Annotated in this window: 53 protein-coding genes and 1 pseudogene (1 of these 54 running past the window's edge); 35 read left to right on the top strand and 19 right to left on the bottom strand. The window is 59.2% G+C overall.

Translation table 11 applies throughout. The features are described from left to right. On the bottom strand, positions 1-1,999 hold the 5' portion of the coding sequence (locus tag AC3WTM_RS25610; RefSeq protein ID WP_102671559.1) for an FUSC family protein. Its footprint begins 137 nt before the window's first position; the window shows 1,999 of its 2,136 coding nt (coding positions 1-1,999); it begins with the start codon at positions 1,997-1,999; its stop codon lies beyond the left edge, outside the window. Between the two features lie 214 nt (positions 2,000-2,213). Here AC3WTM_RS25610 and AC3WTM_RS25605 point away from each other — a divergent pair, with 214 nt between their 5' ends. The 3 genes from AC3WTM_RS25605 to AC3WTM_RS25595 all read left to right on the top strand — a co-directional run bounded on the left by AC3WTM_RS25605 (position 2,214) and on the right by AC3WTM_RS25595 (position 6,555). Next, the gene (locus AC3WTM_RS25605) at positions 2,214-3,269 is read left to right on the top strand and encodes a tetratricopeptide repeat protein (RefSeq protein ID WP_102671558.1); all 1,056 of its coding nucleotides are present in this window, start codon (positions 2,214-2,216) and stop codon (positions 3,267-3,269) included. Positions 3,270-3,385: 116 nt separating this feature from the next. Beyond that, a complete protein-coding gene (locus AC3WTM_RS25600) occupies positions 3,386-4,888 on the top strand; it encodes an ATPase domain-containing protein (RefSeq protein ID WP_102671557.1) in 1,503 nt (500 codons plus the stop codon). Continuing rightward, the gene (locus AC3WTM_RS25595) at positions 4,885-6,555 is read left to right on the top strand and encodes a response regulator (RefSeq protein WP_102671556.1); all 1,671 of its coding nucleotides are present in this window, start codon (positions 4,885-4,887) and stop codon (positions 6,553-6,555) included. The genes AC3WTM_RS25600 and AC3WTM_RS25595 overlap by 4 nt, the downstream gene beginning before the upstream one ends. A gap of 4 nt (positions 6,556-6,559) precedes the next feature. On the opposite strand, the gene AC3WTM_RS25590 is transcribed toward AC3WTM_RS25595, so the two are convergent. The 5 genes and pseudogenes from AC3WTM_RS25590 to AC3WTM_RS25570 all read right to left on the bottom strand — a co-directional run bounded on the left by AC3WTM_RS25590 (position 6,560) and on the right by AC3WTM_RS25570 (position 12,686). Continuing rightward, positions 6,560-6,937, bottom strand: a complete 378-nt coding sequence (locus AC3WTM_RS25590) for a response regulator (RefSeq protein ID WP_020797118.1) — start codon at positions 6,935-6,937, stop codon at positions 6,560-6,562. 76 nt (positions 6,938-7,013) lie between these two features. After that, positions 7,014-8,195 (bottom strand): hybrid sensor histidine kinase/response regulator, encoded by a 1,182-nt coding sequence (locus AC3WTM_RS25585; RefSeq protein WP_102671555.1) that lies wholly within the window; start codon positions 8,193-8,195, stop codon positions 7,014-7,016. Between the two features lie 41 nt (positions 8,196-8,236). Continuing rightward, a pseudogene (locus tag AC3WTM_RS25580) lies at positions 8,237-8,365 on the bottom strand (chemotaxis protein CheB); the annotation flags it as partial. Continuing rightward, the gene (locus AC3WTM_RS25575) at positions 8,362-9,177 is read right to left on the bottom strand and encodes a CheR family methyltransferase (protein ID WP_371918582.1); all 816 of its coding nucleotides are present in this window, start codon (positions 9,175-9,177) and stop codon (positions 8,362-8,364) included. The gene AC3WTM_RS25575 and the pseudogene AC3WTM_RS25580, both read right to left, overlap by 4 nt. A 17-nt stretch (positions 9,178-9,194) precedes the next feature. Beyond that, complete coding sequence (locus AC3WTM_RS25570; protein WP_102671553.1) at positions 9,195-12,686, bottom strand: response regulator; 3,492 nt, start codon at positions 12,684-12,686, stop codon at positions 9,195-9,197. Between the two features lie 247 nt (positions 12,687-12,933). Here AC3WTM_RS25570 and AC3WTM_RS25565 point away from each other — a divergent pair, with 247 nt between their 5' ends. The 13 genes from AC3WTM_RS25565 (at position 12,934) to AC3WTM_RS25505 (ending at position 26,507) form a co-directional block, all read left to right on the top strand. Beyond that, positions 12,934-13,296 (top strand): response regulator, encoded by a 363-nt coding sequence (locus AC3WTM_RS25565; RefSeq protein WP_102671583.1) that lies wholly within the window; start codon positions 12,934-12,936, stop codon positions 13,294-13,296. Positions 13,297-13,370: 74 nt separating this feature from the next. Next, the gene (locus AC3WTM_RS25560) at positions 13,371-14,675 is read left to right on the top strand and encodes a glycosyltransferase (protein WP_102671552.1); all 1,305 of its coding nucleotides are present in this window, start codon (positions 13,371-13,373) and stop codon (positions 14,673-14,675) included. A 190-nt stretch (positions 14,676-14,865) separates the two neighbouring features. Next, positions 14,866-15,741: a phosphatidylinositol-specific phospholipase C domain-containing protein gene (locus AC3WTM_RS25555; protein WP_102671551.1), complete on the top strand. Its 876-nt coding sequence runs from the start codon at positions 14,866-14,868 to the stop codon at positions 15,739-15,741. Positions 15,742-15,772: 31 nt separating this feature from the next. Next, a complete protein-coding gene (locus AC3WTM_RS25550) occupies positions 15,773-16,678 on the top strand; it encodes an AraC family transcriptional regulator (RefSeq protein WP_102671550.1) in 906 nt (301 codons plus the stop codon). A 252-nt stretch (positions 16,679-16,930) separates the two neighbouring features. After that, the gene (locus AC3WTM_RS25545) at positions 16,931-18,241 is read left to right on the top strand and encodes an ABC transporter substrate-binding protein (protein WP_102671549.1); all 1,311 of its coding nucleotides are present in this window, start codon (positions 16,931-16,933) and stop codon (positions 18,239-18,241) included. Between the two features lie 180 nt (positions 18,242-18,421). Continuing rightward, positions 18,422-19,321, top strand: coding sequence for a carbohydrate ABC transporter permease (locus tag AC3WTM_RS25540; protein WP_256586065.1), 900 nt, complete (start codon positions 18,422-18,424; stop codon positions 19,319-19,321). Positions 19,322-19,329: 8 nt separating this feature from the next. After that, complete coding sequence (locus tag AC3WTM_RS25535) at positions 19,330-20,160, top strand: carbohydrate ABC transporter permease (protein ID WP_102671547.1); 831 nt, start codon at positions 19,330-19,332, stop codon at positions 20,158-20,160. Between the two features lie 164 nt (positions 20,161-20,324). After that, positions 20,325-21,428 (top strand): ABC transporter ATP-binding protein, encoded by a 1,104-nt coding sequence (locus tag AC3WTM_RS25530; protein ID WP_102671546.1) that lies wholly within the window; start codon positions 20,325-20,327, stop codon positions 21,426-21,428. 16 nt (positions 21,429-21,444) lie between these two features. After that, entirely contained in the window at positions 21,445-22,917 is a 1,473-nt protein-coding gene (locus AC3WTM_RS25525; protein WP_102671545.1) for a mannitol dehydrogenase family protein, read from the top strand. A 74-nt stretch (positions 22,918-22,991) separates the two neighbouring features. Continuing rightward, a complete protein-coding gene (gene xylB / locus AC3WTM_RS25520) occupies positions 22,992-24,488 on the top strand; it encodes a xylulokinase (RefSeq protein WP_102671544.1) in 1,497 nt (498 codons plus the stop codon). A gap of 13 nt (positions 24,489-24,501) precedes the next feature. Beyond that, positions 24,502-25,446, top strand: coding sequence for a carbohydrate kinase family protein (locus AC3WTM_RS25515; RefSeq protein WP_102671543.1), 945 nt, complete (start codon positions 24,502-24,504; stop codon positions 25,444-25,446). Positions 25,447-25,753: 307 nt separating this feature from the next. Next, the gene (locus tag AC3WTM_RS25510; RefSeq protein WP_102671542.1) at positions 25,754-26,020 is read left to right on the top strand and encodes a DUF2790 domain-containing protein; all 267 of its coding nucleotides are present in this window, start codon (positions 25,754-25,756) and stop codon (positions 26,018-26,020) included. Positions 26,021-26,111: 91 nt separating this feature from the next. Further along, on the top strand, positions 26,112-26,507 hold the full coding sequence (locus AC3WTM_RS25505; RefSeq protein ID WP_102671541.1) for a hypothetical protein: 396 nt from the start codon (positions 26,112-26,114) through the stop codon (positions 26,505-26,507). Here the strand turns inward: AC3WTM_RS25505 and AC3WTM_RS25500 are convergent. Next, on the bottom strand, positions 26,504-26,770 hold the full coding sequence (locus AC3WTM_RS25500; RefSeq protein ID WP_057714758.1) for a DUF1652 domain-containing protein: 267 nt from the start codon (positions 26,768-26,770) through the stop codon (positions 26,504-26,506). The genes AC3WTM_RS25505 and AC3WTM_RS25500 overlap by 4 nt on opposite strands. Positions 26,771-27,046: 276 nt before the next feature. On the opposite strand from AC3WTM_RS25500, the gene eco reads away from it, so the two are divergent. Continuing rightward, on the top strand, positions 27,047-27,529 hold the full coding sequence (gene eco, locus AC3WTM_RS25495; RefSeq protein ID WP_102671540.1) for a serine protease inhibitor ecotin: 483 nt from the start codon (positions 27,047-27,049) through the stop codon (positions 27,527-27,529). A gap of 50 nt (positions 27,530-27,579) precedes the next feature. Here eco and ilvA read toward each other — a convergent pair whose 3' ends face one another. The 5 genes from ilvA to lpxO all read right to left on the bottom strand — a co-directional run bounded on the left by ilvA (position 27,580) and on the right by lpxO (position 31,656). Further along, positions 27,580-28,593, bottom strand: a complete 1,014-nt coding sequence (gene ilvA, locus AC3WTM_RS25490; protein ID WP_079246749.1) for a threonine ammonia-lyase, biosynthetic — start codon at positions 28,591-28,593, stop codon at positions 27,580-27,582. Between the two features lie 195 nt (positions 28,594-28,788). Next, entirely contained in the window at positions 28,789-29,961 is a 1,173-nt protein-coding gene (locus tag AC3WTM_RS25485) for a PQQ-dependent sugar dehydrogenase (protein ID WP_102671539.1), read from the bottom strand. A gap of 68 nt (positions 29,962-30,029) precedes the next feature. Continuing rightward, positions 30,030-30,377 (bottom strand): hypothetical protein, encoded by a 348-nt coding sequence (locus tag AC3WTM_RS25480; RefSeq protein ID WP_102671538.1) that lies wholly within the window; start codon positions 30,375-30,377, stop codon positions 30,030-30,032. A gap of 163 nt (positions 30,378-30,540) precedes the next feature. Continuing rightward, complete coding sequence (locus tag AC3WTM_RS25475; RefSeq protein WP_158247456.1) at positions 30,541-30,702, bottom strand: hypothetical protein; 162 nt, start codon at positions 30,700-30,702, stop codon at positions 30,541-30,543. Positions 30,703-30,756: 54 nt separating this feature from the next. Next, complete coding sequence (gene lpxO, locus AC3WTM_RS25470) at positions 30,757-31,656, bottom strand: lipid A hydroxylase LpxO (RefSeq protein WP_102671537.1); 900 nt, start codon at positions 31,654-31,656, stop codon at positions 30,757-30,759. A 488-nt stretch (positions 31,657-32,144) separates the two neighbouring features. On the opposite strand from lpxO, the gene AC3WTM_RS25465 reads away from it, so the two are divergent. Both AC3WTM_RS25465 and AC3WTM_RS25460 read left to right on the top strand, forming a co-directional pair. Beyond that, complete coding sequence (locus AC3WTM_RS25465; RefSeq protein WP_033052720.1) at positions 32,145-33,731, top strand: ABC-F family ATPase; 1,587 nt, start codon at positions 32,145-32,147, stop codon at positions 33,729-33,731. Positions 33,732-33,934: 203 nt separating this feature from the next. Beyond that, the gene (locus AC3WTM_RS25460; RefSeq protein WP_102671536.1) at positions 33,935-35,122 is read left to right on the top strand and encodes an MFS transporter; all 1,188 of its coding nucleotides are present in this window, start codon (positions 33,935-33,937) and stop codon (positions 35,120-35,122) included. A gap of 120 nt (positions 35,123-35,242) precedes the next feature. Here the strand turns inward: AC3WTM_RS25460 and AC3WTM_RS25455 are convergent, their stop codons facing one another. Next, positions 35,243-36,280 carry an alpha/beta hydrolase family protein gene (locus AC3WTM_RS25455; protein ID WP_102671535.1) on the bottom strand — a complete coding sequence of 346 codons (1,038 nt, stop codon included), beginning with the start codon at positions 36,278-36,280 and terminating at the stop codon, positions 35,243-35,245. A 167-nt stretch (positions 36,281-36,447) separates the two neighbouring features. Continuing rightward, the gene (locus AC3WTM_RS25450; RefSeq protein ID WP_102671534.1) at positions 36,448-37,059 is read right to left on the bottom strand and encodes an FMN-dependent NADH-azoreductase; all 612 of its coding nucleotides are present in this window, start codon (positions 37,057-37,059) and stop codon (positions 36,448-36,450) included. Between the two features lie 131 nt (positions 37,060-37,190). On the opposite strand from AC3WTM_RS25450, the gene AC3WTM_RS25445 reads away from it, so the two are divergent. Together AC3WTM_RS25445 and AC3WTM_RS25440 are read left to right on the top strand one after the other, a co-directional pair. After that, complete coding sequence (locus tag AC3WTM_RS25445; protein WP_102671533.1) at positions 37,191-38,099, top strand: LysR substrate-binding domain-containing protein; 909 nt, start codon at positions 37,191-37,193, stop codon at positions 38,097-38,099. Further along, positions 38,096-38,455, top strand: coding sequence for an MmcQ/YjbR family DNA-binding protein (locus tag AC3WTM_RS25440; RefSeq protein ID WP_057714747.1), 360 nt, complete (start codon positions 38,096-38,098; stop codon positions 38,453-38,455). Before AC3WTM_RS25445 ends, AC3WTM_RS25440 begins: the two co-directional genes overlap by 4 nt. Before the next feature lie 11 nt (positions 38,456-38,466). Here AC3WTM_RS25440 and AC3WTM_RS25435 read toward each other — a convergent pair whose 3' ends face one another. Both AC3WTM_RS25435 and AC3WTM_RS25430 read right to left on the bottom strand, forming a co-directional pair. Beyond that, positions 38,467-38,895: a DUF1294 domain-containing protein gene (locus tag AC3WTM_RS25435; RefSeq protein ID WP_102671532.1), complete on the bottom strand. Its 429-nt coding sequence runs from the start codon at positions 38,893-38,895 to the stop codon at positions 38,467-38,469. Continuing rightward, complete coding sequence (locus tag AC3WTM_RS25430; protein WP_102671582.1) at positions 38,892-39,722, bottom strand: undecaprenyl-diphosphate phosphatase; 831 nt, start codon at positions 39,720-39,722, stop codon at positions 38,892-38,894. Before AC3WTM_RS25430 ends, AC3WTM_RS25435 begins: the two co-directional genes overlap by 4 nt. A gap of 294 nt (positions 39,723-40,016) precedes the next feature. Here AC3WTM_RS25430 and pnuC point away from each other — a divergent pair, with 294 nt between their 5' ends. The 8 genes from pnuC (at position 40,017) to fapF (ending at position 46,272) form a co-directional block, all read left to right on the top strand. After that, complete coding sequence (pnuC, locus tag AC3WTM_RS25425; RefSeq protein WP_102671531.1) at positions 40,017-40,580, top strand: nicotinamide riboside transporter PnuC; 564 nt, start codon at positions 40,017-40,019, stop codon at positions 40,578-40,580. Continuing rightward, entirely contained in the window at positions 40,577-41,101 is a 525-nt protein-coding gene (locus AC3WTM_RS25420; protein WP_102671530.1) for an AAA family ATPase, read from the top strand. The genes pnuC and AC3WTM_RS25420 overlap by 4 nt, the downstream gene beginning before the upstream one ends. Positions 41,102-41,458: 357 nt before the next feature. Continuing rightward, the gene (fapA, locus tag AC3WTM_RS25415) at positions 41,459-41,896 is read left to right on the top strand and encodes a functional amyloid chaperone FapA (protein WP_102671529.1); all 438 of its coding nucleotides are present in this window, start codon (positions 41,459-41,461) and stop codon (positions 41,894-41,896) included. A gap of 1 nt (position 41,897) precedes the next feature. Next, on the top strand, positions 41,898-42,476 hold the full coding sequence (gene fapB, locus AC3WTM_RS25410; protein WP_102671528.1) for a fibril amyloid subunit FapB: 579 nt from the start codon (positions 41,898-41,900) through the stop codon (positions 42,474-42,476). Positions 42,477-42,539: 63 nt separating this feature from the next. Beyond that, on the top strand, positions 42,540-43,403 hold the full coding sequence (gene fapC, locus AC3WTM_RS25405; protein ID WP_102671527.1) for an amyloid-like fimbrin subunit FapC: 864 nt from the start codon (positions 42,540-42,542) through the stop codon (positions 43,401-43,403). 64 nt (positions 43,404-43,467) lie between these two features. Beyond that, entirely contained in the window at positions 43,468-44,148 is a 681-nt protein-coding gene (gene fapD / locus AC3WTM_RS25400) for a fibril amyloid maturation endopeptidase FapD (RefSeq protein WP_102671526.1), read from the top strand. A gap of 26 nt (positions 44,149-44,174) precedes the next feature. Beyond that, a complete protein-coding gene (fapE, locus tag AC3WTM_RS25395) occupies positions 44,175-44,936 on the top strand; it encodes a fibril amyloid subunit FapE (protein ID WP_102671525.1) in 762 nt (253 codons plus the stop codon). Between the two features lie 46 nt (positions 44,937-44,982). Beyond that, complete coding sequence (fapF, locus tag AC3WTM_RS25390; RefSeq protein ID WP_102671524.1) at positions 44,983-46,272, top strand: fibril amyloid transporter FapF; 1,290 nt, start codon at positions 44,983-44,985, stop codon at positions 46,270-46,272. A 59-nt stretch (positions 46,273-46,331) separates the two neighbouring features. Here fapF and AC3WTM_RS25385 read toward each other — a convergent pair whose 3' ends face one another. Next, positions 46,332-47,657, bottom strand: coding sequence for a sigma-54 dependent transcriptional regulator (locus tag AC3WTM_RS25385; protein ID WP_102671523.1), 1,326 nt, complete (start codon positions 47,655-47,657; stop codon positions 46,332-46,334). Between the two features lie 342 nt (positions 47,658-47,999). On the opposite strand from AC3WTM_RS25385, the gene AC3WTM_RS25380 reads away from it, so the two are divergent. From AC3WTM_RS25380 to nhaB, 3 genes are all read left to right on the top strand, one after another. Further along, positions 48,000-48,266, top strand: coding sequence for a hypothetical protein (locus AC3WTM_RS25380; protein WP_102671522.1), 267 nt, complete (start codon positions 48,000-48,002; stop codon positions 48,264-48,266). 286 nt (positions 48,267-48,552) lie between these two features. After that, positions 48,553-49,842, top strand: a complete 1,290-nt coding sequence (locus tag AC3WTM_RS25375; RefSeq protein WP_102671521.1) for an NHL repeat-containing protein — start codon at positions 48,553-48,555, stop codon at positions 49,840-49,842. A gap of 78 nt (positions 49,843-49,920) precedes the next feature. After that, entirely contained in the window at positions 49,921-51,423 is a 1,503-nt protein-coding gene (nhaB, locus tag AC3WTM_RS25370; RefSeq protein WP_102671520.1) for a sodium/proton antiporter NhaB, read from the top strand. Between the two features lie 47 nt (positions 51,424-51,470). Here nhaB and zwf read toward each other — a convergent pair whose 3' ends face one another. Then, positions 51,471-52,994, bottom strand: a complete 1,524-nt coding sequence (gene zwf, locus AC3WTM_RS25365; protein ID WP_102671519.1) for a glucose-6-phosphate dehydrogenase — start codon at positions 52,992-52,994, stop codon at positions 51,471-51,473. Beyond that, positions 52,991-53,971 carry a phosphogluconate dehydrogenase (NAD(+)-dependent, decarboxylating) gene (gene gnd / locus AC3WTM_RS25360; protein ID WP_102671518.1) on the bottom strand — a complete coding sequence of 327 codons (981 nt, stop codon included), beginning with the start codon at positions 53,969-53,971 and terminating at the stop codon, positions 52,991-52,993. Before gnd ends, zwf begins: the two co-directional genes overlap by 4 nt. Before the next feature lie 272 nt (positions 53,972-54,243). Here gnd and AC3WTM_RS25355 point away from each other — a divergent pair, with 272 nt between their 5' ends. The 3 genes from AC3WTM_RS25355 to AC3WTM_RS25345 all read left to right on the top strand — a co-directional run bounded on the left by AC3WTM_RS25355 (position 54,244) and on the right by AC3WTM_RS25345 (position 56,738). Beyond that, the gene (locus tag AC3WTM_RS25355) at positions 54,244-54,426 is read left to right on the top strand and encodes a DUF6026 family protein (RefSeq protein WP_090455368.1); all 183 of its coding nucleotides are present in this window, start codon (positions 54,244-54,246) and stop codon (positions 54,424-54,426) included. 197 nt (positions 54,427-54,623) lie between these two features. Then, a complete protein-coding gene (locus tag AC3WTM_RS25350) occupies positions 54,624-56,360 on the top strand; it encodes a phosphoethanolamine transferase CptA (RefSeq protein ID WP_102671517.1) in 1,737 nt (578 codons plus the stop codon). A gap of 168 nt (positions 56,361-56,528) precedes the next feature. Beyond that, positions 56,529-56,738 (top strand): hypothetical protein, encoded by a 210-nt coding sequence (locus tag AC3WTM_RS25345; RefSeq protein WP_102671516.1) that lies wholly within the window; start codon positions 56,529-56,531, stop codon positions 56,736-56,738. The last annotated feature ends 141 nt before the right edge of the window (positions 56,739-56,879 follow it).

The following is a 56,879-nucleotide window of genomic DNA, read 5'->3' as shown; positions in this document are numbered from 1 at the left end:
GCAGGGCATCCAGGTCGTCGCCCAAGGTGTGGAGGCTATCAAGCACCTGCACCACTTCGACCCCAGGCCGACCGGCAACCAGCCTGCCCGTATTCCGGACTGTCGAAAACAGGCGACGTTGCAGATCCGGACTCAGCAGTGCGTTGTTCTGCCCTTGCTGCCGCAGCTGATTCAAGGCGATACCCAATGCCATGCAGGCCACGCTGACTTGAAACAGCTCGCGCGATTGTGGCTCCCGGGTCGCCGGCAGTAGCCCCAACATCATGGTCAGGCGGTCAACCATACGGCTCTCGAACGCAAACTGCTGTTCATCGCTCGCCGAGGTTTTCAGCAAGGCGTACACCTGCTCGCAGTTCTCTTTGTAGAGCCGGCGCATGCGAAAATCCGGCCTGAACGGAAAGATCAGCGCATAGACACTCAAAGCCAGCACGGTCGCACAGGTATAGGCCCCGGCAAACTCGAACCACTGGCTCGCGGTGTTTTGACCAATCCCCACGTTCAACGGGCCAAGCAACAAAAACGTCGTGAGCCCCAGGCCAATCCCGGTACCTGTGGTGGGTGGACTGGCCAGCCCCACCGCTACGGCGTAGAGCAAGGGCGCCAGCAGCAAGGCGAGCATCTCGAAATTGCTGATCATCGGCACAAACATGAACTGAAGGAGCGCCGAGGCCACCAGTGCCAGCCCGAATCCCCTGGCATAGCTTTGAACAGCCAGTAGCGGTCGGGGAAACGTCGACATCAGCGAGCAAAGGATGCCCACCAGCACCATCCCGGCTCGCGCACCGTCCCAGCCGGTTTCGATCCAGATCAGGCCGGCGATCAACAGCGCGCAAAAGGCACGGACGGCATTCATCGTCGCCAGGGTGAAGTCCAGATGCAGCGGATTTTCCCGCCCGCGAAACACGCTGCTGGCGGGGCGCCCGCTCTGGATGGCATCGCTCAGCTCCAGAATCTGCTCAAGCTGCTGCAACAGGCGCGCCTGCTCCCAGCGCAGCGACCACGCCAGCGAACGCAAGGTGGCCGGCAGCGGCTCGGTCAATTGTTCGGCCCTGTAGGCCAGCTCATCAAAGCGTTGTTGCAGCGATGTGAAATGATGGCGCTTTTCACTGGACAGCGAACGCCCCTCCCGCGCCAGTTCATCGAGAAATGCCAGCTCTTCGGCACGCAGCCGTTGAATCTCTTCAGGCAACTCGCCTTCCCAGCGTTCGGTCAACAACAGCCGCTGGTGGCGCAAGGCGGTCAGCCGCGCGGTCAACAGCACCAATTGGTTGCCCAGCAGTTGCACCAGACCGTTGGCACTGCGTAACCGTGGCGCATCGAAATACATGTGCCGGCGCACGCCCTCCAGGCCACTGATCTGGCCCAGCAGCTGCATTTGCCGCTGCTGGAATTCGGCTTCGCTCTCTTCGGTGCGGATGACAGCGCTGGCATGGGTGGCCAGCAACCGGGTGATTTGGTCGATTTTGGCGAAGTAATCCCGGGCCACGGCTTCAGGCCTGGCGGTGAGCAGGCTGACCACGCACACACAGGCAACCGCCAGCAGCGTCTCGGTGACGCGGGTCACCGCCAGCAAAAACATGCCGTCCTGATCCGGCACCGCCAGCAAGGCCACCACCACGGCGGTGTAGCCGCTAAGGACAAACGCCTGGGAGCTGGTGTAGCGCAACAAGGTGCCACCGGCTGTGCACAGCGCCAGCCACAACGCCAGGGTGGCGATGAACGGCAGCGGTGCCTGGGGAAAGACCGCCATGATCAGCACCGCCACGGCCGCCCCCAGCGTGGTGCCGATCACTTGGCCAAAACTGCGGGCCAGCACCATGCCAGCCAGTGGCTGGCTGATGATGACCACGGCCATGATCGACCACTTGGGCTGGTCCAGATCGAACAAAAACGCCAGGTACAGGGTCAACAATCCGGCTGCGATGGTTCGCAAGGCAAACAGCAACACCCCGGGGCCGGGGTTGAAAATCGCCTTGAAGTATTGCAACAACGCTTGCATGGGAACACTCGTCAAAACATCTCCAGCAAGCGTAGTCACTGCTGCGGTGCCTCGAGAGGTTTTGCCGTCGACGCAGCTTGCCGCCCGTAGTTTGTCGGCTGAAGGGCTATTCAACGGTTTGAATCGAGCGAGAACGGCGTCAAGGTTTGACTCAAAGCCCGGCCTGACCGAAGCTTGCGCCTTTGCAAAAGCTTGCCAGCTTCCGGATTCCTGCATGCCCAAGTCCCGCCGCCTTCTGTTTATCAGCCTCTTCGCCCTGCTCGTCATCGGCCTTGTCTGGTTTTCCCTGCGCGATACCACACCAGTGGTTCCCGAAGCCATCCAGCATGGCTACAGCGAAGCGCTGGCGGCTGCCCGGGCCGGCCAACCGGGGGCCGCACGGGTGCTCTATCAGCAATTGGCCCGTCCGGACCTGTCCCCCAAACGTCGTATCTGGTTGCATGCCGAGCTGCCCAACTATCCAAGCTCGGTGGCCCTGAAGCTGGCGGATGCCGACTTGCAGCACAAGTCGCCCGAGGTGCGTATCGCGGCGATCAAAAGCATCAGCGGCCTGGTACCGAACGGTCAGCGCAGTCTGTTGCTGGGGCCATTGCTCGATGACAGCGAACAAAACGTGCGGCTGGCGGCGATCAACGCGCTGCTGGGGTTGTCCCCGGATGAACTGGGTTTGTATTTCGGGCCGCTGGAACAAGCCATCGATGCCTGGGAGCAAGTGCTCAAGAGCGCGCCGCAAAGCGCCGAGAACCAATACCAACTGGCCCGCCTGCACTTACACAACGCCGAGCTCAAGCAAGCGCAACAGGCGCTGGACAACACCCTGCGCCTGGCGCCGGACAACCTGCCGGCGCTGGTTCTGCAAATCGAGGTGCTGGATAAACAGGGCCAGAACGACGCTGCCCGGCAACTGTTGGCCAGGCAACTGCAGGCACAACCCAACTCGGCTTACCTGCAACACGCGCTGGGGCTCTGGCTGCTGCATCACGAGCAAAGCGAATTCGCCCTGCTCGGTCTGTCCAAGGCCGTAGAGCTTGAGCCCAATAACCGGGACTACCGCTATGACCTGGCCACCACATTGCACAGTGAGCAGGAGCTCGAAGCGGCGCAGAAACAGTTGCAGGAAATCGTTCAGCGCCATCCGAACGATCGCAAGGCCCGGGTACTGCTGATCAACTACTGGAAGGAAAGCGGACAGCTGCAAAACGTGCAGATCCTGTTGGCCCAACTCGAACAGATGAACCCCGATGATCCGGCATTGCAACAAGGGCTTTGACCCCGACTGAAATTTCGTTGAACCGTCGTCCTGGCCAAGGGTCAAGTGAACAGGCAGCCCGTTGTGGCACTTCGCAGCAGCTGCCTCGTTGAACCTGGCCATATGAGGACGCTTGTTTGTCTCTATCCAACGATTTGAACCGAGACAAGGCCGCCACCGGTATCGAAGGTCTGGACGATATCCTCGATGGCGGACTGTCCCGCGGACACGTGTTTTTGCTCGAAGGCGAGCCGGGCACCGGCAAGACCACCGTTGCGCTGCACTTCCTGTTGGCAGGCGCACAAGCCGGCGAACGCTCCTTGTACATCACGCTCTCTGAAACCGAACGCGAACTGCGTCAGGGCGCCTTGTCCCATGGCTGGGAGATGGACGAAAACGTCCAGATCTTCGAACTGACGCCACCGGAAAGCCTGCTCAATGCCGAACAGCAGCAGACACTGCTCTACTCCTCCGACCTGGAACTGGGCGAAGCCACCCGCCAAATCTTCGAGGTGGTCGAGCGGGTCAAGCCGACCCGCGTTGTCCTGGACAGCCTTTCCGAGATTCGCCTGCTGGCGCAAAGCTCGCTGCGCTACCGTCGGCAGATTCTGGCCATCAAGCATTATTTCGCGCGTTACGACGCCACGGTGTTGCTGCTCGATGACCTGACCGCCGAGTCCCTGGACAAAACCGTACACAGCGTGGCCCACGGCGTGATTCGCCTGGAAGAATTGACCCCGAACTATGGCGCCGAGCGACGTCGCATCCGCGTGGTCAAGTACCGCGGCCAGAAGTATCGCGGCGGCTTCCATGACTTCACCATCACGGGCGATGGAGTGCATGTATTCCCGCGCCTGGTGGCCGCTGAACATCGCGGTCAATACCTGCGTCAGCAATTGACCAGCGGCATCCGGGAAATGGATGCGCTGCTGGGCGGCGGTATCGAGACTGGTTCCAGCACTTTGATTCTCGGCCCGGCGGGGACCGGCAAATCGCTGATCGCCATGGTGTTCGCCGCCGCGGCCGTGGCCCGGGGCGAAAAAGCCGCGCTATTCATTTTCGATGAAGAGTTGGGGTTGTTGTTCGAGCGCATGAAGAACATCGGCATCGATTTGCAGGCCCTGCAAGACAGCGGCAATTTGCTGATCGAACAAGTGGACGCGGCCGAACTGTCCCCCGGCGAATTCTCCCACCGGGTCCGGCGCTGCGTGGACGAAGGCAATATCAAGACCGTGGTGATCGACAGCATCAACGGCTATCAGGCGGCAATGCCGGAAGAAAACGCCTTGGTGCTGCACATGCACGAGCTACTGCTGTACCTCAATCGCCAGGGCGCCGCGACCTTCATGTCGGTTGCCCAGCACGGTCTGGTCGGCGACATGCAGGCGCCGGTCGACATCACCTACCTGGCCGACACAGTCATTCTGCTGCGTTACTTCGAAGCACTGGGCAAGGTGCGCCGGGCCATTTCGATCATCAAGAAACGTACCGGCAGCCATGAGTCGACCATCCGTGAATACCGCATCAGCGCCCAGGGCATGACCATCGGCGAGCCTCTGGAAGCCTTTCAGGGCGTATTGCGCGGCGTACCCACGTATCTCGGCGCCAGCAACCCGTTGCTCGCGGACGAAATCCCGTGACGGACATGCAAGCGACGTCCGAGCGCGCAATCATCCTTGCGCCGCGAGGGCGCGACGGCCAGATCGCCCTGATGATGCTCAACGAGGCCGGGTTTCACGGGGTGATCAGCCCCGACCTGCCCGGATTGTGCGCTGAACTGGAACAGGGTGCCGGCCTGCTGCTGATCTCTTGCGAGGCGTTGTTGGGCGCTGATCTGGAACCGCTGATCCACCTGATCGAACAGCAGCCCGCGTGGTCGGATCTGCCGATCGTGTTGATGACACACCATGGCGGCCCGCAACAGAACCCGGCATCGCGCTTCGGCCCGCAATTGGGCAACGTGACCTTCCTCGAACGGCCATTTCACCCGGTCACACTGATCAGCCTGGTCACCACGGCCCTGCGCGGGCGGCGACGACAGTACGAAGCCAGGGATCGGTTGATCGACCTGAGCCAGAGCGAGTTGCGCCTGCAGAACACCCTCGAAACCCTTGAACAGCAGGTGCAAGAGCGCACCGCGCAACTGCGTCACAACGAGGAAGCGTTGCGCCAGTCGCAGAAAATGGAAGCCGTCGGCCAGCTCACCGGCGGCATCGCCCATGACTTCAACAACATGCTGACCGGTATCATTGGCAGCCTGGAGTTGTTGCGTCGACGCCTGGCCCGGGGGCGAACCGAAGACCTGGACAGCCTGATCGATCTGGGGGTGACTTCGGCCAACCGCGCGGCGGGCCTGACCCACCGACTGCTGGCGTTTTCCCGGCGCCAGTCGCTGGATTCGAAACCCGTGGAGATGAACACCCTGGTGATCTCCATGGATGAACTGCTGCAACGCAGCATCAACGAAACCATTCGTCTGGACATGCAACTGGACGACCACCTGTGGGTGGCCCAAGCCGACCCCAATCAACTGGAAAGCGCCCTGCTCAACCTGGTGATCAATGCCCGCGATGCCATGCCCAATGGCGGCAGTCTGGTGGTCTCGACATCGAACCAGCACTTTGACGAGGATTTCACCCAAGGCCAGAGCAATCTCGATGCGGGTGACTATGTGGTGCTCTGCGTGACGGACACCGGCTGTGGCATGCCGCAAAACACCATCAACCGCGCCTTCGACCCCTTCTTCACCACCAAGCCCATCGGCCAGGGCACCGGGCTGGGGTTATCAATGATCTATGGTTTCAGCAAACAGTCGGGAGGTCACGTCACCATCCATAGCGTCGTGGGCGAAGGCACGACGGTGAGCCTGTTCCTGCCACGCTTTAGTGGAGTCCTGCCCCAGGATCATCCGCAAGACGACGTACATTCTCCCTTCGCCAATAATGGCGAGACGGTGTTGATTGTCGAGGACGATCCGGCGGTGCGGGTGCTGGTCAGCACGGTATTGAGCGATCTGGGTTATGCCTACGTCGAGGCTTGTGATGGCGATAGCGCGGTGCCGATACTCGATTCGGCCCAGCGCATCGACCTGCTGATCAGCGATGTCGGCTTGCCCGGTATGAATGGGCGGCAACTGGCGGAAATCGGCCGGCAGTTGCGTCCCGATCTGAAGGTGCTGTTCATCACCGGCTACGCCGAGCACGCCGCGGTGCGTGGCGGGTTCCTTGATCCGGGCATGCAGATGATCACCAAGCCGTTTACCTTCGACCTGTTGACGGCGAAGGTCAGGGAGATGATCAGGGCCTGAAGGCTTAAGAAAGCATGTCCTGCATCAATTCCTGCAATGTATCCAGATCGAAAGGTTTTTCCAGGATCGGTGCCTTGCGCGTAATCGGGCTGTCGGTCTCACGGATTTCCTGGGCATAGCCGCTGATGAAGATCACCTTGAGTTCCGGTCGCAGTTTCACGGCGGGCTCGGCGATCTGCACACCGGAGATTCCTCCTGGCAGGCGGAAGTCAGTGATCATCATGTCCAGGTGCGGTTTGCTCGCCAGGATTTCGAAAGCCTGCTCGCCGTTTTCGGCCTGCAATACGCGGTAACCCTCGCCCGACAGATAAGCGGACAGCACCATCAGAATCGAGGGATCGTCCTCGACGACGAGTACTACATCTTGTGCATCTTCGCTCATGGGAAGCCTTTGCTCGGTCAATTGCTGCTGATAGACCGTGGGGTCGACCAGAGGTTGCGTTTATCTGGTTGTTTTCCTACAGCGGCAGACAAACGCGAAACAAGGCGCCTTCGCCGATCCTGCTCTGGACGGTAATAGTACCGCCATGGGCGGCCACAATCTGCTCTGAAATAAACAATCCCAGGCCCAGCCCGGCGACGGCGTGCCTGGCTGATACCCGCTCGAACTGCTGGAAGATCCGATTCTGGTTTTCCTCGCTGATGCCAATCCCTCGATCCTGCACGTCCACCAACGCTTGGCCACCTTCACTGTAGACTTTCACCGAGATCGGGCTCTTGGCCCCGTAGCGCAAGGCGTTGGTCAGCAGGTTGGAAATGACCTGTTCAATTCGAAACTCGTCCCAGTTTCCTATCACCGGTTGCGTAGCATCGAGCGAGACCGACGCTTCGGCGGCGTCGATCTGCTGGGAAAAGTTATGCAACAGCTCGCTAACCAGCGTTGAAAGGTCAAAGCGCTTGGGCCGGATCGATAACTTTCCGGTGCGAATGCGCGAGACATCGAGCATGTCTTCAATCAATCGAATGAGGCTTTTGATCTGCCGCTCGTCGCGGTCGACCATCGCGTGCATCTTGTCCAGGGTGAAGGCGGCAGAGTTGTCCCGGGCCAGGTGCATCTTGCGCAACTGGGTTTCAAGGATCAGGCCGTTGAGCGGCGTGCGCACTTCGTGGGCGACGATGGACATGAAGTCATCGCGCATGCGTACCGCCTGCTCCAGTTCCAGTTGAGTGCTCTGCAATCGCTTGAGCAGGGTCTCCTGTTCGCGGCGACTTTGCTCAAGGGCCAGCACTTGTTCCTTCATCGCCTTGCTCTGGCGATAGAGGTCGACGACCACATTGACCTTGCTCTTGACCGCCTGCAGGTCCAGCGGTTTGTACAGGAAGTCCACGGCACCGCTTTCATAGCCCTTGAAGGCGTAATTGAGTTCACGCCCGGCGGCGCTGACGAAAACGATCGGGATGTTCCTGGTTTTTTCCGTGCCGCGCATCAACTCGGCCAGCTCGAAGCCATTCATGCCGGGCATCTGCACATCGAGGATGGCCAAGGCGAATTCGTGTTGCAACAGCAGGGACAAGGCCTCGTCGGCGGACAGCGCCTTGTACACAATGCGGTCCTCACGCTTGATCAGCGCTTCGAGTGCCAGCAGATTCTCCGGCAGATCGTCCACGATCAGCAGTTTGGCCTGAATATTACTCAGCATGCGATTCGTTCCAGCTCGACAAGCAGACGGCCGATGCCGCGTACAGGAGTGACCGGAAGTGCGACGCCTTCGCGCAGCGGTCCGAGGATGTTCAACAGCGCGTCGACGCCACCGGCGCAGGCACCGATCACGATCGCTTCGAGAGCCGGCAATTTTGTTGCACTGTTCATGATTTTCGATAGATCCGTTCTTGTTTGACCAGCGGCTCGAACTGATCGCCGAAGGCTGAAAAATCCGGGGTTTCCTTACTGCCCAGCACCAGGAAACCGCGATGGCAGAGGGACTCATGAAACAGCCCGAACGCCCGACCTTGAAGAGTTTTATTAAAATAAATCAGTACGTTACGGCATGAAATTAATTGAGTTTCGGAGAATACGCTGTCCGTCGCCAGGCTGTGATCGGCGAAGGTCACGTTCTCGCGCAGGGTCTTGTCGAAAATCGCGTACCCATAGGCCGCGGTATAGTAGTCGGCAAACGAACTCCGGCCACCGGCTTGCTGGTAATTAGCAGTGTAGGCGCGTACGTTCTCCATCGAAAAAATCCCTTGCCTGGCCTTTTCCAGCGAGCGCGGATTGATGTCGGTGGCATAGATGATGGTACGGTCCAGCAGGCCTTCTTCGCGCAGCACAATGGCCATCGAATACACTTCTTCACCAGTGCTGCATCCGGCGATCCAGATCTTGATCGAAGGGTAGGTTCGCAGCAGCGGCACCACTTCCTTGCGGATGGCAAGAAAGTGCGAGGGGTCGCGAAACATTTCGCTGACCGGAATGGTCAGCAGTTGCAACAGTTGCATGAACGCGGCGGGGTCGTGCAGGACCTTTTCCTGCAACGCCGAGATAGTGCTGCACTCGAACTGACTCAATGCATGGTTGACCCGGCGTTTGATCGAAGCGCCGGAGTAATCGCGAAAATCGTAGCTGTACTTGAGATAGATCGCCTCGATCAACAACCGCAGTTCGATTTCGCTGTTTCGCTCCACAGAAAAATTGCGCTCCACTAGATACGTTCCATCTTCGGTAACCACACACGAATCAGCGAAAACAGGCGATCGAGATCGATGGGCTTGGCCAGGTAATCGTTGGCGCCGGCCTGCAGGCAGCGCTCCTGATCGTCCTTCATGGCCTTGGCCGTCACGGCAATGATCGGCAGCTTGCGCCAGCGCAGATTCTTGCGGATTTCAACGGTGGCTTCAAAACCATCCATTTGCGGCATCATCACGTCCATCAACACCAGATCGATGTCTTGCACCTCATTCAATCGTTCAATCGCTTCCCGGCCGTTGCGGCCAATGACCACGACTGCGCCCTTTTGCTCCAGCGCGCTGGTGAGGGCGAAGATGTTGCGCACATCGTCATCCACCAGCAACACCTTACGGCCTTCAAAGACCTTGTCGCGGCTGCGGGCGACCTTGAGCATCTTCTGCCGTTCATGGGACAAGCGTGATTCGACTTTGTGCAGAAAGAGCGTCACCTCATCCAGCAACCGCTCCGGCGAGCGTGCGCCCTTGATGATGATCGAACGCGAATACTTGCGCAGTTCGGCCTCTTCATCCCGGGTCAGGTTGCGCCCGGTATAGACGATGACGGGCGGAAAGGAACAGATGTCTTCGGTGGACATGCGCTTGAGCAGGTCATTGCCGAGCATGTCGGGCAGCTTGAGGTCGATGATCATGCAATCGAAGACGGAAGAGCGCAGCAGGTCCAGCGCCTCCTGCGCCAGGCCAACGGCGGTGATCTCGATGTCATCGTCGCCGATCAGGCGGGCAATGCTATCGCGCTGCACGTCGTCGTCCTCGACCAGCAGCACGCGCTTGACCTTCTGGGTCAACTTGGCCTCAAGGCGTGCAAACACGTCCTTGAGTTCCTCGCGGGTGGTCGGTTTGACCACGTAGCCAATGGCGCCCATGTGCATCGCCGCCTCGACCCGGTCTTCGACCGAAATCACATGCACCGGGATGTGCCGGGTTTCGGCGTGTTCCTTCAAACGTTGCAGCACAGTCAGGCCCGAGTGATCCGGCAGGCGCATGTCCAGCAGGATCGCGTCGGGGATGAACGCCTTGGCCAGGTCGTAGCCTTCGTCGGCGCCGTGAGCCACCAGGCACTGATAACCCAGTTCATGGGCCAGGTCGTAGAGGATGTGCGCAAAATTCGGCTCATCCTCCACCACCAGAATGCAGCGTTTGGTGAACGGCCCTTTGTTGCGATCGTCGTCGAAGCGCGCAATGTCGACTTCGGCCACCAATGGCGACAACGTTGGCGGCAATACACTCGACACAGCCGCCACAGGAACAGCTCGCATCGGTTCGACAGGTACTTCGCCCGGTTCCACGTACTGCTGTGGCAAGACCAGGGTAAACACACTGCCCTGCCCCGGTGTGCTGGTCATGCTGATGGAGCCGCCGAGCAAGGCCGCCAGATCACGGGAAATCGACAACCCCAGCCCGGTGCCGCCGTAACGCCGATTGGTGGTGCCGTCGGCCTGACGGAACGCTTCGAAGATGCTTTCGTGCTGATCCACCTCGATGCCGATCCCGGAATCGCGGATGCTGAACGCGATGCCGTCATTCGGCGCCGTGGCGACGGACAGGCTGACGCTGCCGTTTTCCGTGAATTTCACCGCGTTGGACAGCAGGTTCTTGAGCACTTGCTCCAGACGCTGGCGGTCGGTGAACAACATCGACGGCGCACCGTCCTGCATATCCACCCGGAAATCCAGTTGCTTGTCCGTGGCCAATGGCTGGAACAAGCCGCGCAGGCCATCCAACAGGCGCGCCACGCTGGTGTTCTCCGGACGGATTTCCAGCTTGCCGGCCTCGACTTTGGAAATATCCAGAATGTCGTTGATCAGGTTGAGCAAGTCGTTGCCGGCGGAGTAGATCGACTCGGCGAATTGGACTTGCTCGGCAGTGAGGTTTTCCTCCGGGTTTTCCGCCAGCAGTTTGGCCAGGATCAACGAGCTGTTCAGCGGCGTGCGCAGTTCGTGGGACATGTTGGCGAGGAATTCGGACTTGTACTTGCTCGATCGCTGCAATTCTACCGCGCGTTCTTCGAGCTGGATCTGGGCCTGATTGAGTTCGGTATTTTTCAGGTCCATGGCGTCGCGCTGCTCGGCCAGTACTTCTGCCTGCTCGGCGAGTTGTTCGTTGGTCTGCTCCAGCTCCACCTGTTGGGTTTCCAGGTACGCCTGGGACTCCTTGAGAATCCGCGACTGGTCTTCGAGCTCTTCGTTGGCGGTCTTGAGTTCTTCCTGCTGAACCTGCAGTTCTTCGTTGAGTTGCTGGGTTTCGGCCAACACCTCCTGCAAACGCTGGCGATAGCGTGCCGCCTCGATCGAGGTGCCGATGTTGCCGGCAATCAGCTCAAGCAATTCAACATCGCGGTCGGTCAGTGGACGCAGAAAGCCCAACTCGATCACGCCATTGACCCGCTCGTCGTCACTGGTTGGCACCACCAGCACACTGCACGGCAAACCGTCTCCGAGGCCGGAGCTGACCTTGAAGTAATCTCCGGGCACCTGGTCCAGGCGAATCAGCCGTGCCTGCTGCGCCACCTGGCCGACAATGCCTTCTTCGCTGTAGATCTGCTGTTCACGCCCTTCCTGTTCACGGGAAAAACCATAAGTGGCGATGCGCTTGAGACCGCCATGGTCTTCGCGCACATAAATAGCCGCCACGGCGGTGCCCAAATACTGCGCGCAGAATTGCAGGATATTGCGACCCAGCATGCTCAGGCTCAATTGTCCCAGCACCTGCTCGGCCAGCTCGGTCTGGCCGTTACGCAGCCAGGCCTGTTGCTCCAGACGATGGGCGCTGGCCTGTTGGGCGGCAAGGTTGACGCTGTAGTTCTGCGACAGGGTCAACAAATCGCGGCGCCCGACGTACGCCAGCAACCCGCTGACCCCAGCTATGAACAAGAGATAGAGGCTGATGCTCATGATGGTGGTGCCGCGCACTTCGTCATTGCGCGATGCGCGCAATTGTTGCTCGGTGTCGATCACCGCCTCGAACTGCTTGCGAATTTCATCGGTCAGACGTTTACCGCGTCCAGACTTGACCATGGCACGATAATCGCCGCTGCTGCGCTGCAAATCGATCATCGATTGCGCGTAGTTGGCCCACTCCAGCTGCAAGGCCCGCAACCGTAGCAAGCGATCAGTCTGCACCGGGTTGTCGGCGGTCAGTTCAAGCAAGGTGTCGAGCGCCACGGCGATGCGCGGCTTGGCGGTTTCGTAGGGATCGAGGAAATGCTCGTCGCCACTGAGCAGGAAACCGCGCATCCCGGTTTCCAGATCCACGGTCAGCTTCACCGCTTCATTGGCGTTATTGATCACCCGGTCGGTGTGCTCCACCCACTGGATGGTCGACAGCAAATAGCTGATCAGCGACACGAAAAACACAGCGCTGATAAGACCCAGACCCAACGGCAGGCTGATGTTACGGCTCAGGAGTTTACGAAATCGTTGCTCATCAACCGAGGACGCGGAGGTCATGGGGCAGGCCTTGTCGAACTGTCAGAATGCAAGGAGTTTGCCCCAAAACTGGCAAATTGATCCAATTATCTGACATGTTTGCACGCAAGGTCCTACATTGCGCTGCTCCCGCGTTATCCTTGCCTGGCCTGTACCGCCAATCCTTTTTCCATCGCACAGGGAACTTGTCGGGATCCGCCACTTACTCATGCAAGAGGCCGGTGACTTCCAGCGACCGGCAATGCCAATCTTTTTCGGGAATTCGACCATGTCATCCGCCGATACCTCCACCATCCTAGTCGTCGAAGACGATGCCATCGTGCGCATGCTGATCGTCGACGTCCTGGAAGAACTGGAATTCAAGGTGCTGGAAGCCGAAGGCAGCGAACAGGCACTGGTGATGCTCAAGGACGTGAACCAACACATTGACCTGATGATGACCGATGTTGGCCTGCCGGTCATGGACGGACGCGAACTGGCCAATGAAGCAAGAGTTTTACGTCCAGCCCTTCCGATATTGTTCGCCAGCGGTTATGCCGAAAACATCGACGTGGCCGACGACATGCACCTGATCGGCAAACCCTTCTCCATTGATCAGTTGCGCGACAAGGTCAAAAGCATTCTCGAGTGACGCTGCGCTGCGCTGTGGTTTAATGCGCGCCTTTTTCATCCCTGCCCTGTCTTCGCTTCAAGGAAATCCCGTCCATGATTGAGCCCCGCGCAACCAAAGTCCTGGTCATTGGTTACGTCTGGCCCGAGCCCCGCTCTTCCGCGGCCAGCGGGCATGTCATGCAGATTCTCGACGTTTTCCTGGACCAGGGCTGGGACATCACGTTCAGCAGCCCGGCAGGCTTCGGCGAGCAACGTGCAGACCTTACAGCGTTGGGTATTGCCGAAGTACCCATCGAGCTGAACAACAGCAGTTTCGACGCATTTATCAGCGAACTGGCGCCGGACATCGTGTTGTTCGATCAATTCATGATGGAGGAACAGTTCGGCTGGCGGGTCGAGAAACATTGCCCCGATGCCTTGCGCGTACTCGAAAGTTGCGACCTGCAAAGCCTGAGGCTGGGTCGGCATCAACGTCTCAAGGAGCGTTTGAAGGCCAGTGACGACAACAATGACTTCAACGAACTGTTCGCCCCGGCGGCGCGCGAAGAGTTCGAACACATGGCTGATACCGATCTGGCGAAGCGCGAGATCGCGTCATTTTATCGTTGTGATTTGACGCTGATGGTTTCCGAGGTAGAAATCGAATTGCTGGTCGAGCAGTTCAGGTTTCCCCGCAACCTGCTGCACTGGTGTCCGTTGATGGTCGATCTGCCGACCAGCGCGCCAGTAGAGTACGAAGATCGTACGCATTTTCTGCACATCGGCAACTTTCGCCATGCGCCCAACTGGGATGCGGTGCTCTGGTTGAAAACCGCTATCTGGCCGCTGATTCGCGCGCAACTGCCTGATGCGCAGTTGCACATCTACGGCGCGTATACCCCGCCCAAGGCTACCGCCCTGCACAATGCGGCACAGGGTTTTCATGTGATGAACTGGGCGGAAGATGCCTTGCACGTGATGTCGAAAACGCGGGTGTGCCTGGCACCGCTGCGCTTCGGTGCAGGTATCAAAGGCAAGATCGTCGATGCGATGCTCTGCGGCACGCCCAATGTGACCACGCCGGTCGGCGCAGAAGCCATGCACGGTGAAGAGCCCTGGCCCGGTGCCGTAACCCGTACGGCGCGCGAGTTCGCCGACAGCGCCGTGCAACTTTATCACGACAAGACTCAGTGGCTGGCTGCCCAGGCGCAGGCCCGGCACTTGTTGGCCAGCCGCTACCCGCAGTCCACCCATGGTCCTGCATTGATCGAAAGACTGATCGAATGCCAAAGGAATCTGCCACACATCAGACGCGATAACTTCACCGGCAGCATGTTGCGCCATCATCAGCACAAAAGTACCCAGTACATGGCGCAATGGATCGAGGCGAAGAACCGCAACCAGCCAGACGCCTTGTAAGGCTCGTTCTTATCCCCAACAAAAACGCCGACAAGATACTGGCTGTATCAGGTCGGCGTTTTGCATTTCAGGGTGGCTAACATGATCAAGACACAAGGACGCTGTACATAAATAGCACCTCTGCTTTTGTCAGCCCGGCTAGTTTTGGACTTCCTGGAACTTGCCAGTGCACTCAGACAAAGGATCCACCATGACGGTTAGAAACGCGGATTTTCTCTACAAACAGAACTGGATGAGCAATATCCTCGACGTAGACATATTAAAACTCACCGATATTGTCTGGCCCTGCGCCCATAACGCGGGCATGGACAAAAAAGCCTCCAATGTCGACGATGTGACCGGCAACTGGACGACGTGCCAGAACGATTCGTTTGCCTTTCAACTAGCCAATGGAGCACGGGTCTTCGATATTCGTCTTCAATACGCGACAGATCCGGACCCGGTCTTTTACTTTCACCACAGTGGCCATCGATCAGGTCGGGTACTGGACGAACTGATCGATGCAGTGTTGGCGTTTCTTGATCGAAACCCGGATGAGTTCGTCGTACTGGATTTTCACGAACTCAGCGATGCTGGCAAATCTTTCGATTATAAAAAGCTGAACGATCTGCTCGTGCTTCGACTCGGACAGCGGCTCATCCTGCCCTCCGACAGGTATGCCGCCGTGGGCGAGCTCAAGCGCTCCAGTACGCTTCGGCGCATCGTCATGGCGGCGCAGTTCAAACCCGGCCTGGACGATGATTACTTCTGGCCGCGCATCCCGCACAAATGGCGCAACAGTCCATTCACCAGTTCGGGCGATCTGCGCAACTACATCGCAAAAACGCTGGAAGATGCGCCTTACGAGACATTTTTTTGGTCATTGTCGGCAACTACGTACACAGTATTTGGCGGGCCAAGGGATATCAAAGAAGAGATCAATGACTGGTTCCACACCACCCGTGACTGGGTGACGCGTTGCAGCATCATCAATACCGACTTTTTCGATGAATCCAGAATTGTCCGCTATTGCTGGAGTGCCAGCAGCATGAAGGCCGTTTACGGCCCCTCCCTGTACGAGGCATGATCGAGGCGCGAAAACAGCAAAGTGTGCAGCCATGACCCGTACCACCCGAGTGACCGACCCTTCCTATGAGTTGATGGACGACCACAACGGCTTGTCGATCATCTATCGCCAGCACGGTTTCCCCTGCCCTCTGGTGCGCTGGCATTTCCACAAGGAATACGAGCTGCACCTGATCGTCGCCAGTTCCGGCAAGGTTTTCATCGGCGACTACATCGGCAACTTCTATCCCAGGACACTGTTTCTCACCGGCCCCAACCTGCCCCACAACTGGATCAGCCAGGTGGCCGAGGATGAAGTGGTGCCCAAGCGCGACATGCTGGTCAACTTCACCGATGAGTTGTTCGACAGCGGCTATCAGGTGTTCGCCGAACTCAAGGCCCTGGCACCGCTGCTGGAGCGCGCGCAGTACGGCATCGAGTTTCGCTGCAAGCACACCATCGACAAGGCGATGGACCTGATGCAGCGCATCGCCGATACCACCGGTATGACCCGGCTCGGGCACTTTTTCATTCTGCTGGAGTTGCTCGCGGCCACTGACGACTACCAATTGCTCTCTGGTGCCACAACCCCGCAACTGGCGGACGAGCACAATATCGATCGCACCAACCGCGCGGTGGATTACATTTTTGCTCACTACGCCCGGGACTTGACACTGGAAGAGGTCGCCGCGCATCTGGGCATGAAACCGACTTATTTCAGTCGGGTATTCAAGCAGGCCACCGGGCGAAATTTCATCGAATTCGTCAATCGCCTGCGCATCAGCAAGTCCTGCGAGTTGCTGGCCGATGGCGACAAGCCGGTGACCGATGTCTGCTTCGAATCGGGCTTCAACAATATTTCCAACTTCAACCGGCGCTTCCAGCAGCTCAAGGGCATGACGCCTTCGCATTACCGGCGGCTGGTGGTGCAGCGGTTGACCGAGCAAAACCTGGGTTGAAGACACGCCCACAGGTACAGCGTTACCCCCTGAAACCTGTACGGATTCAATACCCCTCCTTCGCTGAAAAGCCCTTCCCTGCGTCTATCCCTCAAACCTTGAGTGCAAAAAAGTATCGATCAAAGTGCGATGGATGATTTGTCTCGCCCTCGATTGAAGGATGTAATCAGCGCACATTCTTCCTGCCTTCGGAAGACACAAAAACAATAACTGTCCTTCTGTAGCCCGCCGGGTGCAGAAAAGGAGTGCACGATGCAACCTTCGGTAAAAGCTCTGCTTGCCCTCACCTGCATGACCCTGAGCAGCGTCAGCCTTGGCGCCCAGACCCTGACCATCGCCACCGTCAACAACAGCGACATGATCCGCATGCAAAAGCTCTCGAAAACCTTCGAGGCCGAGCATCCGGACATCAAGCTCAATTGGGTGGTCCTCGAAGAAAACGTCCTGCGCCAGCGCCTGACCACCGATATCGCCACCCAAGGCGGGCAATTCGATGTGCTGACCATTGGCATGTACGAAGCCGCACTCTGGGGCGCCAAGGGCTGGCTGGAGCCGATGAAGGATTTGCCGGCTGGGTATGCCCTCGACGACGTGTTTGCGTCGGTGCGCGAAGGCCTGTCTGTCAAAGGTCAGCTGTACGCCCTGCCGTTCTACGCCGAAAGCTCGATCACCTATTACCGCACCGACCTGTTCAAGGCCGCCGGCTTGACCATGCCCGAGCGCCCGACCTGGGAGCAGATCGGTGAATTCGCCGCCAAACTGAACAAACCCGAACAGGAACAGTACGGCATCTGCCTGCGGGGCAAGGCCGGCTGGGGCGAGAACATCGCGCTGATCAGCACCGTGGCCAACGCCTATGGCGCGCGCTGGTTCGATGAAAAGTGGCAGCCTGAATTCAACGGTCCCGAATGGAAAAACGCGCTGAACTTCTATGTCGACACCATGAAGAAATCCGGCCCGCCGGGGGCGTCGAGCAACGGTTTCAATGAAAATCTGGCGCTGTTCAATAGTGGCAAATGCGCGATCTGGGTCGATGCCAGCGTCGCCGGCTCGTTCGTCACCGACAAGTCCCAGAGCAAGGTCACCGATCACGTCGGCTTTACCTATGCGCCGCATCAGGTCACTGACAAGGGCTCGGCCTGGTTGTATTCCTGGGCGCTGGCCATTCCGACCAGTTCCAAGGCCAAGGACGCAGCGAAAACCTTCAGCGCCTGGGCTACGTCCAAAGAATACGGCGCACTGGTCGCGGAAAAAGACGGCATCGCCAACGTGCCGCCAGGTACCCGAGCCTCGACCTACAGCGAGGCGTACATGAGTGCCGCCCCGTTCGCCAGGGTCACGCTGGAATCGCTCAAGGCCGCGGACCCGAGCAAGCCGGGCGCCAGACCTGTGCCGTACATCGGCATCCAGTTGGTGACCATTCCCGAGTTCCAGGGCATCGGCACCCAGGTCGGCAAATCCTTCTCGGCGGCGCTGATCGGCCAGACCACGGTCGACCAGGCGTTGGCGGCAGCCCAGCAAACCACCGAGCGCGAGATGAAGCGCGCGGGTTATCCCAAGTAACCGGCAGTAGCCTGCCCCTGTTCCCTGTGGGAGCGAGCTTGCTCGCGATGAGTCCATGACATTCAACAGTGATGTCGGCTGACAGATTGGTATCGCGAGCAAGCTCGCTCCCACAGTTGATATTCATTGCCTGTACCCATTCGGTTTAACACCATGAATACATCAACTGCAAAAGCTCACATGGACATTGTCCAGCCGCAGCGCAAAAGCCGCGTGGCCAATCCCGGCTGGTTTCTGGTCAGCCCTTCGGTGGCATTGCTGCTGTTGTGGATGATCGTACCGCTGGGTATGACCGTCTACTTCTCAACGATTCGCTACAACTTGCTCAACCCCGGCGAGAACGAGTTCGTCGGCCTGGAAAACTTCACCTACTTCCTCACCGACTCCGGCTTTGTGCCCGGCGCCACCAACACTCTGCTGCTGGTGGGCAGCGTGCTGCTGATCAGTGTGGTATTGGGCGTGCTGATCAGTGCATTGCTGGAGGCCAGTGAGTTTTTCGGTCGCGGCCTCGTACGAGTGATGCTGATCTCGCCGTTTTTCATCATGCCCACGGTGGGCGCACTGATCTGGAAGAACCTGATTTTCCATCCGGTGTCGGGGATTCTCGCCTACGTCTGGAAGCTGTTCGGCGCGCAGCCCGTGGACTGGCTGGCGCACTACCCGCTGCTGTCGATCATCATCATTGTCTCGTGGCAATGGCTGCCCTTCGCGATCCTGATCCTGATGATCGCCATGCAGTCCCTCGACCAGGAACAAAAAGAAGCCGCGCGTCTGGACGGTGCCGGGCCCATCGCGATTTTCTGGCACCTGACCTTGCCACACCTGGCGCGGCCGATTGCGGTGGTGGTGATGATCGAAACCATCTTCCTGCTCTCAGTGTTCGCCGAAATCTTCACCACCACCAACGGCGGCCCCGGCTACGCCTCGACCAACCTCGCCTACCTGATCTACAACCAGGCGCTGGTGCAGTTCGATGTCGGCATGGCCTCGGCGGGCGGCCTGATCGCCGTGGTCATCGCCAATATCGCCGCGATCATCCTGGTGCGGATGATCGGCAAAAACCTGACCGACAAAGCCTGAGGCCTGCCATGACTCTTCAACAATCCCGTCGCCTGCAAAGCCTGCTGCTCGGTACGCTGGCCTGGGCCATCGCGATCCTGATCTTCTTTCCGATCTTCTGGATGGTACTGACCAGTTTCAAGACCGAGATCGATGCCTTCGCCACGCCACCGCAGTTCATCTTCATGCCGACGCTGGAGAACTACCTGCACATCAACGAGCGCAGCGACTACTTAAGTTTCGCCTGGAACTCGGTGGTGATCTCCTTCAGCGCCACCGCGCTGTGCCTGCTGATCGCGGTACCGGCGGCCTACTCCATGGCGTTCTACGAAACCCGGCGTACCAGAGGCACGCTGCTGTGGATGCTCTCCACCAAGATGCTGCCGCCAGTGGGCGTGCTGATGCCGATCTATCTGCTGGCCAAGAGTTTAGGCCTGCTCGATACGCGGATCGCGCTGATCGTCATCTACACGCTGATCAACCTGCCGATCGTGGTGTGGATGATTTACACCTACTTCAAGGACATCCCGAGGGACATCCTCGAAGCCGCGCGGCTGGACGGCGCAACGCTGGCTCAGGAGATGCTCCGGGTGTTGCTGCCCATCGCCAAGGGCGGCCTGGCATCCACGGTGCTGCTGTCGTTGATCCTGTGCTGGAACGAGGCGTTCTGGTCGCTGAACCTGACCTCGTCGAAAGCCGCGCCACTGACCGCATTGATCGCCTCGTACTCAAGCCCCGAAGGGCTGTTCTGGGCCAAATTGTCGGCCGTCTCGACCCTGGCCTGTGCGCCGATCCTGATCTTCGGCTGGATCAGCCAGAAACAACTGGTGCGCGGCCTGTCGTTCGGCGCCGTGAAATGAACACCGCTAACCGAATGCGACTCCTGTGGGAGCGAGCTTGCTCGCGATAGCGGTGGGTCAGTCAGCATCAATGCCGACGGATACACCCTCATCGCGAGCAAGCTCGCTCCCACAAAAAAGCCCACCTGGTTCAACTGAATAAAAACAAACGGAGGCCCACCACCATGGCCAACCTGAGAATCAAGAATCTGCAAAAAGGCTTCGAAGGCTTTTCCATCATCAAGGGCATCGACCTGGAAGTGAATGACAAGGAGTTCGTGGTTTTCGTCGGCCCGTCGGGCTGCGGCAAATCCACGCTGCTGCGGCTGATCGCCGGGCTGGAGGAAGTCAGCGGCGGTACCATCGAACTCGACGGCCGCGACATCACCGAAGTGAGCCCGGCCAAGCGTGATCTGGCGATGGTGTTCCAGACCTACGCCCTGTACCCGCACATGAGTGTGCGCAAGAACATGTCGTTCGCCCTCGACCTGGCCGGCGTGGCGAAAGCCGAAGTAGAGAAGAAGGTCAGTGAAGCGGCGCGCATCCTCGAACTGGGGCCGATGCTGGAGCGCAAACCCAAGCAACTGTCCGGCGGCCAGCGCCAGCGCGTGGCGATTGGCCGGGCCATCGTGCGCAACCCGAAAATCTTCCTGTTCGACGAGCCGTTGTCCAACCTCGATGCCGCCTTGCGGGTGCAGATGCGCCTGGAACTGTTGCGCCTGCACAAAGAACTGCAAGCCACGATGATCTACGTGACTCACGATCAGGTCGAAGCGATGACCATGGCCGACAAAGTGGTCGTACTCAATGGCGGCAAGATCGAGCAAGTCGGCTCGCCGCTGGATCTCTATCACCAGCCGGCCAACCTGTTCGTCGCCGGTTTCCTTGGTACACCGAAGATGGGCCTGCTCAAGGGTAAGGTCACCCGTGTCGACAGCCAGGGCTGTGAAGTGCAACTCGACGCGGGAACCCGCGTCAGCCTGCCCTTGGGCGGCAGGCATCTGAGCGTCGGGAGTGCGGTGACGCTGGGCATTCGCCCAGAGCACCTGGAACTGGCCAAACCCGGCGACTGCACCTTGCAGGTCACCGCCGACGTCAGCGAGCGCCTGGGCAGCGACACCTTCTGCCACGTCCGGACGGCATCTGGCGAAGCCCTGACCATGCGCGTTCGCGGAGATCTGGCCAGCCGCTACGGTGAAACCCTGAGCCTGCATCTGGATGCGCAACACTGCCATTTATTCGATGCCGACGGTGTGGCGTTGACCCGCCCGTTGCGCGTTGCTGCCTGATTTCAGAGAGCCTGCGATGAAATTGAACCAACTCAACCTCAACCGCCTCGCCCCTGAAGTGGTCCTGCCCGCCTACGCCCTGGGCGAGACCCGTCAGGGTATCGCGCACATCGGGGTCGGCGGTTTCCACCGTGCCCATCAGGCGTACTACACCGACGCCTTGATGAATACCGGCGAAGGCCTGGACTGGGCCATCTGCGGTGTCGGCCTGCGCGCTGAAGACCGTCGCGCCCGCGACGATCTCAAGGATCAGGATTATCTGTTCACCCTGTTCGAACTCGGCGATAGCGACGACACCGAAGTGCGGGTGATCGGCGCCCTTCGTGACATGCTGCTGGCCGAGGACAGTGCCCAGGCATTGATCGACAAGCTGGCCAGCCCCGAGATCCGCATCGTCTCGCTGACCATCACCGAAGGCGGGTACTGCATCGACGACAGCACCGGCGAGTTCATGGCGCACTTGCCGCAAATCCAGCATGACCTGGCGCACCCTGGCGCACCGAAAACCGTGTTCGGCTTCCTGTGTGCCGCACTGGCCAAACGCCGCGCCGCTGGCACAGCGGCCTTCACCCTGATGTCCTGCGATAACCTGCCGCACAACGGCGCCGTCACCCGCAAGGCCCTGCTGGCCTTTGCCGCCTTGCACGACAGCCACTTGCGCGACTGGATCGACGCCAACGTCAGTTTCCCCAACGCCATGGTCGACCGCATTACACCGATGACCAGCACCCTCCATCGCCTGCAACTGGCGGACCGGCACGCCGTGGACGATGCCTGGCCGGTGGTCTGCGAACCCTTCGCGCAATGGGTGCTGGAAGACAGGTTCGTCAACGGTCGTCCGGCTTGGGAAAAAGTCGGCGTGCAATTCACCGACGACGTCACGCCCTACGAAGAAATGAAGATCAAGCTGCTCAACGGCAGTCATCTGGCGCTGACGTACCTGGGATTCCTGAAGGGTTACCGCTTCGTCCACGAAACCATGAATGACCCGCTGTTCGTGCGCTACATACGCGCCTACATGGACCTGGACGTGACGCCGCAGCTGCCGGCGGTGCCGGGAATCGACTTGACCGAGTACAAGAACACCCTGGTGGCGCGGTTCTCCAATCAGGCGATTGCCGATCAACTTGAACGGGTGTGTTCGGACGGCTCGTCGAAGTTTCCGAAATTCACCGTACCGACCATCAACCGCTTGATCGCCGATGGCTGCGAGACCCGGCGCGCAGCGTTGGTGGTGGCGGCGTGGGCGCTGTATCTCAAAGGCGTGGATGAACAGGGCGAGAACTACACGATTGCGGATCCGCGGGCGGCGTTCTGTCAGGCGCTGGTAGCCGATGATGTGCTGATTACCCAGCGCTTGCTGGCGGTCGAGGAGATTTTTGGTACGGCCATTGCGCGCTCGCCGGAGTTTGTCGCGGCGTTTGAGTGGTGCTGCACCAGTTTGCGCGAGGTTGGGGTGTCGCGGACGTTGGAACGGGTGCTGACGTAAGTCCTGCGGCGGCCTGACAGGCACCGGGGATACTGAATCCAGACTTGTATCTAGCTGACGACCAGGAATACTGCATGACAACCCGACAACTCTTCCTCGGCATCGACTGCGGAACCCAAGGCACCAAAGCCATCATCCTCGACACGGCCAATGGTGAAGTGCTTGGCCAGGGATCCGCCAGCCACAGCCTGATCAGCGGCCCCAATGGCCGCCGCGAACAAGACACCCAGCAGTGGCTGGACGCCTTCGCCAGCGCCACCCGCCGCGCCTTGCTCGCGGCCAGTGTCGATGGCCAGTCGATCCTCGGCGTCGGCGTGTCCGGCCAGCAACATGGCCTGGTGCTGCTCGACGATCAGGGCAAGGTGTTGCGTGCGGCTAAACTCTGGTGCGACACAGAAACCACCCCGGAGAATGACCGACTGCTGGCCCATCTGGGTGGAAAAAAGGGTTCGCTGAAACGCCTGGGCGTAGTCATCGCGCCAGGCTACACCCTGTCCAAGCTGTTATGGACCAAAGAGCAGCATCCCGAAGTGTTCTCCCGGATCGCCCGCATCCTGCTGCCTCACGACTACCTCAACCATTGGCTCACTGGCCGCAGTTGCAGCGAGTACGGCGATGCCTCGGGCACCGGGTATTTCAATGTGCGTACGCGCCAGTGGGATAGACAATTGTTGCGTGACATCGACCCCAGCGGGCGCCTGCAAGCGGCGCTGCCGGAACTGATCGCCCCCCACCAGGCGGTCGGCACGATTCTGCCAGGCATCGCCGAGTTTCTGGGCATAAACCCTCGGGCACTGGTGTCCAGTGGCGGAGGCGACAACATGATGGGCGCCATCGGCACCGGCAACATCCAGCCTGGTGCAATCACCATGAGCCTCGGTTCGTCAGGCACGGTGTACGCCTATGCCGATCAGCCGAATGTCGCCACGGATGTCGCAGTTGCCACGTTCTGTTCCTCCAGTGGCGGCTGGCTGCCTTTGATCTGCACCATGAACCTGACCAATGCCACCAGCCTGATTCGCGAGCTGCTGGACCTCGACATCGATCAATTCAACGACCTCGTTGCCCAGGCGCCAATCGGTGCCGACGGTGTGTGCATGCTACCGTTCTTCAATGGCGAACGTGTGCCCGCCCTGCCCCATGCCAGCGCCAGCCTGTCGGGCCTGACCATGACCAACCTGACCCGGGCCAACCTGTGCCGCGCGGTGGTCGAAGGCACGACGTTCGGTTTGCGTTACGGACTGGACCTGCTACGCCGCAATGGCTTACAAAGCCGCAGCATTCGGCTGATTGGGGGCGGGTCAAAAAGTGCGGTCTGGCGGCAAATCGTCGCCGACACCATGAATACACCGGTGATCTGCACCGAACAAAGCGAGGCCGCAGCCTTGGGGGCGGCGATTCAGGCGGCCTGGTGCGTATCCCGGGCGAGCGGGCACGAAGAAAGCCTGGCGCAATTGTGCGAGCGCTGCGTAAAACTCGACCCGGCCACTGAAACCCTGCCGGTCGCCGACAATGTGCAAGCCTGTCAGCAGGCGTATGAACGCTATCAACAGCATGTCGCAACCCTTTGAAGAGTGAACAACTATGTACCTGGTGTGTGGCGAAGCGCTGTTCGATTTTTTCAGTGAAAACGACGCCAGTGGGCTGGCGTCCAAAGTGAACTTCAAGGCCATTGCCGGTGGCTCGCCGTTCAACGTGGCGGTGGGCTTGTGCCGCTTGGGCGTGGACGCGGCGCTGTTGGCCGGGTTGTCCACCGACTACCTGGGCCGGCGCTTGTTGCAAGTGTTGCAAGATGAAGGCGTGCGCCAGGAATTCCTGGTGGATTTTGCCGCGCCGACCACCCTGGCGATGGTCGCCGTGGGCGCCAATGGCTCGCCGCAGTACAGCTTCCGTGGCGAAGGTTGCGCGGATCGACAATTGCAACCGGAGCACCTGCCGACACTCGGGCCTGAGGTACGCGGCCTGCATATCGGCTCGTTTTCCCTGGTGGTGCAGCCGATTGCCGACACGCTATTGGCATTGGTGCGCCGGGAAAGTGGCAAGCGCCTGATCAGCCTCGATCCGAACGTGCGCCTGAATCCGGAGCCGGACATTGAACTGTGGCGTGAACGGATCGCGACACTGGTGGAACTGGCCGACCTGATCAAGGTCAGCGACGAGGACCTGCATCTGCTGTACCCCGACCAGGACCCGGCGCAGGTGATCGAGGTCTGGTTGCAGCACCGCTGTCAGTTGGTATTCCTGACCCGGGGCGGCGAAGGCGCGACCGTATTCAGTCGGGCACATGGTTCGTGGTCCACACCCGCCTCTACGGTAAAAATCGCCGACACCGTGGGCGCAGGCGATACCTTTCAGGCGGCGCTGATTACCTGGTTGACCGAACACCAGCTGGATTCGGTAGAGGGTGTGAAGCAACTTGGTCGCGAGCAGATCGACCGCATGCTGAAGTTCGCGGTGCGGGCGGCGGCGCTGACTTGCAGCAAGACCGGACCGGATTTGCCTTATCGCAAGCAACTGGATTTAAGCTGAATTCGAGGGTCTCTTCGCGAGCAGGCTCGCTCCTGCAGGGTTGCGGGTCGTTCACAACATTTGTGTCGACGCTCGGGCATTGTGGGAACTTGCTCGCGATGACTTTCTATCAGGCGCCCGATGGTCTTAACTGATACACAGGATCGCGCATCCGCGACAGGCGGTGTTCAACCGGGTTAACCGTCGCTTAACCGTGCGATCCAACACTTCACTGGACCGCACGCCCTCAGACTGTTCTGACGCCCAGTGCGGCAAGTTCGACAAGCGACACATCGAACTGACATTCCGTCCGCACCGGAGATCGCTGATGAACACTCGCACCCTGCTGGTTACCGCCGCCCTCACCTGCACCGCGTTTGCCGGCCTGGCTCAGGCCAATGAAACCACGACCTCTCAAGCCGTGCCCTATCACTACGGCATGCCATTGCATGTCAGCAAAGTGATTTCACTGACTGAGCCGGACACCCTGGAGTGCAAGGTGGTAAAGGCCGAGATGAAGTACATTGATGACACGGGAAAACCCGCAGAAATTTCCTACCGTAAACTTTCCAACGCTTGCGAGAACCAGGGCTGACCGAAAAATCCGATTTGGTACTTGGCAGTATTCCTTTGAGGGTTGCGGCGCTATGCTCTAGCGCCTCCCTCTCTGCCCGCAAGGATTCGCCATGCAGTTGCCGTTTCGCACGCTGTCGTTGTTTTCCGCCGCCCTATGCCTTTTGCTCAGTCTGGTCTGGGGGCTGACACCGCAATGGTTATTGTCGTTCTGGGATATCGAGTTTTCATTCGCGGTGGGATTGGTCGCGCGACGCACCGCCGTGCTGTTTGGGGCGTTGAGCGTGTTCTCTTTTCTGGTTCGCAATGCCCCTCCTTGCGCAACCCGCAATGCGCTGAGTCTCGGCTTCGTCGTCGGCTGCTGGGGATTGGCCGTGCTGGGTTTTGCCGAATGGCTCAACGGCCATGTCGGGCCGGGCATTTTACTGGCGGTCGGGTTTGAACTGGCGCTGGGCCTGGCGTTCTTCCAGACCCGGCGCGTGTCCCTGGAACCCGAAACAGCAGACTAGAGTGCTTTGCCCAGCATAGAGTGCGGTTCGACCTCTACGTGATGCTGCCTGGAACGCAGTTGGGCAATCAGCTCGTTGATTTCCCGACAACCATTGAGCCCGGAAGCATCGATGCCGGTGACCAATAGATCGAGCTGATCGGTTTGCCCGTCTGCATAGACCTTGACGGTCATCGACAGGTCCGGTGACAGCGTGCACTGGCAGCGCTTGGGCAGAAAACTGCTTTCGATGATATTGCGAATTTCCAAGGCAGAAAGAAACATGGCGACTCCCTCCTTTGTGAAACGGCCCGACGATCAATGCTTGCTCATTTGAAATCCCGGCAAGCTTCAAGGGCACCTACAGCATAAAACATACCTTGATTTTCGTGGTGCAGTTCATCGGCACCTCAAGGATTTAGACCAATCACCTTAAACCTGCCATGCGGTTTGCAATGAACGCCCCTGGCGACCCTGCAATGTGCACGCGCAGGATCCCGGGTTTGCATTCACTGCACATGACAGTGAAAATGCCGCCTTCACTTCAAGCAAGGAGGCATCATGAATTCTTTGACCGTTAACGCTTGCACAGCGCTGTTCGCACTGGGGCTTGCCGGCGTGGCGCATGCCGCCAAACTCGAAGACACCGCACCCTATCCGAAGGCTGAAAGCGGGTTCACCCGCCAGGTGATCCACCTCGCGCCTCAGACCCGGGAAAACGACTTCCAGGTCGAGATCCTGGCCGGCAAGACGATGACCGTCGACTGCAACAACCCGCGCCTGGGCGGTATTCTCGAGGAGAAGAACCTTGAGGGTTGGGGCTATCCGTTCTATCGCCTGGAAAAAGTCATCGGGCCGATGAGCACGCTGATGGCCTGCCCGGGCGGCACGAGCAAACAGGGTTTTGTGCCGGTGGTCGGTGACGGTTTTCTGCTGCGTTACAACAGCAAACTGCCGCTTGTGCTGTACGTACCCAAGGACATCGAAGTGCGCTATCGGATCTGGTCGGCGTCGACCAAGGTCGAGAAAGCCATTAAGGAATAATCCTGCCATCGCGCGGACTCTGCGGCGTCCGCTGTCGACCTGCCCAGGCATCATGCCGGGGCGCCACTCAACGCGGCGCGCTCGGCCACGTGCCCCAGACTGTCGAAATTGATGTTGGCACCCGAGTCGATCGCCACCAGGGTCTGCCCCAAGGCTCCGGTCTGCGCGACGTACCTCTTGATCCCGGCCACGGCCAGCGCACCGGAAGGTTCGGTGATCGAGCGGGTATCGTCGTAGATATTCTTGATTGCGGCGCAAAGTTCATCGTTACTGACCGTCACCACGTCATCGACGCAAAACCGGCAGACCTCAAAACCGTAAGCGCCGATCTGCGCCACCGCCACCCCATCGGCGAAGGTGCCGACGCTCGGCAACACGACCCGTTCGCCGGCATGCATCGCCGCTTGCAGACACGCGGAATGTTCCGACTCGACGCCAATGACGCGAACTTCCGGCCGCAAGTATTTGACGTAGGCGGCGATACCCGCGATCAGCCCCCCGCCACCCACCGGCACGAAGATCGCGTCCAGCGGGCCCTGATGCTGGCGCAGGATTTCCATCGCCACCGTGCCCTGCCCCGCGATCACCTCCGGGTCGTCGAAAGGTGAAACAAAGGTGCGACCGGTTTCCCGGGCCAAATCCAGCGCACAGGCCAGTGCGAACGGAAAGCTTTCGCCGTGCAACACCGCATCGGCGCCGCGACTGCGCACGCCGATGACCTTCAACTGCGGCGTCGTGCAGGGCATGACGATGGTGGCGTTGATCCCCAACTCCCGCGCCGCCAGTGCCACGCCCTGCGCATGATTGCCAGCAGAAGCCGTGACCACGCCGCGGGCCTTTTGCACCTCACTCAGTTGCACCAGCTTGTTGTAGGCACCGCGGATCTTGAAAGAAAAGGTCGGCTGCAAGTCTTCGCGCTTGAGCAGGATCTGGTTACCCAAGGCTTCGGACAAGGCCGGTGCCGGTTGCAAAGGCGTGCGCACGGCCAGCTCATAGACCGGTGCGGCAAGGATCTTTTTCACGTAGCCTTCAAGCAAGGCCTGTTGATCGGTTGTGAAACTCATCGTCGTCTCCTGACATTGATCGGGGCCCGGGAGACAGAAAGTAAAAACCCGCCTCGAGGGCGGGTTGGGTGCTGCAGTCGTGAGCTAGCCCGCCAAATGAGGAATGGCGGTAATAATGCTTGGCTGGCAGCGCAATACGGTGGAAGTCATGGCTCGAAATTAGCCGGACGTTGATGGCAAGTCAATGGCAAGTTTTTAGCTGCCTGAGTCAGCCGGCAACTTCAAACCCACCTTGTACAACCCGCCGTTCTCCTCATCGGTCAAAACATACAAGTATCCGTCCGGTCCCTGCCGAACGTCGCGAATGCGTTTTTTCAGCTCCCCGAGCAAGCGCTCCTCGTGGATCACCTTGTCGCCATCGAACTCCAGGCGGATCAGTTCCTGGCTGATCAGCGCGCCGACAAACACGTTGCGCTGCCAGACCTTGAAACGATCGGCATCGTAGAACGCCATGCCACTCAGGCCCGGGGACTTTTCCCAGACATGATTCGGGGCAAGAGTACCTTCGGCGATTTCACCCTTGGCTTCGGGAATCGGTTGACCGGAGTAGTTGATGCCATGGGTCGCCAGCGGCCAGCCGTAATTCTTGCCGCGCTCGATGATGTTGATTTCATCGCCGCCCTGAGGCCCGTGTTCGTTTTCCCACAACGTGCCGTTCCATGGGTTGAGCGCCGCGCCTTGCGGGTTACGCTGCCCGTAGGACCAGATCTCCGGGCGCACGTTGGCCTGGCCGACAAAGGGGTTGTCCTTGGGCACTGTGCCATCCGGGTAGATTCGCACCACTTTGCCTTGCAGCTTGTCGAGGTCCTGTGCGGTCGGGCGGTCGTTGTTTTCCCCCAGGGTCACGAACAGATAGCCGTCGCGATCAAACACCAGCCGCGAGCCAAAATGGTTGCCCACCGAGAGCTTGGGTTCCTGACGCAGGATCACCTGGAAATCCTTGAGCGCTGTCATATCGTCGGAGAGCCGGCCGCGGCCCACCGCCGTGCCGGCTTTGCCGCCCTGACCGCCACCTTCGGCATAGGACAGATAGACCATCCGGTCCTGCTTGAAGTCGGGCGACAGCGCCACGTCGAGCAATCCACCCTGCCCCTTGGCCCAGACCGTTGGTACGCCATTGAGCGGTGCGGACAACTTGCCTTCGGCGGTCACCAGTCGCAGGTTGCCGGGCCGTTCGGTCACCAGCATGCCTTTGCTATCCGGCAGGAATGCCAAGGCCCAGGGGTGCTCCAGCCCCGTCACGATGGGGGTGACCTCAAGGGTGCCATCTTCGCTTTTCATCGTCTGGGCCGGTGCGGCAAGCAGCGGGACAGCGGTGCTGATCAATACGCCAGCACAGAGGGTTGCCAACAGGTTTTTACGCAACATGCAGGATTCCTTTTCTGATGGAAATGAGGTCTGGTGAAAAAATAGAGGGCAGACGCGATGCCTGCCACTCAACGGTTGCTGCTACCGGTGTCTCGAGGAGGTGGGTTGGGAATGAATTTCGGTGGGCTGGCGGGCGCTGTCTGTACGGGGTAGCGATTACCGATGCCACCGTTGTCCAGCGTCGGCGGGCGCGGGACCGGCACGGTATTGGGTCCGCGTATGGCCGGGGTGCCGGGTTGGGTGCCTTGCATGCTGTTGGGATTGGCCCGGCGAATCGGACTGTTGTAAGGGTTGTTGTTGGTGCTGCCAGGCAGGTTCTGGGCCAATTGCAACGAAGCAGAGACGTCGGCCTGGACCCAGGAGCCAAGTACACCACTCAAGGCCAGTGCAATGGTGCCAAACACGTATCGGTTCATGGGGGGCCTCTCTGCGTCCACGTGGATAAGGACTTCGATACCAGGCTACGCCCGAGGTTCGGATTTGTTAACCAAAAACTCCCCCGGCACGATCTGGCGCCCGGTTGATCCGGCGGGGGGAACCGGCGCGCAAACCACAGAAACTTTTGCAAAGGACCGAAGATCACCTGAACATCACTCGCGAGTAGACGACCATGGCACGGGCAATCTGGAAAGGCGCAATCAGCTTCGGACTGGTGCACATCCCCACGGTTTCGACGACAAGACCATGGCCCTGGTGGACAAGAAGGCGCGTGAAGGCAAGACCGAAGCCTTCGCTGGACATCCCTGCCTCTTCGCAAGCAGGCTCGCGAAGCCTTGGTACGCTACACCGAAAAAATCAGATCAGAATGAAGACCGCCAGCAACCCGGTAAAGATCGACCATTTTTGGAGGTAGTAAAGCTTGCGGTTGCGCTTTTTCAGTTCCTTGGCGCGCAGGCGAACCTTGTAGACCTTGCTGAACAGTCGGTTGATCCCGCCGGTGCGGTCTCCGTCCTCGTTCGGTGCTCCTGCCGCCGACATGACAGTTCGGCTGAACCAGCGATTGAATGCCGCTGCCCACCGATACTTCATCGGCCGCTCGACGTCGCAGAACAGGATGATGCGATTGTGTGGCGTGGTGTTCTCTGCGTAATGAATGTAGGTCTCATCGAACATCACCGCTTCGCCATCGCGCCAATGGTAGTTCTGGCCATCGACATTGATGTAGCAACCGTCGGCGTTGGGTGTGTCCAGCCCGAGGTGATAACGGTACGAACCGGCATACGGGTCGCGGTGGCGCACCAGTCTGGAGCCCGGTGGCAACTCGGCGAACATTGCTGCCTTGATCGAGCCGATGCCCTGTACCAGTTCGGTGGTGCGTGGGCAGAGTTTCATGGCCGACGGGTGGCTATCGCCATACCACTTGAGATAGAAGCGCTTCCAGCCGGTCTTGAAAAACGAGTTGAAACCGACATCATCGTATTGGTTCGAACGTTTGATCTCGCCGGCGTGAAGCAAGCTCTGGCCTTCGGCACGAATTTCTTCCCAATGCGCCTGCAGCGGACTCAGGTCGGGAAAATCAGCCGGATCGAGATACGGTTTGTTGGGGATTTTTGAAAACAGATAAAGAAAGCAATTGATCGGCGCGAGGAACGTCGAGTGATCACTCAACTGGCGCCCCAGCTTGTGGCGCACTCGACCACGCAGGTGGACGTACGCTATGGAGAAAATGTAGATAACGGCAATGATCAGTTTCACGGAAATCGTCACAGGTTGGAAATAAACAAACTGCGCCCTTTACCGGCATGCCGGTCCCCGGGTCTCGTGCAGCGACTTAATGCGAAACAACGGCCCCTTGGTGCGATCGGACCGCGCCGATGGTCGGCCTTAAGCTGACGGATGGCATTTTAGCCACAGTTTGTAACCAATAGTTAACCCGCAACTGTGAAAATGTGTACGCAAAAACCGACAAAGCGTTGCACAGGCTTCATCGCCCTATCGTTTAAAGAGCCAGACCAGTACAATCGCCGCCAAACTTTACGCGCCCCCAGGTTGAGAGCGGGAAAATCCCCTTTCAGCGCACGTTGTCTCGGGTCAGGCGCGCCACATGCTGCTGTCCACTTGATGCCAGATGGATCTTCCACTGCCGATCGGGATGAATGTCCCGGGGGCCCAACAGTGGAAACGGGTACTGAACCGGTACTGCCGCAACCCTAGCTACTCTGAATGCTTCGCAGGAAAAACCTTTGATTTCTACAGCTAACATCACGATGCAGTTCGGCGCCAAGCCGCTCTTCGAAAACGTTTCGGTCAAGTTCAACGGTGGCAACCGTTACGGCCTGATCGGCGCCAACGGTTGCGGCAAGTCGACCTTCATGAAGATTCTCGGCGGTGACCTCGAGCCGTCCGGCGGCCAGGTCATGCTGGAACCGAACGTGCGCCTGGGTAAATTGCGCCAGGACCAGTTCGCCTACGAAGAATTCACCGTGATCGACACCGTGATCATGGGTCACGAAGAGCTGTGGAAGGTCAAGGCCGAGCGCGATCGCATCTATTCGCTGCCGGAAATGAGCGAAGCAGACGGCATGGCCGTGGCCGAGCTGGAAACCGAATTCGCCGAAATGGATGGCTACACCGCCGAATCCCGCGCCGGTGAGCTGCTGCTGGGCCTGGGTATTCCACTGGAACAGCATTTCGGTCCGATGTCCGAAGTGGCTCCGGGCTGGAAACTGCGGGTGTTGCTGGCTCAGGCACTATTCTCCGACCCGGAAGTGCTGTTGCTCGACGAACCGACCAACCACCTGGACATCAACACCATTCGCTGGCTGGAATCGATTCTCACCGTGCGTAACAGCACCATGATCATCATTTCCCACGACCGTCACTTCCTCAACAGCGTCTGCACCCACATGGCCGACCTGGACTACGGTGAGCTGCGCCTGTTCCCGGGCAACTACGACGAGTACATGACTGCGGCGACCCAGTCCCGCGAGCAACTGCTGTCGGACAACGCCAAGAAGAAAGCCCAGATCGCCGAACTGCAAACGTTCGTCAGCCGCTTCTCGGCCAACGCCTCGAAAGCCAAGCAGGCCACTTCCCGCGCCAAGCAGATCGACAAGATCCAGCTGGCCGAAGTCAAGCCATCGAGCCGCGTGAGCCCGTTCATCCGCTTCGAACAGACCAAGAAGCTGCACCGCCAGGCCGTGACCATCGAGCAGATGTCAAAGGGCTTCGACGGCAAGACCCTGTTCAAGAACTTCAGCTTCACCGTAGAAGCCGGCGAGCGCGTGGCGATCATCGGCCCGAACGGTATCGGCAAAACCACCCTGCTGCGCACCCTGATGGGCGAACTGACCCCGGACGCCGGTTCCGTGAAGTGGACCGAAAGCGCGGAGCTTGGCTACTACGCCCAGGACCACGCCCACGACTTCGAAGACGACGTCAGCCTGTTCGACTGGATGGGCCAGTGGACTCAGGGTGAGCAGATCATTCGCGGCACACTGGGTCGCATGCTGTTCTCCAACGACGAGATCCTCAAGTCGGTCAAGGTCATCTCCGGTGGTGAGCAAGGCCGCATGCTGTTCGGCAAGCTGATCCTGCAAAAGCCGAACGTACTGGTGATGGACGAACCGACCAACCACCTGGACATGGAATCGATCGAGGCGCTGAACCTGGCGCTGGAAAACTACCCGGGCACGCTGATCTTCGTCAGCCACGACCGTGAGTTCGTATCGTCTCTGGCCACCCGCATCATCGAGTTGAGCCCTAACGGCGTGACCGACTTCAGCGGCACCTACGACGATTACCTGCGTAGCCAGGGTGTGGTGTTCTAAAAACACTTGTAGGAGCGAGCTTGCTCGCGATGGACGACAACAATAACGCGTGCTACCTGAATGACCGCGTTATCCAGACGTTTGTCGCGAGCGGGCTCGCTCCTACAGTAGGGTTGCCCAGGAAATATAGTTAGCCTGCTTTCTTTTATCCCAACGCCGCGCCATGATGCAGGTCTCCCACCGCCGCCCGCGAACGAGCCTTCATGTCTGTGCAGCAAACTGCCCCTCAAAGCTCCACGGCGATCACCCTGCAGATCGTCTCCATCGTTTTCTATACCTTCATCGCCTTCCTCTGCATCGGTTTGCCGATTGCGGTATTGCCGGGTTATGTCCACGAGCAACTCGGGTTCAGCGCCATCGTGGCCGGGCTGACCATCGGCTCGCAATACCTCGCCACCCTGCTCAGCCGGCCCATGGCCGGGCGGATGTCGGACAGCGTTGGCACCAAGCGTGCAATCATCTATGGCTTGGCGGGGATTGTGCTCAGCGGCGTGCTGACCTTGCTGTCGACCCTGTTGCAAGGCTTTCCCTTGCTCAGCCTGCTGATCCTGATCGCCGGGCGCCTGCTACTGGGGATCGCCCAAGGGTTGATCGGTGTCGGCACCATCAGTTGGTGCATGGGCCAGGTGGGCGCCGAGCATACCGCGCGATCGATTTCCTGGAACGGCATCGCGTCCTATGGGGCGATTGCCATTGGCGCACCGCTTGGTGTGGTCATGGTGCAACAACTGGGTTTCGCCAGCCTGGGTATCGCCCTGTCGCTGTTGGCCCTGGTCGCACTGTTGCTGATTCGCAACAAGCCCTCGGTGCCGGTGGTGCGCGGCGAGCGCCTGCCGTTTTGGGCGGTGTTCGGACGCATTGCGCCGTTTGGCGCGAGTTTGAGCCTGGCGTCCATTGGCTACGGCACCCTGACGACCTTTATCACTCTGTACTACGTCAATCGTGGCTGGACCGGCGCGGCCTACTGCCTGACCGTGTTCGGCGTGTGTTTCATTCTGTCGCGGCTGCTGTTCATATCCGCCATCAGTCGGTTTGGCGGGTTCACGTCGGCCATTGCCTGCATGTGCGTTGAGACGGTTGGCCTGGTGCTGTTGTGGCTGGCCCCTTCGACCGGGTATGCGCTCATTGGCGCCGGCCTGACTGGATTTGGCCTGTCCCTGGTGTATCCGGCGCTGGGTGTCGAGGCCATCAAACAGGTGCCCAACTCCAGCCGGGGGGCGGGCTTGAGTGCTTATGCGGTGTTTTTCGATCTGGCGCTGGCGATTGCCGGCCCGTTGATGGGCGCAGTGGCGTTGAACCTGGGATATGCGTGGATTTTCTTCAGTGCGGCGTTGTTGTCGGTGACGGGGCTGGGGCTGACGTTGCTGCTCAAGTGTCGCTCGATGACGTAAGCCTTGGCGCTGACCCTGTGGGAGTGAGCTTGCTCGCGATGGGTCCCTCACATCCAGGATTGATGTAGTCTGACACGCCGCTATCGCGAGCAAGCCCGCTCCCACAGGGTTTTGTGCACATTACTGATCGGCGGTCTGCATTCCGGCCCGGGTCGGCCTGCCCAGGGTACGCGTGAAGAAGCGTCCGGCTTCGGAGATCAGATTGCGATGAATGTCCTGCCGGTCGACGCCATCGGCATCGGTGCACAGCGCAGGCATGATTACGATCTGCTCGTCATTGCACGGCGCCATGAAGACGAAGTGCCCTGCCCCGGCCAGTAACTTGAAGTCGGGCGCGGTCGGCAGTTTGCGCGCCAGCGCCGCAGCGTTCTTGTCGACAGCCACCAGCTTGTCGCCATCGCCGCTGTAAAGCAGCACCGGCACATGCACATCGGCCAGGGTGTGGCGGCCGAACTTCAGGCTCAACGGTGCCATCAGCATCAGGGCGTGGACACGAGGGTCGGCCACCGGTTGCAGGTCGTCGCGGTCGACAATCAATTCGCCCTGGGTGTTACAGGCATCGCGGTCATCAGGGCGCTCCTGGCAGTAACGGCGCAGGCGATCCAGGTCCGGGGTCGCGCCGGACAGGATCAATGCGGTCTCGCCACCGGCCGAATAGCCAATGACCCCCACCTGATCGGCATTGACGAACGGCGACAGCATACGATCGCCCAAGGTCTCGGTAATGGCTTCGGAAATCTGGATCGGCCGGCCGTACAGGTTACTCAAAGTACCGAGTCGGCTGTGGTCCCTGGAGTTGTCACCGGGGTGAATCACCGCCACCACGACAAAGCCTTTGCGCGCCAGTGACGTGGCAAGGTCGTGCAGGGCCAGCGGGGTACCGGTATTTCCGTGGGACAGCATCAGCATCGGGAACCGGCCGATGGCGACCTTGGTGTCCTCCCCGGCTTCGACGGTGTAACCCTCGAGCTTGCTGGTGTGCTCCCGATCACTGGAAGGATAGAAGGCAATGGCGCGCATCGGCTGCAAGTCCAGCGGGTCGAGAAAAGTCATCTCGTGGAAGCCGACGCTCCAGTGAGGATGCGGTGCAGGCGCGGCGTGCACTGTATTCAAGCTGCTGAGCAGGCAAATCAGTAAAGTTGCACAAAGACGCATCATGGATGCCCCGCCTTGTTACCGGACTTGAGACGTACGCCCTGGACTGCATGAGTCGGGCCACAATCTGAAATGACCAGAAACAAAAAACTCCGTAACTGGTACTTGCGTAGCCAGAATACAGAGTTTTTTGGGCTTTACCTGAACGGTTGCTTACTTTTACCCAAGCCTTACGCAGCGGCGAACAACTGCTCGCTGATTTGTGCGTGGGCAGCGCTCATGGCCTTGTTGCGCACGTCGTCACCGTAAGCCAAGCCTTCGGCACGGACGACTTCGATGTCGGTGATACCGATGAAACCGAACAGCAACTTCAAATACTCTTCGTGGGCAACACCGGTTGCCTGACCGGCGTGCATGCCGCCGGAGGTCGAAACGATCACGACTTTCTTGCCGCCGCACAGGCCTTCAGGGCCGGCTTCGGTGTAACGGAAGGTCTGGCCGGCAACCGCGATGCGGTCGATCCAGGCTTTGAGTTGAGTCGGGATGGTGAAGTTGTACATCGGTGCGGCAATCACCACGGCATCGGCAGCCAGGAATTCGGCCAGGGTCGAGGCGCTCAGTTGGGCTTCGTGCTGTTGTGCGGCGTTGCGCAGTTCAGCGGTGGTGCCGGCGGCGACCAGGGTGGTGGCGGAGAAATGGCTGATGGCGTCGGCGGCCAGGTCGCGGTAAGTCACCACGGCGGTTGGCTCGGCGGCTTGCCAGGCTTTGACGACTTCACCGCTCAACTGACGGGAAGCCGAGTTGTCGCCCAGGATGCTCGAATCGATATGCAGCAGTTTCATGTGGGATCTCCAAGTGAGGATCGCCCACAAGGGCGATCTGATGGGACTAATCCTACACACGAAACCAATAGATGATTAGACGGTAACAATGCGATAGTTCGTCCCATAGATAGGACAATTGGATTCACATCATGCAAGACCTCAACGACCTGTACTACTTCGCCAAAGTCGTGGAAGCCGGGGGGTTCGCCGCGGCCGGACGTTTGCTGGGCATCCCCAAGTCCCGATTGTCACGGCGCATCGCCGAACTGGAAGAGCGCCTCGGCGCAAGACTGCTGCAACGCACCACCCGACAACTGAAACTGACTGCCGTCGGTGAGCGTTACCTCAGGCACTGTCAGGCGATGCTGCTGGAGGCGGAAATGGCCGACGAGGCCGTGGCCAGCATGTCCAGCGAGCCCCGCGGGCGTTTGCGGGTGTCCTGCCCGGTTGGGCTGGCCCATGAAATATTGCCGGGGGTGATCAGCGACTTTCTGGAAAGGTTTCCACAAGTCCAGCTGGAGGTCATGCTGCTCAATCGACGGGTTGACCTGGTGAACGAAGGCATTGACGTTGCCTTGCGTGTGCGTGAACTGGGCGACGAAGACCCGCTGCTGGTGACCCGCCGCCTGCGTCAGGCGCAGATGCTGATGGTCGCCAGTCCCGGTTTCCTCGTTGGCCGTGAGATCAACCATCCCGAGGATCTGAAAAGCCTGCCCGTGCTCGGCGCGCTGGAAGCCGACCGTATGGTGCACATCCGCCTGCTGGATCAAAAAGGCAAAAGTTGTGAACTGGCGCTCGAGGCCCGGCTGGGTATCGATGACTTTATCGTGCGCAAGGCCAGCACCCTCTCCGGCCTGGGCTTTACGATGCTGCCCATGATGTATTGCGAGCAGGAACTGGAAAACGGCGCACTGGTGCAGTTGTTGCCCGACTGGTCGTTGCCCGGTGGCTGGCTGCAAGCGGTCTATCCTCATCGACGCGGGGTCATGCCGGCGGTACGCGCCTGGATTGACCATCTGGTCGAGTCATTCAATGCCTGTGGGGAACGATTGTTATGAAAGCCGGACGGATGAGCGAAGAGGATGTCGCAAAATTCTGCCTTACCCTGCCCGGAGCGCGGGAAGACTATAAATGGGGTGGCGTGCGGGTGTTTTCGATTGCCGGGAACAAGATGTTCGCCTTGCAGGGCCTGCGGGGTGATTCCCTGGCCTTCAAGGTCGACAAGGATCTGTTTCTCGGTCATTGCGACCGCCCGGGGATTCATCCGGCGCCTTATCTGGCGCGCGCGCAGTGGATCATCATGGAAACGCCCTACCCGCTCGGCAACGAAGAACTACAAGGCTTGTTGCAGCGCTCCCACCAGTTGGTGGTGAGCAAGCTGCCCAAGCGCACTCAAGTCGGCTTGTTGCTCTAGGGCCTTGTCGATCAGAACAAGGCGAACAGGTGTGCGCCGAGGAACAGGTGGTCGATCCAGAACACCTGGTGCATGAGCACGATGATCCAGAACACCAACTGGTAGGAGATTTTGCGGGTTTTGTGCCGGAACGCTTGCTGCGCCAGCAAGGCACCAGGCCAGCCGCCAGCGAGCTCCAGCGCATGCAGGACATTCTCCGGCGTACGCCATTGCTCGGCGCGGGCCTTGCGCTTGTCGCTCCAGTACAGGAAAAACGTCACGACGCTGACGATGCCGTAGGCCGCCAGGGGAATCAGCGACACTCCGTGCAACCATGACGACACCGCCCCCGACAGCGGTAACGCGCACAGGATTGCAAACACCAGCCACTTCAGCCGCGGATGACGGATCTGTCCCCCGGGCTGACGCCCGGGGTTATTGCGCGAGCTTGAGTCACTCACGGCTTGACCGCGCTCCAGTCGACCCAGCCGAATTGCCAGGTCGCCAGAATTAACAGGCCAAACACGATGCGATACCAGGCAAACGCCGCGTAGCTGTGGTTGGCGATGAACTTGAGCAACCCGCGAACCGCAATCATCGCGAAGATGAACGCCGTGACGAAGCCGACTGCGAATACCGGGAAATCCGCCGGGACAAACAGATGACGGTACTTATAGCCCGAGTACACCGCTGCACCGACCATGGTTGGCATCGCCAGGAAGAACGAGAACTCGGTAGCAGTCTTGCGCGACAGGCCGAACAGTAACCCGCCGATGATCGTCGAGCCCGAACGCGAAGTGCCCGGGATCATGGCCAGGCATTGGGCGAGGCCGACTTTCAGGGCATCTTTCCAGGTCATGTCATCCACCGTTTCGGCGTGGACTTCATGCTGCCGGCGCTCGGCCCACAACATGACGAACCCGCCCACGACCAGCGCCGCTGCCACGGTGATCGGGTTGAACAGGTACTCGTGGATCATGTCGGCGAAGATCACGCCCAGCACCACGGCCGGCAAGAACGCAATCAACAGGTTCGCGGTAAACCGCCGAGCGCTCGGCTGGGTCGGCAGGCCGATGACCACATCGAAGATCTTGCGTCGAAACTCCCATACCACCGCCAGGATGGCACCCAGCTGGATAATGATGTTGAACGCCATCGCCCGCTCACCCCCGAAGCCGAGCATATCGGCCACGATGATCTGGTGGCCGGTACTGGAAATGGGCAGGAACTCGGTCAGCCCTTCTACAACCCCAAGTATCAATGCCTGAAAGGCGGTCCAAAGATCCATCAGTCCCCCAAAGGCTATGCGCGCCGGCATGCCCCGTTAGTATTTTTCCAAAGCTTGAATTGCGATCAGCGTAGCTGAAGCCCCGCGCATCAAGGATCACCACGGAACCGTCAAAATCCTGTGAAAAAACAATCCTGATCCAGGTTTACCCGCGCGGGGCCGAGATCCTATCAGACAAGTCCGATTGGCGCTGCCGCGTTATCGCGCGCCAACGAAGCACACCCTGCTCCACGGGATTCCCGACGCCAATCCGGTTACAATCGGCCCCCTCTTCGATTTCACCAAGGAACCTCCATGTCCGGGCTTGAACTGTTTGCCGCCGCCCTCGGTGTCATTGCCGTCTGGCTGACAGTCAAACAGAACACCTGGTGCTGGCCCATCGGTCTGGTCATGGTGCTGCTCTATAGCTGGATCTTTTTTGAGGTGAAGCTGTATTCGGACATGTTGCTGCAAGTCGTCTACGCCGCCTTGCAGCTTTACGGCTGGTGGCAGTGGACACGGGCTGGTGAAACGCCCCATGGCCGCGAAGTCAGTTGGCTCGATTCCCGCTCCGTGGCGTTGAGCCTGGCCATTGGCTCACTCGGCAGCCTGTTGCTGGGGGCGGCCATGGCCCACTGGACCGACGCCGCGCAACCCTGGCTCGATGCGGCGCTGACCGGATTCAGCCTGGTGGCGCAGGTCTGGATGGCGCAAAAACGTATCCAGTGCTGGCCGCTATGGATCGCCCTGGATGTGATTTTCGTCGGGCTGTTCATCTATAAGGACCTGTACCTGACCGCCACCCTGTACGGGCTGTTCGCCGTTATCGCCGTGCAGGGCTGGCGCCAATGGCGCGCCGATCCGGCGTTGCGCGCATGAAAGTCCTGGTACTCACAGGCCCTGAATCCAGCGGTAAAAGCTGGCTGGCGGCCGAGTTGCAACAGCGTTTCGGCGGGATTCTGGTCGAGGAGTATGTGCGCTGGTTCATCGAGCAGAATCCCCGGGACACCACCTTGGCCGACATTCCGGACATCGCCCGCGGACAATTGGCATGGGAAGACGAAGCCCGTGCGCAACTACCGTCTTTGCTCATCCTCGACACGCACCTGCTGAGTAATATTCTCTGGAGCCAAACCCTGTTTGACGACTGCCCCGCCTGGCTCGAACAAGCGCTACTGGCCCGGCATTACGACTTGCACTTGCTGCTGTCGCCGGAACACGTCGAATGGACGGATGATGGCCAGCGTTGCCAACCCCGATTGAGTGAGCGCCAGGCATTTTTCGAGCAGACCCTGGCCTGGCTTGAGCGCCACGCCCAACCGGTTCAAGTACTGCGCGGAGATTGGGCAGAACGCCGACTCCAGGCACTGAACGCCGTGAGCCGATTGCTCGGCGCCTGACCGACCTTTTGGGGCAACTTCCCCACTATCCCCCCCTGTCCCCGGGGAAAAGTGTCCGATCCTGAAACACCCTTCCCGCCTCAAACCGCCTGTTTCAGCGCCCTTCACCGCTGGATCATCGGATTTGTTAAAGCATTGATACAACACCGCTGAAACCCTTGTTCCAGAGCGATTTATCCGCAAATAAGGGCTGCCTGCGCAGGGTTTCGTCTCACCGTTGAAACATTCTCGGCAGAGGCTATCCGGACAATATCCATAAGCCATTGAATCAACGAGATATTCAAAAACCGGCACAGCTTTCGCTCTCTCCTTTAAAAAGCCGACCAGAGCCAGCCCACATGAGAAGGAAAGACCGTCGTGGGGATACTCGATAAACATGCCTTGACGTGCCTGCTGCTGATCGCGAGCGCTGCAGGCGCGTTTTTCGGTTTTGACGTTCAAGCCGAAGGCAACGGCGTCATCGTGCTTGATCGCACCATTCACCCGACGCCCATCGGTCGCAGCGGCGGTAGGGATCCAAACCCCAACACCCTCAATGCCAACCCATCGGCCCGCGTCATCGGCGAACTCAGTGACGCCGACATCGCCGGGGTCACCACTGGAACCGCCCTTCGCCACAACAACGGGCAAAACCTGGGTGGCCTGCAAGGCCTCAATGTCGTCACCAACCCCAACGGTATGCCCGGCATGTCTGTCGGTCACGGTGGTGGCAGTGGCAGCGCCATTTCCGGAACCATCAACCGCGCCATGAGCAGCGGCCTCGGTTCACTGGGCAGAATGGCGGGAGGCCAATGAGATGAGTCGATCCCTGCTGTTACTTGCCCTGCTCGGCTGCACCAGTGTGATGGCCGATTCGGGCGTCGGTTCGGTGAACAACGCCACCCTCCAGGATTCTGGAACTCAATACCGCGGCAACTTCAACGTCAACCAGGCGGCTGGCGATCAACAACAGCAGTCCAACGTCCGCGCGATCGCCATTGGCACCCAAGCCGGTGCGATCACCAGCGTCCGGCAGAAAATCACTACGCCCGCCAATCCGTCGATGGACGCGACGGCCACTATCGGCGGCTCCTCCTTCAGTAATGGCAACGGCGTACTGGGCGTCAACCAGAGCGCTGGGGCGAACAACCAGATGGCTAACGCCATGAGCATCAGCATCAGCGCTGCACCGCAAGCCATCGACGATAGTGCCCTTTCTCAACAGAACGTGGCGTTGTTACCGAACTCGGGAGTAACTGGCTCCCCAAATGGCAGTCGCCAGGCAGTGACCAGCGACCAGGCCTTCACCGGCAGCCGGGGAGTGATCCAGGTAAACCAGAGTGCAGGGGTGGGGAACCGAATGGCTAACACCTTGAGCATCCGGGTCGCTGACTGACCCGAAACAGTGCGATTAGGGAAGTACCAACACCTGACCAACTAATGAGCACGGAGAAACACCATGAACCCGACAACTGCTCTCAAACCTCTGGCTTTCGCTCTGGCAGCAGTGATGGCATTCGCAGCACAAGCAGGCAGCCTTGATGATCAAGGCAACGGCCAGAGCGAAGGCCAGAGCAACAACCATCAGCCTAAAGGCCCGACGCTGGAACAAATTCTGCAAATTACAGCAGGCGCCGGTGCCACCGTGCTGGACTCACAGGAAAGCAGTGACAGCAGCGTATTGAGCCGGGACACCAGGAACGACGCTAGAATCGATAACTCCCTGAACAACTCCAACGGCAACATGGGCGCCAACGTTGCAGCCGGTAACGGCAACCAGCAAGACAACGCCGCCGCCCTTGCCTCGGCTGACGAAAGCTTCATCTTCGGCACCGCGGTCGCCGCCTCCAGCGCGACTCAGAAGAGCAACGGCAACACCGCCAGAAACCACTCCAACACCAACAATACAACGCTCAATAACGCGGGTAACAGCGGTTCCGGCAACATCGGCATCAACGTGACCACCGGCGACTTCAACCAACAGAAAAACAACCTGGCGATTGCCGTTTCGGGCGGTCGTGTAGCGCAAGCGGCGGCGGCGGCCAACCAAAGCACGTCCGGGCTGAATGTCACCAACAACGCCAACCATGACGACAGCACCCAGACTGATTTCGTAACCGTAGGTGTACTCGGTCTGGCGGGTGTAACCACTCAACAAGTGATCACGCCAGAGGGCTGGAAAGCCCCTGTAACCAACAATGCATCGATAACGAACTCGATGAACAACTTCTCCGGCAACGGCGGAGCCAACGTATCGTCTGGTGTGGGCAACCAGCAAAGCAACTCGCTGTCCATCGCCGCGGGCTGCAAGTCCTGTCTGTAATCGCGATTGCAATAATGAAAGCCCCGGCGACGGGGCTTTTCCACGGTCCCAAGGCGTATCGATCATGCGTAAGACTGTCCTTTTCGCCCTGCTCTGCCTGTCTGGCCTGACCCAGGCTGCACAGATGCCGGTTGCCGCCCTTCCGGGCGGCGTGCTGGTGTACAAGCAAGTACAGAGTTTGCGCGAGCGCAAGTTCAGCGACATCGTCGAACAAAAAACCGATTTCAGCTGTGGCGCCGCCGCGCTGGCAACGATACTGCGCCAGGCCTATTGGCTCGACGTCGATGAGGAGCACATCATCAAGGGCATGCTGGTCACCGCAGACCAGGATCTTGTGCGTACCCAAGGTTTTTCCATGCTGGACATGAAGCGCTACATAGAGCGCATCGGCATGCGCGCCCGGGGCTACAGGATCCCGCCGGAAAGACTCGAGGCCGTAACGATTCCGGTGGTGGTGTTGATGGAAATTCGCGGCTACAAGCACTTCGTGGTGTTGCAGCGGGCGGACAAGAACTGGGTCTATATCGGCGATCCGGTACTCGGTCACAAACGCTACTCCCATGATGACTTTGTCAAAGGCTGGAATGGCATTATTTTCGCTATCGTCGGTCCCGGTTACGACAAGACCAATGCATTACGCAGGCCACCGGAACCGCTGACAGCCAAGAACAAGATGGATAACTTCAACCCGGTCAAAGATGCCGAATTGATGGATTTTGGTTTCATACAGAGCGACTTCTTTTAATCGCCAACAAGATGATAGGGGGCAGGATGCTCCGGGAGCAGCAAATGAAAACCTCGTACTGGGTGGTCGCTGTCTGTCTGGCAGCGAACACTTCAGGTTTTGCTGATGAGTTCAGACCCATCGAAATCAAGGACGAGGAACTGGCTGAGTTGCGTGGCCGATATGTGATGCCGGGGCGAGTCATCAGCTTCGGTGTCGTCATGAGCAGTACCTGGCGCAACGCCAGTGGTGACCTGATCGGAGCCTCCACCTCGATGCAGCTTCAAGCCGCAACGGTCAAGCCCGAGTTCTATGTTTCGACCATCAAGCAGTCGGGCCATGGCGGCACGTCCAGGTCGGGCAGCGGTCACGTGTCGGGGGGGGCAGCCCTGAGCACATCCCGGGGCATAACCCAGGTCACACGGGCCGCGGGTGATGGCAACAGCGCAAACAACAACATCGCCATCAACGTCAAAGAGGCCAGCACGGCTCCTGCACTGGTACCGAGCCAGGGCCAGGCGCTGATAGCCGGTCAAACCATCACCGGCAGCAATGCCGCAGGCAGTGTCGCAGTATCCGCGACCAGCGGCGGCGTGCAGATGGCCATTACCGCCAACAACAACCAGGGCACCAGCCTGCAACAAGTTGCCCAGGGCGGGTTGCTGCAAAACACCCGGTTGCTGGGCAGCAGCAATGTGGTCGACAACATGACTCAACTCAACGTAGTGCTCAACAATAATGGCCCGAGTGCGGGCGCATTGGACTGCAACCTCAACCAACTCGCTGCATTACGGACCATGGGCTATTGAACTACGCTGAGTCTGGACCATTGGGCACAAATGGACGGCATATTTCATGTACCGATCAGTATCACTGCGTGCAGTTGCATGCTTGAGTGCTCTACTCCCGGCGGCGATGTTGCAGGCAGCACCTGACCCGGAACTGGAGGCTCTCAAACAAGAGCTCCTTGAGTTGAAACAACGATACGAAGTACAGCAAAAAGCCCTGGCGGTTCTCGAACAACGGGTCCGCCAGGTCGAAGAGCAGCCCGCCTCCCCCCCTCCCAAACGCCTGGCCAAGTCGCCAGCGGATCTCAGGGGCAATCCAGGCGTCGGCACCGGCGCCGCAACCGCCTCAGAGGGGAGCGGCAGCTCTTATGGACAATCGCTGGCCAATGACTCACAACCGGCGCAAAGCGTTTCGAACCTGTATGACGAGGCCAGCGGGTTTTTCGGTGGTGGCAAGTTCAGCGTCGAAACCGGGATAACGTACTCCCGTTACGATTCCCGCCAACTGGTCCTCAACGGTTTTCTCGCCCTGGACTCGATCTTCCTGGGCGCTATCAACCTGGACCGGATCAAGGCCGACACCTGGACGCTTGACCTTACCGGTCGCTATAACTTCAACAATCGCTGGCAGTTCGACCTGAACGTGCCAGTGGTCTACCGTGAGTCCACGTACCAGTCCGGTGGCGGCAATAGCGGCGCCGCAAACGTAACGACCGAAGACACCGTCAAGGAAGACCCGACCATAGGTGACGTCAACTTCGGTATCGCCTACAAATTCCTCGACGAATCGGCCAACACGCCGGATGCCGTGGTGACCTTGCGCGTCAAGGCGCCTACCGGCAAAGACCCGTTCGGCATCAAGCTGGTTCGGGTGGCCGATAACTCAAACCTGGCCGTGCCTGAATCCTTGCCTACCGGTAACGGCGTCTGGTCGATTACGCCGGGGATCTCCCTGGTCAAGACGTTCGATCCGGCGGTGCTGTTCGGCAGCCTGTCCTACACGTACAACATGGAGGAGTCTTTCGACGACATCAGCTCCAACCCGGCGGTCAAGACCCCGGGCAAAGTACGCATTGGCGACAGCTTCCAGATCGGCGCCGGCATTGCGTTCGCCTTGAACGAAAAGATGAGTATGTCGTTCTCGGTCTCTGACCTGGTGCAACGCAAAAGCAAGCTCAAGGAAGATGGCGGGGATTGGCAAGCGGTGGTCTCCAGCGATGCCAACGCCGGTTACTTCAACATCGGCATGACCATTGCGGCCACCGACAACCTGACCATCGTGCCCAACCTGTCCATCGGCATGACGGACGATGCCCCGGACTTCCAGTTCAGCCTGAAACTCCCCTACTACTTCTGACCCGAACAAAAAAACCGCTGCAATTGCAATCGCAGCGGGGTTTGGTTTGCGGCCGGGGTTCAGCGAATCTGGTGCTTGTGCAACAACCGGTAGAAGGTCGGTCGCGACACACCCAGTACTTTGGCGGCGACACTCAGGTTATCGCTGTGGCGACTCAATACATCGCACAACGCCTGGCGTTCGGCCCGGGACTTGTATTCTTCGAGGGTGCCCATCGGCGCTGCGAGCGTATGCTGACTGATCAACCCCAGGTCACGGGCCTCGATCTGCCGGCCCTCGGCCAACACCAGCCCGCGACGAACGCGGTTGGCCAGTTCGCGAACATTGCCTGGCCAGTCGTGTTTGCCCATGGCAATCAACGCGTCTTCGCTGAAACTGCGTGGGCGGCGCCCGGTTTCATGGCTATAGAAATGGGAGAAGTGGTTGGCCAACACCGCCAGGTCACCATGGCGCTCGCGCAGCGGAGCGGTCGCCACTTGCAGTACGTTCAAGCGGTAATACAAATCTTCGCGAAAGAGCTTCTTCTCGATGGCGCTTTCAAGGTCGGTATGCGTTGCCGCCAGAACCCGCACATCCACCGGAATCAGCTGACTGCCACCCACCCGCTCGATGTGTTTTTCCTGGAGGAACCGCAACAGGTTAGCCTGCAACTCCAGTGGCAGGTCACCGATCTCGTCGAGAAACAGGGTGCCACCGTTGGCGGCTTCTATCCGTCCGACCTTGCGTTGGTGCGCGCCGGTAAATGCGCCTTTCTCATGGCCAAACAGCTCGGACTGGATCAAGTGTTCGGGGATCGCCCCACAATTGATCGCGATAAAGGGTTTGCTGTGACGCTGTGACAGGCGATGAAGGGTACGTGCGACGAGTTCCTTGCCAGTGCCGCTTTCACCGCGAATCAACACCGGAGATTCGGTCGGAGCCAGTTTGCTCAACAGCTTTCGCAGCTCACGAATAGGTTTGCTGTCGCCCAGCAATTCGTGCTCGGGTTGGTCGACATAGACCGTGCCCTGCCCGCGCAAGCGCGCCATGCCAAACGCGCGCCCCAGTGTTACCTGGACCCGGGACACATCGAAAGGCAAGGTATGAAAGTCAAAAAACCATTCACAGACAAAGTCGCCGACATTTTGCAGCCGCAGTACTTCCTGATTGAGTACGGCTATCCACTCGGTGCCGCTGCGGCTGATCAGCTCTTTGACGGCCTCCGGATGCTCAAGGTGAAAAGGTTGTAAGCGTAGCAAGCCCACGTCACAGGTTCGGTCAACGGCGTTCTCCAGCGTGCAGCTGTCAACGTCCCAACCGATGGCGCGCAATCCAGGGAGCAGGCGATAGCAATCGTCACAGGGGTCCACCACTAACAAACGTCGCAAGGCAGGCGCATCACTCATGACAGATCCTTGGCGCCAAATTTATGAAAATTTAATAAAAACAGTCATTTGGCAGACCTGACTGTAACATTAGCAAGAATTTGACAGGGCCTTGTACTGTTTGACTATAGGGATGTCACAAATCCAGTTATAAGTTGCAATTATGTTAGTTACCTAACGACTCTTTCCTTTCATTCAGCTTTCAATGTCAGGCTCATCCTTGAATCTGTGAAATAAAGTTAAAATTTCTTTTGATTGTGTGTGACCCGAACCCCGGTTGCGGGCATCAGTACAAGTAACCAGCTGAACGGTAAGCCCAACCGTCGGCCTATCACTTGATTGGGCACACAGAGAGAAGACCCTATGAACGCCCCGCTCCGTATCAACGAAGCACTTCTGATTGCCGACCGCGCATTTAAACCATTCAAATGCGTGGCCTGGGCCCCACAAGACGGCAATGGTGAACTCAGCCTCACCGTTATCGACCGCACCAGTACCCGCATTGGCCGCAAGCAGATCCCAAGCAGCGCCTATTCCGATCCCGCGCAACTCGAACGACTGCTGGAACAGGCTCGCGCCGAATTGTGCGAGGAAGGTTACACACTGCAGTCATGGTCGATGCCGCACTAATCGTTTTGCGGATTACTCCGGGGTAATCCGCGCCCTTTCCCTGTCTTTAGTTCGCAGTTTTTTCTGGCCGCGCACACTACGTGACACTATTTAATTCGAACTTCACATACGCCTGATACTTTGCAGGCTCGCCATTGGTTCGAAAAGACACTGTTGTGGCACACTGTGACCCTCCGTCTGTTAGTTCTTACCGTTGTGCTTCCCTTCATTCAGGGATTGAATAAACTCCTTATCAAGTCGCCACCCAAACTTCTGGATCAGGACGACTCGCAAGGAGATGCGGTGCATGTCAAGCCAGTCCGCTTTTGCCTACTCCGCGACCCGAACCAACGCCGGGGCCCTCGATACGACGTTTGCCACGAATGGCAAAACCCAGGTCTATTTCGCCGACAGCCTTTTCAGCCTGGCCAATGACGTTGCGATCGATGCGCAAGGTCGCTTGCTGGTAGCCGCAAAGGTTGGCATGGCCGATGGCACCCGCTTTGGCCTGGCCCGCTTGCTGGCGGATGGTTGCGCAGATCTGACGTTCGGCCAACAAGGCAGTGTCATCGGGCAATTCGAACCGGGGCACGAAGCCATGGGCACCAAGGTCCTGATCCTGCCCGACGGCAACATCCTGTTGGCTGGTCTGCAATACGAAAACACGCACCGCACGCTCCCGGCCCTGGCATTGCTGGATCAAGATGGTCGCCTGGTGCAAGGCTTTGGCGATAATGGCCGCCGTGTCGTGCGTTTGCCTGGCGATCTATCACTGGGCATGCGCGATGTCCGGCTACCTCTCGGTGTGCCCGGCGCTGAAGCCTGCGATGTGGCCATACAGCAGGACGGCCGGATCCTGATCCTGGCCAACCATCACTACGAACTAGCCGATCACGTCGGCATGTTGATACGCCTGGATGTGGAAGGCTCGCTGGACTGCTCGTTCAACGACCGCGGCTTCGTGATGGTCAGGCACCTGCTGATCAATACCTGGCTCAGCAGCCTGACGGTACAACGTGATGGCCGAATTCTGGTCAGTGGATCGATCAATTTTCCCGAGGAAGGCTTGCTGGCACGCTATCACCCGGACGGGCGTCTCGACGACCGTTTTGCCGTGGATGGATTCATGACCTTCAAGGCGCAAGGGCATGGCGCCCGAGTCAGCCGGGTGGTTCAGCAAAACGAAGGAGAAATCCTGTGTTTTGGCAGCAGTCGCGAGCCGATGCACTGCCTGACATTCAAAATGCACAGCAACGGCCGCCCCGACAGTCATTGCAACGGAGGACATCCGCAGCGGCGGGAAATCGGTTACAGCGGGTGCCAGTGGACCGCCGCGCAGTTACAGCCTGATGGCAGCGTGCTCACGGCGGGCGCCACCATCGGCGGGATCGAAGCAGACTTCATTCTCGGGCGATACCTGCCCAACGGCCTTCCCGATCGCCGATTTGGCAAAGGCAGCGGCTATACACGTACGCGCTTGGGCCCCAGCCTGGATACCGCCACCTGTGTCGCCGCGAACCCCGATGGAAACATTGTAGTGGGAGGCTATTCGCTGCACGGAAACTACAAGGCGGTCATCGCTCGTTTCCTGGGATAAACACCGGCATTTTTCCTGCGCTTGATCTTCTCGCGCGCTTGCGGCAACTTGCGCGCTTCTCAAGACAAGGAGCAGCCGATGTCCGGTTCAATGGCCCAGGCGTTCGCGCACAACTTTCTCGGGCACTCGCCCCGTTGGTACAAGGCCTGCATCGTCGGCTTTCTCATCCTCAATGCCCTGGTGCTTTGGACCGCAGGCCCGGTGGCTGCCGGCTGGCTACTGGTGCTGGAGTTCATCTTCACCCTGGCCATGGCACTCAAATGCTATCCGCTGATGCCCGGCGGGCTGCTGTTGATTGAAGCCCTGCTGTTGAAGATGACCACACCCCAAGCGCTGTATGACGAGTTGCTGCACAACTTCCCGGTGATCCTGCTGCTGATGTTCATGGTGGCGGGTATCTATTTCATGAAGGACCTGTTGCTTTACCTGTTCTCGCGCCTGCTGCTCGGGGTGCGCTCCAAAGCCCTGTTGTCCTTGATGTTCTGCTTTCTGTCGGCCTTTCTGTCAGCGTTCCTCGATGCCTTGACTGTGACCGCCGTGATCATCAGTGCCGCCGTAGGCTTTTACTCGGTGTATCACCGCGTCGCCTCGGGCAACGATCCGCGCCAGGACAGCGAGTTCAGCGACGATCAACATCTGCCCACCCTGCATCACGGTGATCTGGAGCAGTTCCGCGCCTTCCTGCGCAGCCTGCTGATGCACGGCGCCGTGGGCACCGCGCTGGGCGGTGTCTGTACGCTGGTCGGTGAACCGCAGAACCTGCTGATCGGCCATGAAATGGGCTGGCACTTCGCAGAGTTCTTCACCCGGGTTGCGCCGGTATCCCTGCCGGTACTGGTTGCCGGGCTGATAACCTGCGTCCTGCTGGAAAAGCTGCGCTGGTTCGGATACGGCACGCTGCTGCCGGATAACGTCCGTGTGGTGCTGGCCAACTACGCCGCCGAAGACAATGCCGAGCGCACCACGCGCCAAGGTGCAGCGCTACTGGTGCAAGGCTTTGCCGCATTGATTCTGATTGCCGGGCTGGCGTTCCACATCGCCGAAGTGGGTTTGATCGGTTTGATGGTGATCGTGTTGATTACCGCCTTTACCGGCATCACCGACGAACACCGCCTGGGTACAGCGTTCAAGGACGCCATGCCGTTTACCTCATTGTTGGTGGTGTTTTTCGCCGTGGTCGCGGTGATTCATGACCAGCAACTGTTCGCCCGACTGATCCACTGGGTGCTGACGCTCCCGGCAGACCAACAACCGGGCATGCTGTTCATTGCCAACGGCCTGCTGTCCGCCATCAGCGACAACGTGTTCGTGGCAACCATTTACATCACCGAAGTGAAGCGCGCGTTCATGGCGGGGGAGATGACCCGTGAGCATTTCGAAACCCTGGCCATTGCGATCAATACCGGTACCAACCTGCCGAGCGTGGCGACACCCAACGGTCAGGCGGCGTTTCTGTTCCTGCTGACCTCGGCGATTGCACCGCTGGTGCGTCTGTCTTATGGGCGGATGGTCTGGATGGCGTTGCCTTATACCGTGGTGATGGGCTTGCTCGGGTGGTATGCGGTGAGCTACTGGTTGTAACCTCAACCTTGTGGAGCGAGCTTGCTCGCTCCCATTGGAGATAGCCGTTATCCGAGGCGGTGCCAGACGCGACCGTCACGGGTGAGCAGTTCTTCGCCGGCCTTGGGGCCGTTTTCCCCGGCCGCGTAGCTCTGCACGCTGGAGTCCTGCTGCCAGGCATCCAGGAACGGCTGCACGGCGCGCCAGCCGTTTTCGATGTTGTCGGCGCGCTGGAACAGCGTCTGGTCACCCGTCAGGCAATCGTAGATCAGGGTTTCGTAGCCGGTGGACGGCTGCATCTCGAAGAAGTCCTTGTAGGCGAACCCCAGCTCGATGTTGTCCATTTTCAAGGCCTGACCGGGACGCTTGGCCAACAGGTCGAACCACATGCCTTCGTTCGGCTGGATCTGAATGCGCAAATAGGTCGGCTGCAACTCATCGACCTCGGTATCGCGGAACTGCGCATAGGGCGCCGGTTTGAAACAGATCACGATCTCGGTGTCACGCACACTCATGCGCTTGCCGGTTCGCAGGTAGAACGGCACGCCGACCCATCGCCAGTTATCGATCATGACCTTGAGGGCCACATAGGTTTCGGTATTACTATCGGGTGCGACGTTGTTTTCCTGGCGATAGCCAGGCAGTGCCTTGCCGTCGATCTCACCGGGGATGTATTGGCCGCGCACCGAATTGGCTCGGGCTTCCTCCACCGTCCAGGGTCTGATCGCGCCAACGACCTTGGCTTTCTCACCGCGCACCGCATCGGCGCCGAACGCGGCGGGCGGCTCCATCGCCACCATCGCCAGTAACTGGAACAGGTGATTGGGCACCATGTCCCGCATCGCGCCGGTGTGCTCATAGAAACTGCCACGGGTTTCCACGCCCACGGTTTCGGCGGCGGTAATCTGCACGTGGTCGATGTAGTGATTGTTCCAGAACGCTTCGAACAGGCTGTTGGAGAACCGGCTGACCAGGATGTTCTGTACAGTCTCCTTGCCCAGGTAATGGTCGATGCGGTAGATCTGCTTTTCCGTCATCACCTTGAGCAGGCAAGCGTTCAAGGCTTCGGCCGTATGCAGGTCGGAGCCGAAGGGTTTTTCGATCACCACCCTTCTGAAAGCCTCGGGGGTTTCTTCCAGCAAGCCGGCCGAGCCAAGACGGCGCACCACTTCACTGAAGAAACGCGGCGCGGTGGCCAGATAGAACACCGCATTGCCAGTACCGCTGTCGGCGATTTTTGCCGCCAGCGCTTGATAAGTGCTGTCGTCCAGGAAGTCGCCCTGGACGTAGCTGATGCCTTTGGCGAGTTTGGCCCACAGCGCCGGGTCAAGGGCTTGATCGCCCTTGCCGGTCCTGGTGGCCACCTCGTTGCGGATGAAGTCTTCGAGTTTTTTCGCGAAGCCTTCATCGCTGATGGCGTTGTGGTCAACGCCGATGATCCGCAGTCCATTCCCGAGTAAACCGTCACGACTGAGATTGTACAGCGCCGGCATCAGCAGACGCTTGACCAGATCGCCGTGGGCACCGAACAGGAACAGCGTGGTCGGCGGCGCGGGTTCAGCCTTGGATTTTCTGCGGATCGAGTGGGTCATTTTTTCGAGGTCTCCACATGGCCGCCGAAGCCGAAGCGCTGGGCCGAGAGAATCTTGTCGCCAAAGGTGCCTTGCCCACGGGAACGGTAGCGGGAGAACAGCGAGTTCGACAGCACCGGCACCGGCACCGCTTGTTCCATGGCGGCTTCGATGGTCCATTGACCTTCACCGCTGTCGGCCACGGACCCGGAGAAACCGTCGAGTTTCGGATCGCTGGCCAGGGCGTCGGCAGTCAGGTCCAGCAACCACGAGGACACCACACTGCCACGGCGCCACACTTCGGCGATATCGGCGACGTTCAGGTCGAAACGCTGGTCTTGCGGCAGGCTCTCGCTGTTTTTGGTCTTGAGGATGTCGAAGCCTTCTGCGAACGCCTGCATCATTCCGTATTCGATGCCGTTGTGGATCATCTTCACGAAGTGCCCGGAACCGGCCGGACCTGCATGAATGTAACCACGCTCGGCACGATCGTCGTCGGACTTGCGGTCCTTGGTGCGCGGGATGTCGCCCAGGCCAGGGGCCAGGGATGCGAACAGCGGGTCGAGGCGCTTAACAGTCTCGGCATCGCCGCCGATCATCATGCAGTAACCGCGCTCCAAGCCCCAGACACCGCCGGATGTACCGACGTCGATGTAGTGCAGGCCTTTTTCCGACAGGGTCTTCGCCCGGCGAATATCGTCTTTATAGAAGGTGTTGCCACCATCGATGATGGTATCGCCGGCTTCGAGCAAGGTGCTCAGGGTGTCGATGGTTTCTTCGGTCGGCGCGCCAGCTGGCAGCATGACCCAGACCGCACGCGGCCTGGCCAGGCCGGCGACCAGCGCCGGCAGATCGGTGACGCCCGTGGAGCCCTCTGTAGCCAAGGCTTCGACAAAGGCGGTATTGCGATCGTAAACAACGGTGGTGTGCCCGTTGAGCATCAGGCGCCGCGCAATATTGCCGCCCATGCGGCCCAGTCCAATAATCCCGAGTTGCATGTGCTGATGCTCCCTACTACAAATTAAAGTGTGTCAAAGGTTATAGCCCAACGCGACTCATGAGGTTAGTCCAGAGCGTTGGCACGAAGTTTCCGGGCATTGTGCCCGATCCTGATGGATAACGTCGGGAATCAAACCGAAGACACAACGACCATGAAAAATAAAAAAGTTCCCTTCTTGGGCAAAAGAAATCAAAATTGGCGCCGATAGTAGGTCAGCCCCGGATTTCGAGGCGTACCTACAGTTGAGACACGCCATTTGCGAGGTGAGCAATGGGCACAGTACATACCGCACTGCCAGCACAAACCCTTTACGTCACAATCCGTCGTGATGAATTGCGCCAGTTGAAAGACGAACGCGATCAGTTGAAGCAGGAACTGGCGCAGTTGCGGCTGCTGCTGCAAACCAATCAAGTGCAGCCCCTGGCTGTGGTTCAACACGCCCCACTCGCCTGACCCCTCCTTTGAAGCGGGAGCAGTCTGCACTGCTTCCGCACTGGCTCACGCCCTGCCACCCCTGGCAACTCACAAAATTTTCACAATTGTTACACGACAATTACTCGTTTAGGTCGCCCGATTCCGCGCGGCCCTCGTTCGTCGTCCGTGATATCCAAGTCTCGGCGGTGGTAGTGAACTCTCGGCTGGAGCGCTGAATGTCTTTGTTGAAACGCAGCAACACGACTGCGGCAGGTTTTGATTGGGCCGGATTTGTCTGGCTGTTTGTATTTTTCTGGTACTTTTCCGGCATCACCCAACTACTGATCCAGTTGACTGGCACCTCCGGCTTTAGCGGATTCCGCCAGGCCTTCGTCATGAGCGCCTTCTGGCTGGCGCCGATGTTGCTGTTCCCCCGGCAAACCCGCGTCATGGCTGCCGTGATCGGCGTCGTACTGTGGGCGTGCTCCATGGCGAGCCTGGGTTACTTCTTCATTTATCAGCAGGAGTTTTCCCAGAGCGTCATCTTCATCATGTTTGAGTCGAACGTGGCTGAAGCCGGCGAGTACATGACCCAGTACTTTGCCTGGTGGATGGTGCCGGCGTTCCTGGCCCACACCGCTTTTTCCTGGTTCCTGTGGACACGTCTGCGCCCTGTGTACCTGCCCCGTGGCAAGGCAATCGTGGCCGCGGTGGCCATTGTCGTCGCGGTAGTCGGTTATCCGCTGATCAAGCAAACCTCACGCACCGGCAGTTTCGCCGAAGGCTTCGACAAGTTCGAAACCCGCATCGAGCCGGCGGTGCCATGGCAAATGGCCGTGGCCTATCACCGCTACCTGGAAACCCTGGCCGGTATGCAGGACATGCTCAATAGCGCCAGCAAGATTCCACCGCTGCACAACCTGAAGGACGCAATGGCCAACACGCCTGCTACCCTGGTGCTGGTGATCGGTGAGTCCACCAACCGTCAGCGCATGAGCCTGTACGGCTACCCCCGGGCAACCACACCGGAACTGGACAAGCTCAAGGATCAACTGGACGTTTTCGACAACGTCATTACGCCGCGCCCCTACACCATTGAGGCGCTGCAGCAGGTCCTGACCTTCGCCGACGAAGAAAACCCCGACCTGTACCTGTCGACGCCATCGCTGGTCAGCATGATGAAACAGGCAGGTTACAAGACCTTCTGGATCACCAACCAGCAGACCATGACCAAGCGCAACACCATGCTCACGACCTTTTCCGAACAGGCCGATGAACAGGTGTACCTGAACAACAACCGCAACCAGAACGCCGCCCAGTACGATGGAGACGTGATCGAGCCCTTCAGCAAGGCCTTGGCCGACGGTGCACCGCGCAAACTCATCGTCGTGCATTTGCTCGGCACGCACATGAGCTACCAGTACCGCTACCCGTCGACCTTCGACAAATTCCAGGACCGTGAGGGCGTGCCTGCCGGCATTCGCGATGACCAGTTGCCGACGTACAACAGCTACGACAATGCCGTGCTGTACAACGACTTCGTGGTGTCCAGCCTGATCAAGGACTACGCCAGGACCGATCCGAACGGCTTCCTGCTGTACCTTTCCGACCACGGCGAAGACGTGTTCGATTCCGTGGGCCACAACACCTTGGGGCGCAACGAGAACAAGCCGACAGCACCGATGTACACCATTCCGTTCATGGCCTGGGCATCGCCGAAATGGCGCGCAACCCATGACTGGAACCTCGCGGGTGATCTCTCGCGCCCTTACAGCAGCTCGCATCTGATTCACACCTGGGCCGACCTGGCGGGCCTGAGCTTCGATGAACTCGATCGCAGCAAAAGCCTGGTCAGTGACAGCTTCAAGGCCCGGCCATTGATGATCGGCAACCCGTATGAGCGTCAGCAGCGTGCGCTGATCGACTTCAGCTTGATGAAGCCCAAAACGCCACCCACTGTCGTTCAGCAGTAATCCTTTCAGGGGCCGGTTCCGGCCCCTTTTTCATGCTCCCGTTGCAGCCATGCAGGGCGTTGGTGAAGTTGATTCCCAATTGACCGAATCGGCGGATAATGCCATTTCGACACTGCTTCATTGATTCATGGACGAAAGGCATCCGACATCTGTAGTGGGAGGCAAACCATGAAACGCACCACAATGATTCTCGCCGGCCTGATGGCCTTGGGCTCAACCAGTGCTTTTGCCGAAGGTGGAGCCGAACGCATGCGCTATTACTACGAAAGCCTGCGACTGGCCCAGCAAGAAGCCTTGGGCCACCCCATCCAAAGCATTGAACTGCGGGTTCCGGACGATCAAACCGCACAAATGACTGAAACCTACAGACCGAAATGATCCATGGCCGTCTGATTGCAGTTCTAGGTAGAGGACTGTCGGGCGTCCTGATGGACGCCCTTTTTTTGGTTCTTCACGGAATCCTGGGAAACACAGAAACAAGAACGCCGATTTGTTTGATGATGTTCGTGCGAGCAAACA

The organism is Pseudomonas sp. EU05-FHT14B02, from assembly GCF_058791055.1.
This window is presented reverse-complemented; position numbering and strand designations above follow the sequence as displayed.

Excerpts from the sequence above, each read along its gene's own strand:
- AC3WTM_RS25605 (WP_102671558.1), top strand. The coding sequence starts at position 2,214 with ATGCCCAAGTCCCGCCGCCTTCTGTTTATCAGCCTCTTCGCCCTGCTC.
- AC3WTM_RS25590 (WP_020797118.1), bottom strand. The coding sequence starts at position 6,937 with ATGAGCGAAGATGCACAAGATGTAGTACTCGTCGTCGAGGACGATCCC.
- AC3WTM_RS25585 (WP_102671555.1), bottom strand. The coding sequence starts at position 8,195 with ATGCTGAGTAATATTCAGGCCAAACTGCTGATCGTGGACGATCTGCCG.
- AC3WTM_RS25570 (WP_102671553.1), bottom strand. The coding sequence starts at position 12,686 with ATGACCTCCGCGTCCTCGGTTGATGAGCAACGATTTCGTAAACTCCTG.
- AC3WTM_RS25565 (WP_102671583.1), top strand. The coding sequence starts at position 12,934 with ATGTCATCCGCCGATACCTCCACCATCCTAGTCGTCGAAGACGATGCC.
- AC3WTM_RS25560 (WP_102671552.1), top strand. The coding sequence starts at position 13,371 with ATGATTGAGCCCCGCGCAACCAAAGTCCTGGTCATTGGTTACGTCTGG.
- AC3WTM_RS25555 (WP_102671551.1), top strand. The coding sequence starts at position 14,866 with ATGACGGTTAGAAACGCGGATTTTCTCTACAAACAGAACTGGATGAGC.
- AC3WTM_RS25550 (WP_102671550.1), top strand. The coding sequence starts at position 15,773 with ATGACCCGTACCACCCGAGTGACCGACCCTTCCTATGAGTTGATGGAC.
- AC3WTM_RS25545 (WP_102671549.1), top strand. The coding sequence starts at position 16,931 with ATGCAACCTTCGGTAAAAGCTCTGCTTGCCCTCACCTGCATGACCCTG.
- AC3WTM_RS25540 (WP_256586065.1), top strand. The coding sequence starts at position 18,422 with ATGGACATTGTCCAGCCGCAGCGCAAAAGCCGCGTGGCCAATCCCGGC.
- AC3WTM_RS25535 (WP_102671547.1), top strand. The coding sequence starts at position 19,330 with ATGACTCTTCAACAATCCCGTCGCCTGCAAAGCCTGCTGCTCGGTACG.
- AC3WTM_RS25530 (WP_102671546.1), top strand. The coding sequence starts at position 20,325 with ATGGCCAACCTGAGAATCAAGAATCTGCAAAAAGGCTTCGAAGGCTTT.
- AC3WTM_RS25525 (WP_102671545.1), top strand. The coding sequence starts at position 21,445 with ATGAAATTGAACCAACTCAACCTCAACCGCCTCGCCCCTGAAGTGGTC.
- xylB (WP_102671544.1), top strand. The coding sequence starts at position 22,992 with ATGACAACCCGACAACTCTTCCTCGGCATCGACTGCGGAACCCAAGGC.
- AC3WTM_RS25515 (WP_102671543.1), top strand. The coding sequence starts at position 24,502 with ATGTACCTGGTGTGTGGCGAAGCGCTGTTCGATTTTTTCAGTGAAAAC.
- AC3WTM_RS25510 (WP_102671542.1), top strand. The coding sequence starts at position 25,754 with ATGAACACTCGCACCCTGCTGGTTACCGCCGCCCTCACCTGCACCGCG.
- AC3WTM_RS25505 (WP_102671541.1), top strand. The coding sequence starts at position 26,112 with ATGCAGTTGCCGTTTCGCACGCTGTCGTTGTTTTCCGCCGCCCTATGC.
- AC3WTM_RS25500 (WP_057714758.1), bottom strand. The coding sequence starts at position 26,770 with ATGTTTCTTTCTGCCTTGGAAATTCGCAATATCATCGAAAGCAGTTTT.
- eco (WP_102671540.1), top strand. The coding sequence starts at position 27,047 with ATGAATTCTTTGACCGTTAACGCTTGCACAGCGCTGTTCGCACTGGGG.
- ilvA (WP_079246749.1), bottom strand. The coding sequence starts at position 28,593 with ATGAGTTTCACAACCGATCAACAGGCCTTGCTTGAAGGCTACGTGAAA.
- AC3WTM_RS25485 (WP_102671539.1), bottom strand. The coding sequence starts at position 29,961 with ATGTTGCGTAAAAACCTGTTGGCAACCCTCTGTGCTGGCGTATTGATC.
- AC3WTM_RS25480 (WP_102671538.1), bottom strand. The coding sequence starts at position 30,377 with ATGAACCGATACGTGTTTGGCACCATTGCACTGGCCTTGAGTGGTGTA.
- AC3WTM_RS25475 (WP_158247456.1), bottom strand. The coding sequence starts at position 30,702 with ATGTCCAGCGAAGGCTTCGGTCTTGCCTTCACGCGCCTTCTTGTCCAC.
- AC3WTM_RS25460 (WP_102671536.1), top strand. The coding sequence starts at position 33,935 with ATGTCTGTGCAGCAAACTGCCCCTCAAAGCTCCACGGCGATCACCCTG.
- AC3WTM_RS25455 (WP_102671535.1), bottom strand. The coding sequence starts at position 36,280 with ATGATGCGTCTTTGTGCAACTTTACTGATTTGCCTGCTCAGCAGCTTG.
- AC3WTM_RS25450 (WP_102671534.1), bottom strand. The coding sequence starts at position 37,059 with ATGAAACTGCTGCATATCGATTCGAGCATCCTGGGCGACAACTCGGCT.
- AC3WTM_RS25445 (WP_102671533.1), top strand. The coding sequence starts at position 37,191 with ATGCAAGACCTCAACGACCTGTACTACTTCGCCAAAGTCGTGGAAGCC.
- AC3WTM_RS25440 (WP_057714747.1), top strand. The coding sequence starts at position 38,096 with ATGAAAGCCGGACGGATGAGCGAAGAGGATGTCGCAAAATTCTGCCTT.
- AC3WTM_RS25430 (WP_102671582.1), bottom strand. The coding sequence starts at position 39,722 with ATGGATCTTTGGACCGCCTTTCAGGCATTGATACTTGGGGTTGTAGAA.
- pnuC (WP_102671531.1), top strand. The coding sequence starts at position 40,017 with ATGTCCGGGCTTGAACTGTTTGCCGCCGCCCTCGGTGTCATTGCCGTC.
- AC3WTM_RS25420 (WP_102671530.1), top strand. The coding sequence starts at position 40,577 with ATGAAAGTCCTGGTACTCACAGGCCCTGAATCCAGCGGTAAAAGCTGG.
- fapB (WP_102671528.1), top strand. The coding sequence starts at position 41,898 with ATGAGTCGATCCCTGCTGTTACTTGCCCTGCTCGGCTGCACCAGTGTG.
- fapC (WP_102671527.1), top strand. The coding sequence starts at position 42,540 with ATGAACCCGACAACTGCTCTCAAACCTCTGGCTTTCGCTCTGGCAGCA.
- fapD (WP_102671526.1), top strand. The coding sequence starts at position 43,468 with ATGCGTAAGACTGTCCTTTTCGCCCTGCTCTGCCTGTCTGGCCTGACC.
- fapE (WP_102671525.1), top strand. The coding sequence starts at position 44,175 with ATGCTCCGGGAGCAGCAAATGAAAACCTCGTACTGGGTGGTCGCTGTC.
- fapF (WP_102671524.1), top strand. The coding sequence starts at position 44,983 with ATGTACCGATCAGTATCACTGCGTGCAGTTGCATGCTTGAGTGCTCTA.
- AC3WTM_RS25385 (WP_102671523.1), bottom strand. The coding sequence starts at position 47,657 with ATGAGTGATGCGCCTGCCTTGCGACGTTTGTTAGTGGTGGACCCCTGT.
- AC3WTM_RS25380 (WP_102671522.1), top strand. The coding sequence starts at position 48,000 with ATGAACGCCCCGCTCCGTATCAACGAAGCACTTCTGATTGCCGACCGC.
- AC3WTM_RS25375 (WP_102671521.1), top strand. The coding sequence starts at position 48,553 with ATGTCAAGCCAGTCCGCTTTTGCCTACTCCGCGACCCGAACCAACGCC.
- nhaB (WP_102671520.1), top strand. The coding sequence starts at position 49,921 with ATGTCCGGTTCAATGGCCCAGGCGTTCGCGCACAACTTTCTCGGGCAC.
- zwf (WP_102671519.1), bottom strand. The coding sequence starts at position 52,994 with ATGACCCACTCGATCCGCAGAAAATCCAAGGCTGAACCCGCGCCGCCG.
- gnd (WP_102671518.1), bottom strand. The coding sequence starts at position 53,971 with ATGCAACTCGGGATTATTGGACTGGGCCGCATGGGCGGCAATATTGCG.
- AC3WTM_RS25355 (WP_090455368.1), top strand. The coding sequence starts at position 54,244 with ATGGGCACAGTACATACCGCACTGCCAGCACAAACCCTTTACGTCACA.
- AC3WTM_RS25350 (WP_102671517.1), top strand. The coding sequence starts at position 54,624 with ATGTCTTTGTTGAAACGCAGCAACACGACTGCGGCAGGTTTTGATTGG.
- AC3WTM_RS25345 (WP_102671516.1), top strand. The coding sequence starts at position 56,529 with ATGAAACGCACCACAATGATTCTCGCCGGCCTGATGGCCTTGGGCTCA.